Origin of the sequence: Modestobacter marinus (genome assembly GCF_019799945.1) — a bacterium.
Lineage (GTDB): Bacteria > Actinomycetota > Actinomycetes > Mycobacteriales > Geodermatophilaceae > Modestobacter > Modestobacter marinus_B.
This window is the reverse complement of sequence record NZ_JABGCH010000020.1, coordinates 55,125-103,875: the sequence shown is the minus strand read 5'-3', so window position 1 is coordinate 103,875 and position 48,751 is coordinate 55,125. Positions and strand designations below refer to the sequence as shown.

Genomic DNA, 48,751 nt, shown 5'->3' with positions numbered 1-48,751 from the left:
GAACCGGCCCCACCTGGGCATCGGCGGACGCTCACCCATCGACCGCGTCAACAACGCTGCGGGTCAATACAGCTAGAGCTGCGACCCCGAGACGAGCGGACGTGCCCTCTACACGGCGAACGCGACAGCCGATGACTCGAGCCCGCTGCCGCAGTCAATCTTGTCTGTGCGGCGCAGGAGGAGCGGACTCCGATGGACGGGACCAAGCAGACGAGATCGTGGGAGACGGCTGGCGTGCGGACAGACCGGGTGCCCGTGCCATGACGGATGGGTTCTGACCATGGCCGTCATCGAGGACGTCCGGCCGCTGGGCGCCCAGTTGGGGCGCTCGTACACGGTGTACGTCCGCGGCAGGCTGAAGTTCCGGGTGGGGCAGATCGTCTACGTGGCGTTCTCGCTGGACGAGAGCGTGATGGGCTTCGCGTTCCCGAAGGAGGAGCGGGAGGCGCTCGTCCTGAGCGAGCCGCACAAGTTCCAGATGCCGGCGGCGTCGGACCTGCGCTTCAACTGGGTCCAGGCCGCCCTTGCTGCATTGGATCCGGCCGAAGCCCGCGAGCTCGTCGTCGACGCTTGGCGCATGGTCGTCCCCAAGAAGCTATCGGGCGCCTACGACCTCACCCATCCCATCGGCCCGGGCTGAGTCCGGTCTCCGTCACGACTTCTGTCAGCTCGGGCGCTTGTCAGCTTGGGCGCTCGGGCGGGCGTATCCCGACAGGGGGCAGGCCGAGGCCTGTGCCAGCGTGGTCGGTGAACGAGCCCTGAGCAACGGCTGCACGTCGTCGCAGCGCAGCCCGTCGCCCGACCTGGTTGCGCTGTGGTCGCGCATTGCGTCGGGGAGCCTCCCTGTCGGCCCGACCTTCGTGACCTCCGTCGTCCCAGTGGTCGTCCTGACCGTCATCACGATGGCCGTGTTCCTCTTCCGCAACAGTGGGAAGTAGCCATGGCCCTGGTCGGCGCCTCGCTCACCCCTCACTCTCTGCGTGAGCGGGCCTGAACCGGCGTCATGCGTCGTGTGTCTTCGCACGGCCTGACCAGGTGGGTCGCATACCGGCGTGAACTGCCGTCAGCCCCCGCCAACCAATCCGCGGGTCGTGGGTTCGAACCCCACGGGGCCCACGACGAAGCGGCCCGTGAGCCGCAGTTTCGCTGACCAGGGGTCGCGACCGCGCGACGGCTCGTGCAGGCTCTCCCGCCTCGTCCGACCACGGCGCGCCACCGTCTGGCGGAACGTGTGCCGACCGCCCACTCCGACCCGGCCTCGACCAGCAGAGCCTGGACATGCGCCGTGGCGTTGGAGACGTCGCGCAGACGCCCGGCGATGTCGTCGGCAGAGGCGTGGCCCGCCAGTTCGGCGCGCTCTCGGGAGTGAACGCCCGGTGCTCGCCCCGCCTGCTCTCCATGGCCGGCACTGACACGGGGCCGACGTCGCGCACCGGGTGGCCCCGTGCTCGACGGCCAGGTCCAAGCGCCGAACGCAGGACAGATCGGGGCGTCTTCACGGCGCTTGCGCCGCTGTGCGACCGATCTCCTTCAGCCACCGCTCAACTGCCCTGCGCCGGGTCCACGGGAGGCTCTGAGCCGACGCTCCGACGGGTGTCGGGGCGGCCGGGCGCCGGTGCTGCTGAGCCGGTCGGGCCCGGGCGGCGGCGTCGTCGGGAGTACTCCCGGATGGGAGCGGATCCGGCCGAGTCCCAATAGCGTGGTGTCGCCACTGGTCGCACAGATCGGAATCCCCATGGAGATCCTGCACTCGGCCATTGCCATCTTGGGCGCGATCGTGCTCATCATCAGGTTCAAGGTCGACCCCGTGATATCCCTGCTGGTCGCCTGCGTGTACCTCGGGCTCGCCACCGGACTGGGTGCCGAAGGCACCGTGGCGCAGATCACCGGGGGGTTCGGCGAGATCATGGCCGAGGTCGGACTGCTCATCGGCTTCGGCGTGCTGATCGGAGCACTGCTGCACGCGATGGGCACCTTCGGCGACCTGGTGGAGGTCCTCGCCCGCCGAGTGGGGCGCCGCCTGCCGTACGCGATGGCCGGCACGCTCTCCACGATCTTCCCGTCCATCTACGTCGACGTGCAGGTCGTGCTGGCGGCGCCCATGGCCAAGGAGTCGGCGCCCGCCGTCGACCGCCGCATCGGCCTGCCGTGGCTCGCCGGGGCGATGGCCATCGGCATCTTCGCCGGGTACGTCTTCGTCGTGCCCGGCCTCGCAGCGGTCGCCATCGCCGGGCTGATGGAGGTGCCACTGGGGACCTACCTGCTGTACGGGCTGCCGATCGGGCTGACGACAGCACTGGTCACGACGTTCCTGTTCCGGCGGTTGCTGGGGCGGGGCTACTGGAACGACGAGACCGACTTCGACCCGGACGTGGTCGTCGAGGAGGGCCGTCCGCACGACGAGACGGAGGACGTGCCGCGGGCCGAGGGCGCCGCGCGGTTGCCCCTGTGGGTGCGGCTGTTGCCGATCCTGGTGCCGCTGGTCCTGATCGCCACCGGGGCGATCGCCGGCCTGATGGACGTCTCGAACCCGGTGATCGCCTTCCTCGGCGACGCCAACATCGCTCTCTTCGTTGGGCTGCTGATCGCGTTCGGCATGGTCCGGCCGTCGCTGGGCGCGGACGGCGTCGGCACGGTCCTCACCGCGGGCTTTCACACGACCGGTGAGATCCTGCTCGTCACGGGCGTCGGCGGGTCCCTCGGCGCTGTCATCGCCGAGAGCGGCATGGACGAGACGCTCACGACCCTGTTCTCCGCCGACGAGAACGCGCCGGTGATCCTGAGCATCCTGCTGGCCTGGTTCATCGCCGCGGTGCTGCACTTCGCGATCGGGTCGGTGTCGGTCGGGGCGATCACCGCCGCAGGCATCATCTCGCCGATCGTCGGGTCGCTCGCGGTCGATCCCGTCGTCATCGCGTTGGCGATCGCGTCGGGCGCCATGTTCGCGCTCCACGTCAACAGCAACTTCTTCTGGATGTTCAGCACACTGCTCGATCTCTCCACCAAGGGCAGCCTGAAGACCCTGACGATGGCGACCTCGCTCGGAGCCGTCGTCTCCCTGCCACTCGTCCTGGCGGCCAGCCTGGTGGCCGCGGCCGTCTGAGCTCGGTCGAGGCCCGCGGCGCACTGGCGAACAGAGCGCGCGGCATGCCGGGCAGCTGCTGGCCGCGGACGGTCAGGCGGCCGTGATCGGGGCTCGAACGCGGCGTCGCCCTCCGCCCGGTAGCCAGCCAGCAGCTCGTACAGCCAGGAGCGGGAGACGCCGTAGGCCGCGATGAGCTCGGCCGGGCTCCGACCCTCGACCTCGATCGCCGTGAGCAGGGCCTTCGACATGGTCGAGCCTCAGCGGGTTGCCCGGCATGACGTGGGACATCAGTCCGGCATCTCATGAGACACCGGTCCGGGATGTCCTGAGCCAGAACACCACGGGACGGTCGCCGCCCCTGACGCGGCCAGCCGGTCACGGCCGACGATCAGTGGCTCCCTGCCGGGCCGGTACAGGCGCCGCGGCGCCGGCGGGTGCCGGCCATCTTCCTCCACGCCCTGATCAGCGCCACGCTGAGCGGATCCACCATGCGCCCCTCGCCGAGCAGAGGACGTACCCATGCTTCGCGTCGTGCCCGTCCTCGCCCTCGCCGCTGCGCTGGCCGGCCTGACCGCCTGCGGATCAACCGCCCCCGGCACCGGCGCGGACGACTCCGCCTCCTCCGCGGCGAGCAGTGCGGCGCAGTCCGGGACGCCGGAGCCGACGGTCGGAACGGAGCAGGCCACGAGTGCCGCGCCGTCCGCGGCACCCCAGACGGAGACCGGGCACGTGATCGCTGTGGCCGTGACGGCCGGCACCGTCAGCGGCGAGACCGGCCGCGTCGTCGTCGAGCTGGGCTCGGAGGTCCGGATCGAGGTCACCGCCGACACCACCGACGAGGTGCACGTCCACGGCTACGACCTCACGGTCGACACCGTCCCCGGCCAGCCGGTGACCGTCGAGTTCACCGCCGACATCCCCGGCGTGTTCGAGGTCGAACTGCATGAGTCGGAGCTGCTGCTGACCCGGCTGCAGGTGCAGTGACCTCTGACCGGGCGGTATGGACGGACGCAGTCCTGGCCCACGGCGTCGGTTCCCGCGCCGACCTGCCGGTGCCGGTGTGGTTGGCGATCACCGGCGGCGCGTGTGCGGTGATCGTCTCCTTCGCAGCGCTCGGTCTGCTGTGGCCCGAGCCGCGGCTGCGCGAGGACGCGGGGAGACCGTTGCCCGTTGCCGTCCAGGTCGCGGTCGACCACCCGGTCACCACCTGGGTGCTGCGCGCGGTCGTCCTCGTGGTGACCGTCGTCGTCGTCCTGGTGGCCCTGGCCGGACCGACCCTGCCCGAGGCGAACCTCGGCGTGTACGGCTTCTACATCACCTTCTGGGTCGGGCTCGTGCCGGTCAGCCTGCTGCTCGGTCCGGTGTGGCGTCGGGTCAACCCGCTGCGGACCCTGCACGCGCTGCTCGCCCGGCTGACCGGACCGGCCCCCGGGGCCGACCGCCTCGACCGGGTCGGGATGTGGCCCGCCGCCGTTGCGCTGCTGCTCTACTCCTGGCTGGAGCTGGCCTACCCGGGGCGGTCCCAGCCCAGCACGGTCGGGCTGTTCCTCGTCTTCTACGGCGTGGTGCAGCTCGCCGCCGGACTGTGGTTCGGGCCCGGCTGGTTCGCCCGCGGTGACGGCTTCGAGGTCTACTCCACCCTGCTCGGCCGGCTCGCCCCGATCGGCCGCCGCACGGACGGCTGCCTGGTGCTCCGCAACCCGCTGCACGGGGCGGAGGGGACGCCTCCGGTGCCCGGACTGGCCGCGGTCGTCGTCGTGCTCGTCGGCGGCACCGCCTTCGACGGGGTCACCCGGACCCAGTGGTGGCAGGACGGGCCGGGCCGGGCCGGTGACAGTGCCGGCCTGTTCGCCACCCTGGGCCTGCTGGACACGGTGGGGCTGGTGGCCGTGCTGTACGTCGTCGCGACGGCGCTGTCCGGGCGGATCTCCGGCACCACGGGCGGCCCCGCCCGGTACGCCCACTCGCTGATCCCGATCGCCGCCGGCTACGCCGTCGCCCACTACTTCTCGCTGCTCCTCCTGGACGGGCAGCGGACCTGGAGGCTCGCGAGCGACCCGTTCCAGACCGGGCTCGACCTGTTCGGCACCGCCGGCAACCTGATCGACTACACCGCTGTCTCGCCCCGCCTGATCAGCCTCGTCCAGGTCGGCGCGATCGTGCTCGGCCACGTGCTCGGCGTCGTGCTCGCGCACGACCGGGCAGTCCGGGTGGCAGCCCCCCGCCGAGCCCTCGTCGCGCAGTACCCCCTGCTCCTGGTGATGGTCGCCTTCACCGTCGGTGGGCTCGGGCTCCTGCTCGGCTGATCGTCACGGCGAGATGGAGCACGAGGACGGGAGCGCCGCCCTCACCACTGAACCCAGGCCGCCTCGGCGTTCGGCGCGTGCGAGGGACACTGCGACGTCGTGGCGTAGACCGCGGCCCCCTCGGGTGCCCACGTCCAGGCCGAGTAGGTGACCGCCTGCTTGTTCCCGCACTCCTGCACGACGCGGAACCAGGTCCCTCCGGACGCACCCCGGCAGCCGCCGGTGGAATGGTCGCCCCGCACGTAGGCCCACCAGCTGCTGCACGTCCCCGGGGCTGCCTCCGCGGCAGGGACGTCCACGGCCAGCGGCCCGAGGAAGGCGCTCCCGAGCACGAGAGCGACAAGGATGTGGCGAAGCCGCCCGCTCGTGATGGACATGAGGCGGACGGTAGAGCCGGAAAGCGCCCGTGCCCAGACATTCCTGTACCGAAACCAACTGCACGGTGTGTCGTGCCGGATCTGGCCAATGCGCAGCAGGTGCGCTACCGACCGCCGGGCGCGTGAGTCGTCGTCAGCAGGACGAGGGGTCTCCGCCGGGTGCGGCCGTGGTGCTCAGGACCCCCGCCACGGCGTCGAGGGCACCGGGCACCAGCGCGTAGTACGCCCACACGCCGCGCTTCTCACGCCGCAGCAGGCCGGCGTCCACGAGCACCTTGAGGTGGTGCGACACGGTCGGCTGGGAGAGGCCGAGCGGCTCGGTGAGGTCGCAGACGCACGCCTCCCCGCCGGCGTGCGCGGCGACCATCGAGAGCAGCCGCAGCCGGGCCGGGTCGGCGATCGCCTTCAGGACGCGTGCGAGGTCCGCGGCCTCCCCGGCGGTCAGCGCCCGGCGGACCAGCGGTGCGCCGCAGGCGACGGCGGCCGGCGGGGAGGGGAGGACGTCGACGCTCACGTGCACAGTATGCAGACGAATTGACCATCGTCGATGTCGTGAGCGAAGGTGGTTACCCACGACGACCGGGAGGAACCCGTGTCCGAGAAGCCCAGCGTCCTGTTCGTCTGCGTGCACAACGCCGGCCGCTCGCAGATGGCCGCCGGCTGGCTGCGCCACCTCGCCGGGGACGGCGTCGAGGTCCGCTCGGCCGGTTCCCTGCCCGGCGACCAGGTGAACCCGGCGGCGGTCGAGGCCATGGCCGAGGTCGGCATCGACATCTCCGACCAGTGGCCGAAGGTCCTGACCACCGAGGCGGTCGAGGCCTCCGACGTCGTCGTCACGATGGGCTGCGGCGACGCCTGCCCGGTCTTCCCGGGCAAGCGCTACCTGGACTGGACCCTCGAGGACCCGGCGGGCAAGGGCGTCGAGTCGGTGCGACCGATCCGCGACGAGATCGAGTCGCGCATCCGCGGCCTGCTCACCGAGCTGGACGTCCCCGTCCCCGGCTGATGCTCAGCGGTGTCGGCCGCTCATCGCGGCGAGCGCCACGGCGACCCCGACCAGCGCGGTGAGCCACCAGAACATCGCCGGATGGCTGCCGGTGAGCTCGGCCAGCGCGGTGCCTCCCCAAGGCGCCAGCGCGGCCGCCGCCGTGATCGGCGCGGAGAACCACCCGGCCAGCGTGCCGTAGCGGGCCGTACCCCACCGGTCCGCCACCACGGTCGCCTGCAGCAACGTGCCGGCGCCCCGGATCGCACCCGTGGCGATCGCCGCGGCCACGAGCAGGGCCGGCGGGCCGGTCAGCGCCGCGAGCAGGGCGACCGAGCCCGCCGAGGCCGCGACGATGGCCACCGTGCGCCCGGTCGGCGTGGTCCGTGCCGTCAGCGGGGCGTAGCCCAGGCGGCCCAGCAACTGCCCGGCTCCGAGCAGTCCCAGGGTGGTGGCGGCCAGTCCGGCCGACAGGCCCCGGGCGGTGAGCAGCGGGATGAGCGTCAGGCTGGCGGCGTACATCCCGAACGCGGTGAGGGTCAGGGCCGCGGAGAGCAGGACGAAGCCCGGCGTCCGCGCCTCGGCCGGCAGTCGGCGACCACGATGGCGGGCCGGGCGCTCGCCGGCCGGCGTCCACGGGGGCGTGAGGGCCAGTGCGTGCAGCGGCACGGTGACGACGGCGGCCAGCGCGAGGTACGTCGTCCGCCAGGTGAGGTGCTCGAGCAGCGCGTGGGTGAGCGGGGCGAACACCGTGCTGGCGAGCCCAGCGACGAGGGTGACCGCGGTGATCGCCTGCACCCTCCGGTCGCCGTACCAGCGGGTGAGGGCGGCGAAGGCGGCCTGGTAGAAGACCGCGGCCATGGCCACACCGGCCACCAGCCAGGCGACGAGGAACCACGCGTAGGTCGGGGCCAGGGCGATCCCCACCGTCGCCGGGACGGCCAGCAACGAGCCACTGGTCATGACCCGGCGTGGCCCGGAGTGGTCGAGCCAGTGCCCGATCGGGATGCCGGCGAGTGCGGACACGATCAGGCCGGCCGAGAAGGCCGCCGTGACCGCGGGAGCCGACCAGCCGGTGTCCTCGGTGATCGAGGCGAGGGCGACCGGGAAGGCGTAGTAGAGGACGCCCCAGCTGGTGATCTGCGTGGTGCACAGCGCCACCAGGGCTCGCCGGGGCCTCGCGACGCTCGCCGCAACGGTCTGGCGCCGGTCCACGCGACGGGGCTCAGGACCGCGTGCCGACCGGCACCACAGGGAGCTCGCAGCACCCGGACTCCTCCGCGGAGCGGCCGTGGGCCGACCCGGTGGCGAAGCCGACCCCGCCCGTGCCGCAGGAGGCCGCGGTCTCGGCGGCCTCCCGGTCACCCAGGTCGGTGGAGCAGACGCCGGTCGAGGGGAGCTGCAGCTCCACGCGCTCGGCCGCCGCGGTGTCACCGGCCAGCGCGGCGGCGATGGAGCGGACCTGCTCGTGACCGGTGGCCAGCAGGAAGGTCGGCGCCCGGCCGTAGGACTTCATGCCGACGACGAAGCAGTTCTCGTCCGGATGCGACAGCAGCGCCGCGCCGTGCGGCGGCACGGTGCCGCAGGAGTGGAAGTCCGGGTCGATGAGCGGCGCGAGCCGGGCCGGGGCCTCCACGCCAGGGTCCAGGTCGAGGCGGACCTCCCGCAGCATGTCCAGGTTGGGGCGGAAGCCGGTGGCCGCCGCGAGCGCGTCCACCTCGAGGCGGACCGCCACGCCGTCCCGCCCGGTGCCGGTGACCTGCAGTCGCCTGTTGCCGGTCGGGGCCAGCGCGGTGAGCGTGACCTCGCGGTGCAGGTCGACGTGCCCGGCCTGGACGGCCGCCTTCAGCGTGGAGCCGAGCAGGCCGCGGGCGGGCAGGCCGTCGGCGTCGCCGCCGCCGTAGAGCCGGGCGGGGGAGCGGCCCCGGATGGCCCAGCTGATCCGGGTGCCGGGCTCGCTGCGCTGCAGCTCGACCAGCGCGAGCAGGGTGTTGGCCGCCGAGTGACCCATGCCGACCACCAGGGTGTGCCGGCCGGCGAAGCGCTCGCGGTCCACGCCCAGCACGTCCGGCAGCGGCCCGGTCAGCCACGGGCCCGCCTGCTCCTCGCCGAGCGCGGGCAGCCCTGCGGCGCCGAGCGGGTTCGGTCGACCCCACGTGCCGGAGGCGTCGATCACCGCGCGGGCGCGCAGGTCGGCGACCGAGCCGTCGCGGACGGTGCGCACCAGGTAGGGGCGGCCGGCGCGGCCGACGGTGCGCGCCTTGTCCACGCCGTCCCGGCTCACCGCCAGGACGCGCGTGCCGGTCCGGATCCGCTGCGCGAGCTGTGGTGTGGCGGCGAGCGGGGCGAGGTAGGCGTCGACGAGCTCGGCACCGGTCGGCAGCGCGTCGCGGTCGGGGAACTCCCACCCGACCGGCTCCAGCAACCGGACGGCGGCGGCGTCGACGTCGTACTCCCACGGGGAGAAGAGGCGGACGTGGCCCCACTGACGAACTGCCGCGCCGACCTGGTCGCCGGCCTCCAGGACGAGTGGCTCGAGGCCCCACTCCAGGAGGTGGGCCGCGGCGGCCAGCCCGACGGGCCCCGCCCCGACCACCACGACCGGCAACTCCGACGTCATCCCCGACCAGCCCCTAGACATAGACACCCATCGATGCTTGAACGTAGCAGAGGACTGCTGGCGCCTGCTGCGACAGATGCCCGCTTCTCGGGCTTGACCTTGGACCGCACTCCAAGGTCTAGCGTCCGCCGCATGACCACCACGGCGGTGCGCGGCCTCCGGGTCGCCGAGCTGGCGACGGCCGCGGGCGTGCGACCGGACACCGTCCGCTACTACGAGCGCGCCGGGTTGCTCCCGGCGCCCGAGCGCACCGCCGCGGGCTACCGCAGCTACGACTCCGGGGCGCTCGACCGGCTGCGGTTCATCCAGGGAGCGCAGCGGCTCGGCCTCCGCCTGGCCGACATCCGCACCCTGCTCACCGTCCGCGACACCGGCACGTGCCCCTGCGAGCCGGCCGAGCAGCTCCTCCGGCGGCGGATGGCCGAGGTCGACGCCGAGATCGCCCGGCTCCTCGCGCTGCGCGCCGAGATGGCGGCCATGGCCGACGCGCTGCCCAGCGCCGAGTGCCCGCCCCCGAGCCCCGGAACCTGGTGCCCACCCGCGGGAGGAGGTGATCCCTCATGCCCGAGCTGACTTGCGACTGCGGTTGCGACTGCGACGAGACGTGTGACTGCGGCTGCTGCTGATCGTCCAGGACGCGCGCTCCGGGCCCGGGACCGGGGGCGTCCGCATGAAAGGAGCCGGTGCGGGGCACGACGGGTCACCCGACCGCCGCCAGGAGGAACGACGATGACCCCCCGCTCGATCGCCGACCAGACCGTCGAGGAGCTCGGCGGCCCCAGCAGCGTGTTCGTGCGGCAGCGCCGCGACCACGAGGAGCTGGACCGGCTGCTGCACGAGCTCGACGGCACCACCGGCCGTGAGCAGGAGCGGGTGCTGCGCAGGATCGACCAGCTGGTGTTCAGCCACGCCTTCGCCGAGGAGACCGTGCTGTGGCCGGTCATCCGCCGGGTGCTGCCGGACGGCGACGCGCTGACCCTGCAGGTGGAGGAGGAGCACCAGGAGGTCAACGAGCTGGTCAGCGAGCTGGAGACGCTCGGTGCCGACGACCCGCGCCGGGCACAGCGGATCGCCCGGCTGGTGGAGGTGCTGCGCGAGGACGTCCGGGACGAGGAGGACGTGCTCTTCCCCCGGCTCCAGCAGGCGCTCGACGCGCAGGCGCTGCGCCGGCTCGGCCTGCAGTGGGAGGTCGCCCGGCGGGTCTCGCCGACCAGGCCCCACCCGACCGTGTCCCGCCGTCCACCGGGCAACGCCGTCTCCGGCCTGCCGCTGTCGCTGATCGACCGCACCCGTGACCTCGTCGACGCCGGCGTGCAGCACGCCCCCGAGCGCATCGCCCCCGCCGGGGAGGCGGTCAGCAAGGCGCTGGCCACGGTCGCGGGCTGGGTCGAGCGCGTGCCGCTCGCCCGTCGCGGCGACCGGCCGCCGACCAGCCGGTGAGCCCCGTGGTCTGATCGGCGGGACACGGGCGGGCGCCGGCGCCGGCCCGGAGGGGAGCTGGCATGACATCCGACGAGGTCCTTCTCGAGGTCGACGGGGCGGTCGCCGTCGTCACGCTGAACGCCCCCCAACGGCGCAACGCGCTGACCCCCGCCATGGCGACCGAGCTGATCGCCGCCTTCGACGAGGTCGACGCCCGCACCGAGCTGGGGGCGGTCGTCGTGCGCGGGGTCGGGAGGTCGTTCTGCGCGGGCGGTGACGTGCAGACCCTGACCGACGCCGGCCGGGACCCCGCGGCCCCGGACGCCTACGCCGGCATGGGCGCGATCTACGACTCCTTCTACCGGCTCGGCCAGGTGCACGCGCCCACGATCGCCGCCGTCCGCGGCTCCGCCGTCGGCGCCGGGCTGAACCTGCTGCTCGCCGCCGACCTGCGGATCGTCGCCCGCGACGCCCGGCTGATCTGCGGGTTCCTCAAGCGCGGCATGCACCCCGGCGGCGGCCACTTCGTGCTGCTGTCCCGTCTCGTGGGCCGGGAGGCGGCCGCCGCGATGGCGCTGTTCGGTGAGGAGGTCGACGGGGAGACCGCCGTGCGGCTGGGCCTGGCCTGGGAGACCCTGGACGACGACGCCGTGGAGGACCGGGCGCTGGAGCTGGCCGCCCGGGTCGCCCGGGACCCGTCGCTGGCCCGGGTGGCCGCGGCGAACTTCCGCAAGGAGACCGGCCCCCCGCACGTCAGCTGGGAGATCGCCACCCAGTTCGAGCGTCCCGCGCAGATGTGGTCGATGCGCCGTCCCGCCCCCTGATGCACGTCGGGCCCGGCTCCCGCAGGAGCCGGGCCCGACGTCGGACCGGAGAGCAGATCAGGTGGTCTGCTTGTCCTTGGGCGTGGCCCGGGCGTCGAGCTGGATCTCCTTCTCCGCCCGCGGCACGCCGTCCTTCAGCTCCTTGGTGCGCTCGATCTCGGCATCGAGCTCGATGCCGAACAGCAGAGCCAGGTTGATCAGCCAGAACCAGATCAGGAAGATCACCACACCGGCGAGCGCCCCGTACGTCTTGTTGTAGCTGCCGAAGTTGGCGACGTAGAAGGCGAACGCCGCCGAGGCCACCACGGCCACCAGGATGGCCACGCCCGCCCCGGGGGTGACGAACTTGAAGCCGCGCAGCTTCACGTTGGGGGTCGAGTAGTAGAGGACGGCGATCATCAGCGCCAGCAGGACGAGGATGACCGGCCACTTGACCCAGCCCCACACGGTCAGCACGGTCTCGCCGAGCCCGATGGCCTGACCGATCGCATCGACGACCGGGCCGCTGAGCACCAGCATCGCCAGGATCAGCGCGGCGAACAGGATGCCGACCAGCGTGATGAGCAGCTGCAGCGGCTTGAGCTTCCAGACCTTCCGGCCCTCGGGCGTCTCGTAGACGATGTTGGCCGCCCGGGTGAAGGCGCCGACGTAGCCCGAGGCCGACCAGACGGCCGCCGCGACACCGATGATCAGACCGAGGCTGGCGGTTCCCGAGTTGCCGGCGATCTGCTGGATCACCGGGTTCAGCGTCTCGGCTGCCTGCGCCGGTACGACGGCGGTGATCGCGTCGGTGAGCTGCTGCGGGTTGGTCAGCAACCCGACGAGCGACAGCAGTGCGGTCAGCGCCGGGAAGAGCGCGAGGACGCCGTAGTAGGTCAGGGCGGCCGCCCAGTCGGTGAGCCCGTCCTCGCTGAACTCCTTCAGCGTGCGCTTGATCGTGCCGCCCGTGGTGGGCTTGGGGTCGGCACCGGTGGGAGCGAAGTCGGCCCGCTCACGGCTGATCTTGTCGTCACCGGGTGCGGTGTCGTGCGGGTCGTGGGTGTCCTGCGCGGTGCCGCGCGCGCCCTCCTGGGGGCGGTCTTCTCGTGCTGCGGCCATGCGTGGCCTCCGGGGTAGACGCGGGCTTGTCCTCCCGGCTGTTCCCCGGTCGAGCGCCGGCCACGCGCGGCGTAGGTGGCAATCCGGTCACAACGGAACAGCGCGTCATGACGGCATCGCGCTGAGCTGCGCGACGCCACGCCGCCCGGTCCAGGGAGCGACGATCGTCACACACTGTTCACCAAGGAATTCGCCGCGTGCAGGATTCACAGAGTGACCAGCCGGGCACCCTGCCGCTCAGACGAGAGTCGCCGGCTCCCCCCGGCGGACGCGAGAAGACGTGGAGCGTAGAGATGGTGATCTGGCCGACGCTGACCCTGATCGGGTTCCTGGTGCTGACGGCGCTGGTGATCGCGATGGGCACCCAGTCGACCGCCCGCTACGAGGCCGAGCAGCGCGCGGTTGCGGCCCGCCCCTCCCGGACCCGCCACGCGGCTCCCGAGGCGGCCCGCGCGACGGCGACCGCGACCGCCCTGCTCTGACCCCGACGACGGCGGCGGCCCTCCGCGGAGGCCGCCGTCGCCGCGTTCACAACCACTCGCCGCGGGTCTCCAGCACCGTCCGGTCCCGCGAGGCCAGCAGGGCCAGCTGTGGGCCCACCTTCGGCAGCTCCCACCGCTGGAAGAACCGCGCCGCCTGCCGCTTGCCGGCGTAGAAGTCGCCGTCCCGGCCCTCGGCCGCCAGTGCCTGCTCCAGCCACAGCCAGCCGACCACCACGTGACCCGCGGCCTCCAGGTAGACCGTGGCGTTGGCCAGCGCCTGCTCCGGGTCGCCCGCCGACCACAGGGTCGCGGTGACCGCGCCGAGCTGCTGCACGAGGTCCTCGAGGGTGGTGGCCAAGTCGGCCCACGGCGTGCCGGCCGCCCGCCGGGTGGTGGCGGTGATCGTCTCGCCGAGCAGGGTGAGCCCCGCGCCGCCCTGCATGACCACTTTGCGGCCGAGCAGGTCCAGCGCCTGGACGCCGTGCGTGCCCTCGTGGATCGGGTTGAGCCGGTTGTCCCGGTAGAACTGCTCGACCGGGTGGTCCCGGGTGTAGCCGGCGCCGCCGAGCACCTGGATGGCCAGGTCGTCGGCGGCCAGGCACCACTGCGAGGGCCAGCTCTTCGCGATCGGGGTGAGCACCTCCAGCAGCAGGTGCGCCCGGGCGCGCTCCTCCTGGGTCTCCGCCGTCCGCTCCTCGTCGACCAGCCGCGCGCAGTACAGCCCCAGTGCCAGGCCGCCCTCGACGTAGGCCTTCCCGGCCAGCAGCATCCGCCGCACGTCCGGGTGCTCGATGATCGGCACCGGCGGGGCCGTGCCGTTGCCCGACCGCCCATTGCCGGCGAGTGCCCGGCCCTGGGTCCGGGTGCGCGCGTACTCGAGGGCGTGCAGCCAGCCGGTGTAGCCCAGCGCCGTCGCGCCCACCCCGACACCGATCCGGGCCTCGTTCATCATGTGGAACATGTAGGTGAGGCCCCGGTGCAGCTCGCCGACCAGGAAGCCGACCGCGCCGGGCCGCCCGCCGGGCGTGTGCCCGCCCTCACCGAAGCTGAGCAGTGTGTTCGTCGTCCCGCGGTAGCCCATCTTGTGGTTGAGCCCGGCCAGCACGACGTCGTTCCGCTCGCCGAGCGAGCCGTCCGGGCGGACGAGGTACTTGGGGACGACGAACAGCGAGATGCCCTTCACCCCGGGTGGGCCGCCGGGGACCTTGGCCAGCACGAGGTGGACGATGTTCTCCGTCAGCTCGTGGTCGCCCCCGGAGATCCACATCTTGGTGCCGGTCAGCCGGTGGGTGCCGTCGTCCTGCGGCACCGCCCTCGTGGTGATGTCGGCCAGCGAGGAGCCCGCCTGCGGCTCGGACAGCGCCATCGTGCCGAACCAGCGCCCCTCGGCCATCGGCGGGACGTAGGTCTGCACCTGCTCCGGGCTGCCGTGGGCGACCAGCAGGTTCGCGTTCGCGATGGTCAGGGACGGATAGGCCGAGGTGGCGATGTTGGCCGCCTGGAACCAGGCGTGCACGGCCATGTTCACCACCGCCGGGAGCTGCAGGCCGCCCAGCTCCTCCGGCAGTGCTGCTGCGGTCATCCCGGCCTCGGCGAACACCCGCAACGCCGCGGCCACCTCCGGGATGAGCACCACCTTGCCGTCGACGACGCGCGGCTCGTTCTCGTCGGCCGTGCGGTTGTGCGGGGCGAAGTGGTCGGTCGCGATCTCCTGCGCCAGCTCGAGGACGGCGTCGAAGGTCTCCCGCGAGTGCTCGGCGTAGCGCGGCCGCTTGGTGAGCGTCTCCACCTGGAGCCACTCGTGCAGCAGGAACTCCAGGTCGCGGGGGCTCAGGAGCGAGGACGCGGGCACGGGCACGGGCACTCCAGACGGTGTCGGGGCGGGCCGGTGCCCGTCCCGCCAGGCTAGGCCGGGGTTCGCCCCTGGGCGCCGGGGTACGAGCGCGCCATGGACCTGTCCACGATCATGTCGCGCGCGGCGGGGCTGGCCGGCGGTGCCGGTGGTGAGGCGCTCAAGCGGCTCCAGCACGTGCGCCTGCCGGGCGTGGGGCAGTCGTCGGTGACCGACGACCCGCGCACCGCCGCCCGCCGCTGGCGCGCGGTCACCGTGCTCACCGAGCCCGCCCGGCTGCAGGAGTCCCTGCCCGCGCCGCTGGCCGCCTTCGGCGACCGGCTGGAGGTCCGGGTCACGCCCGCACCCGGCGACCGGGGTGCCGAGCTGGCCGCCCGCTTCCGCGGCCCGGTCACCGAGGACGAGATCGGGCACCTGCGCGCCGCGCTGCGGGAGGCCAAAGCCCTGGTCGAGGTGGGTGAGGTGCTGCGCGTGGACCCGCAGCCGCACGGTCATCGAAAGCCGACCCCGCAGGGACGGACCGTCGAGGGGATGGCGCAGCGGGCGCCGGAGGAGGGCGTGCTGTGAGCGGACAGCGGCGTGAGCATCGCAGCGAGGAGCGAGCGAGGAGCGGAACGGCGCGCGGGAGCGAAGGGAGGGCATCGTGAAGGCAGTGACGTGGACGGGGATCAACGAGGTCTCCGTGGAGGACGTGCCCGAGCCGACGATCCTCAACGACCACGACGTCATCCTGAAGGTGCGGCTGAGCACCACCTGTGGCTCGGACCTGCACCTGCTGGGCGGCTACATCCCGTTCATGCGCGCCGGTGACGTGCTCGGCCACGAGTTCATGGGCGAGGTCGTCGAGGTCGGCAAGGGCGTCCGGCAGCGCAGGGTCGGTGACCGGGTCGTGGTCAACTCGTTCATCGCCTGCGGCAACTGCTGGTACTGCCGGCAGGAGCTGTTCAGCCTCTGTGACAACGGCAACCCCAACCCGGGGATCACCGAGGGGCTGTGGGGCCAGAGCCCGGGCGGCTGCTTCGGCTACTCGCACGCAGTCGGTGGCTTCGCCGGCAGCCACGCCGAGTACATCCGGGTGCCCTACGCCGACGTCGGGTCCTTCCTGATCCCTGAGGAGGTCTCCGACACCCGCGCCCTGTTCGCCTCCGACGCGGTGTCCACCGGCTGGATGGGCGCGGAGCTCGCCGGGACCGGGCCGGGCGACGTCGTCGCCGTCTGGGGTGCCGGCGGAGTCGGCCAGATGGCCGCCCGCGCGGCGACTCTGCTGGGCGCGGAGAAGGTGGTCGTCATCGACCGCCTCCCCGAGCGGCTGGCCCAGGTGCGGCAGCACGTGGGCGCGGAGACCATCGACTACTCCGCCACCGACGTCCTCGTCGAGCTGCGGGAACAGACCGGCGGCCGCGGGCCGGACATCTGCATCGAGGCGGTTGGCATGGAGGCGCACACCCCCGGCGCCCATGGCGTGTACGACCAGGTCAAGCAGCAACTGCGGCTGCAGACCGACCGGCCGGCCGCGGTCCGGGAGGCGATCCTGGCCTGCCGCAAGGGTGGGAGCGTGTTCGTGCTCGGCGTCTTCGCGGCCGCGGTGGACAAGTTCCCGCTGGGCGCGATCATGAACAAGGGGCTGACCCTGCGTGGAGCCCAGGTGCACGGGCAGCGGTTCACCCCGCGGATCCTCGAGCACATGGCCCGCGGTGAGCTGGTGACCGAGCACCTGGCCACCCACGTGCTGCCGCTGGACGAGGCCCCGCGGGGCTACCAGATGTTCAAGGACAAGGCCGACGGCTGCGTCCGCGCGGTGTTCACGCCCAACGGCTGATCAACGCACGAGGACGGCAGCGGCCCTTTCCCGACGTGGGAGAGGGGCCGCTGCGGTCGATGCCCCGGTCAGTCGCGCGGGCGACCGCTGCGCTGGGGCAGGTGGGCGGCCGGGACGCTGGCCAGCCCGGTCGCCTGGTCGGGGGCCGCCTCGTGCCGGCCGCCCAAGCGCGGGGCGTCGTCCCCGGCGTGACCGCCGGACCGGCCGGCGGCCGGCTCCCCGGTGCGGTCGACGCCGTCGACCGGCGGGGCCGTGGACGTCGGCGCCGCGGCGCCGACGGCGTGTGCCGCACCCTCGGCCGGGGTGTTCACCGCCTCGCCCGCCCCCGCCCGGGCGGCCTGGATGCCGGACTGGGTCCGCAGGGCCAGCTGGGGCAGGAAGATCAGCACGAAGAAGCCGAGCGCCACGATCGCCGCGGCGATGAGGAACACCACGTCGAGGGTGTGGCTGAACCCGGTCTTGAACGGCAGGGCCAGGTGGTCCGGCAGGTCCGCGATGAACGAGGTGTCCGACAGGTCGCCGCCGGTGTTCAGCTGGCCGCTCTGCACCGCCTGCGCGACCCGCGGGTCGTCGGCCGCCGCGCGGGTGAACGCGCTGGTGATGTCGCCGGGCAGCCGGGTGAACAGGACGGAGAGGAAGATCGCCGTCCCGAGCGTGCCGCCCATCTGCCGGAAGAACGTCACCGACGAGGTGGCGACGCCGATCTCCCGCGGGCTCACCGCGTTCTGCACGGCCAGGATGACCGGCTGGAAGTTGAAGCCCAGCCCGAGACCGAGCATGACCATGAACGGCACCAGGGTCCAGATCGAGGTGTCGGCGCCGACGACGATGGACAGGCCGACCAGCGACGCGACCATCAGCACGACGCCGACCAGCGGGAAGGGCTTGTAGACGCCGGTCCGGGCGATCGTCTGCCCGGAGATCACCGAGCCGACCATGATGCCGAGCACCAGCGGGATCATCTGCAGACCGGCCACCGTGGGGCTCGAGCCGTGCACGATCTGCAGGTACTGCGGGAGCAGCAGGATCCCGCCGAACATGCCCATGCCGAGCACGATGCTCGACAGCCCGCTGATCGCGAAGGTGCGGTTGCGGAACATCCGGATCGGCAGCAGCGCCTCGTCGCCGTAGGCCCGCTCCGCCAGGAAGAACAGCACGAAGCCGACCGCGCCGATCGCGTAGCAGACCAGGGACGTCGTGTCGCCCCAACCCCAGGTGCGGCCCTGCTCGGCGACGATCAGCAGCGGCACCAGGAAGGCGATCAGTGCCAGCGCGCCGGGGTAGTCGATCCGGTGGTCGCGGCGGGTGTGCGGCAGGTGCAGCACCTTGAAGACGACGGCGAAGGCCAGCACGCCCAGCGGCACGTTGACGTAGAAGATCCAGCGCCAGCCGGTGATGCCGAGGATCGACTCCTGGCCGGAGAGCAGCCCGCCGATGACCGGCCCCAGCACGCTAGAGGAGCCGAAGACGGCCATGAACCAGCCCTGGTACTTGGAGCGCTCCCGGGGCGGGACGATGTCGGCGATGATGGCCAGCGCGAGGGACATCAGGCCACCGGCGCCGATGCCCTGGATGGCCCGGTAGACGGCCAGCTGGTACATCGTGTCCGCGAGGCCGCACAGCGCCGAGCCGATGACGAACACCGCGATCGCGAACAGGTAGAAGCCGCGCCGGCCGTACATGTCGCTCAACTTGCCGTACAGCGGCGTGGCGATCGTCGAGGTGATGAGGAACGCCGTGGTGGCCCAGGCCTGCAGGTCGTAGCCCTGCAGGTCGTCGGCGATCACGCGGATCGCGGTGGACACGACGGTCTGGTCGAGGGCGGCCAGGAACATGCCGAGCAGCAGGCCGACCAGGATCGTCATGATCTGGCGGTGCGTGAAGGCGCCGGAGGCGTCCGGGGCCGCCGCGGCGGCGCGGGCGCCGCGCCGCTCGGCCGCGGTCCCACGGTCGGAGGTCTGGGTCATCGGTCCTTCTCGGTGCGGGGGAGGGGCGCGCCGACGGCGGCACCCAGGCTCGGGAGGTGGTCGGTGAGGTCGTCCACGAAACGGCGCAGCTGACCGGTGAAGCCGGCCAGCTCGCCGGGGGACCAGCTCGCGGTGACGGCGGCGAGGAGCTCCTCGCGCTCGCGCCGCATCTGGTCGAGCACTGCCTCACCGGCGGGGGTGACGACCAGCCGGCTGACCCGGCCGTCCTGCTCGTCGGCGACCCGGCGGACCAGGCCCCGGTCGACGAGCAGGGTGACGTGCCGGCTGACCGTGGACGGGTCGGCGTGCACGAGCTCGGCGAGCGCGCCCTGCCGCATCGGACCCAGCCGGGTCAGCGGGAACAGCAGCACGTGGGCGGCGCGCTCGCGGGCCTCCGCGCTCGAGCCGGCGGCGGCGGAGGCCTTGAGCGCGTGCAGCACCCGGGAGAGCCGTGCCAGCTCGTCGGACAGCAGGTGGGCGGCGGCGTCGGCGCCGGCCGGCGCGGGGCCGGGGGAGGACGCGGGGTCGGTCACGGGGACTCCCAGGACGGCGGGGGGAGCGCGGCAGTGCGCCCGGGAACAGATGCACGGTACAAGCCGTTGCGCGGCGCATGCAACAAGTTGCAGCCGGCATGCACTGTGACCTGCGCAACCAGGTCGACGGGGATGGGACCCTGGAGACCGTCCCCCTCGGAAGAAAGCGCGAGACCTCCGTGACCACCCCGCACGACGACCTGCGCTCCCGGCTGTCCGCGCTGACGCTCGCGGACGAGCACCGGTTGCGCCGCCGGCTCGACGGCACCCGGCGCACCAAGGACCCGGCCGCCCGTGCCCGGCAGCAGGACGCGATCGCGGCCGAGGTCGCCGCGGCCGAGGACCGGATCGCCCGACGGCGCGCCGCCGTGCCCGCGGTCAGCTACCCCGACGAGCTGCCGGTCAGCCAGCGCCGCGACGACATCGCCGCCGCCCTGCGCGACCACCAGGTCGTCGTCGTCGCCGGCGAGACCGGGTCGGGCAAGACCACGCAGCTGCCCAAGATCCTGCTCGAGCTGGGCCGGGGCGTCCGCGGCCGGATCGGGCACACCCAGCCGCGGCGGATCGCCGCCCGCACGGTCGCCGAGCGGATCGCCGAGGAGATCGGCAGCCCGCTGGGCGACGTCGTCGGCTGGAAGGTCCGCTTCACCGACGAGGTCGGCGACCGGACGCTGGTCAAGCTGATGACCGACGGCGTGCTGCTCGCCGAGATCCAGCGCGACCGGGCGCTGCGCCAGTACGACACGATCGTCATCGACGAGGCCCACGAGCGGAGCCTCAACATCGACTTCCTGCTGGGCTACCTGGCCCGGCTGCTGCCCCGCCGTCCCGACCTCAAGCTGGTCATCACCTCGGCGACCATCGACGTCGACCGGATCGCGAAGCACTTCGCAGGACCCGGCGACAGTGAGCCGGGCTCGGCGGACGGTGCCGAGGTGCCCGTCGTCGAGGTCACCGGCCGCACCTATCCGGTCGAGGTCCGCTACCGGCCGGTCATCGACCCCGACGACCCGGACGCCGACCCCGACCGCGACCAGGTCAGCTCGATCGTCGACGCCTGCGCCGAGCTGGTCGCCGAGGGCCCGGGTGACGTGCTGGTCTTCCTCGCCGGGGAACGGGAGATCCGGGACACCGCGGAGGCCCTGGGTGGGCTGACCGAGCGCGGCGGCGCACCGATCGAGGTCCTGCCGCTCTACTCGCGGCTGAGCGCGGCCGACCAGCACAAGGTGTTCGCCCCGCACACCGGGCGGCGGGTGGTGCTCGCCACCAACGTCGCCGAGACGTCGCTGACCGTGCCGGGCATCAAGTACGTGGTCGACCCGGGCACCGCCCGCATCTCCCGCTACAGCCATCGCACCAAGGTCCAGCGGCTGCCGATCGAGCCGATCAGCCAGGCCTCGGCCCGGCAGCGGTCCGGCCGGTGCGGCCGCACCAGCGAGGGCATCGCCATCCGGCTGTACACCGAGGACGACTTCGACGGCCGGCCGGAGTACACAGACCCGGAGATCCTGCGCACCAACCTGGCCTCGGTGCTGCTGCAGATGGCCGCGCTCGAGCTCGGGGACGTCGCGGACTTCCCGTTCATCGACCCGCCGGACCGGCGCGCGGTCGCCGACGGCGTGGCCCTGCTCGAGGAGCTCGGCGCGCTCGACCCCGCCGGCACGCTCACCGCCACCGGCCGGGCCCTCGCCGCGCTGCCGCTGGACCCCCGGATCGCCCGGATGGTCGTCGAGGCCGACCGCCGCGGGGTGCTCGAGGAGGTGCTGGTCATCGCCGCCGGGCTCACCGTGCAGGACGTCCGGGAGCGCCCGGCCGAGCACCAGCAGGCCGCCGACGAGCTGCACGCCCGGTTCGCCGACGAGAACTCCGACTTCCTCGCGCTGCTCAACCTCTGGCGGTACCTCGGCGAGCGGCAGGAGACGCTGTCGGGCAACCAGTTCCGGCGCACCGTCAAGCGCGAGTTCCTGCACTACCTGCGCATCCGCGAGTGGCAGGACCTGCACGGTCAGCTGCGCGGCACCGCCCGCCGGCTGGGCATGACCACCGGCTCGCTCGCCGCCGAACCCGACGAGCGCGGCGTGCACGCGTCGCTGCTGGCCGGGCTGCTCTCGCAGATCGGCACGCAGGTCGAGGCGGCCAAGGGCGACCGCCGTCCCGTGCGGGAGTACGTCGGCACCCGCAACACCCGGTTCGTGATCGCGCCGGGCACGCCGCTGGCGAAGAAGCCGCCGCGCTGGGTGGTCGCCGCCGAGCTGGTGGAGACCAGCCGGCTGTTCGCCCGGACCGTGGCGCGGATCGACCCGGAGGTGGTCGAGCGGCTGGCCGAGCACCTGGTGAAGCGCCAGTACAGCGAGCCGCGCTGGGACGCCAAGCGCGGTTCCGTGGTCGCCACCGAGCGGGTCACCCTCCACGGTCTGCCGCTCGTCGTCGGCCGGCGCGTGCAGTACGGCTCCATCGACCCGGTGGTCTCCCGCGAGCTGTTCATCCGGCACGCGCTGGTGCAGGGCGAGTGGACGACGCACCACCGCTTCTGGGCCGACAACGCCCGCGCGATCGAGCGGGTCGCGGAGCTGGAGGAGCGGGCCCGCCGCCGGGACATCCGGGTGGACGACGAGACGCTGTTCGAGCTCTACGACGTGCGGATCCCGGCCGACGTCGTCTCCACCCGGCACTTCGACCGGTGGTGGAAGCAGGCCCGCCGGGAGACCCCGGACCTGCTCACCTTCAGCCCGGAGATGCTCACCAACGCCGCCGTGGCCGGCCAGGTCGACCCCGAGGACTACCCGGACGAGGTCGAGCTGACCCAGGGGCTGACCCTGCCGCTGTCCTACGCGTTCAACCCGGGCGCGGTCGAGGACGGCGTGACCGTCGACGTGCCGCTCGGCGTGCTCGACACCGTCGCCGCGGAGACCTCCGGGGAGTCGCTGGCCTTCACCGTGCCCGGGCTGCGCGAGGAGCTGGTCACCGAGCTGCTCCGGTCGCTGCCCAAGCAGCTGCGCCGCGGCCTGGTGCCGATCCCCGACCGGGTGCGCGAGGTGCTGCCGCACATCCGCCCGACCGAGCCGCTGCTCCCGGCGCTGGAACGGGAACTGCGCCGGGCGACGGCCGTGACCATCCCGCCGGACGCCTGGCGCCCGGCCGAGGTGCCGGCGCACCTGCGGGCCACCTTCCGGGTGCTCGACGACCAGCACCGTCCGCTGGCCGAGGGCAAGGACCTGACGGCGCTGCGCGCCCAGGTGGCCCCGCAGGCGCGGGCCGGCCTGGCCCGGGCCGCGTCGGAGCTGGAGCGCACCGGGCAGACCTCGTGGACGTTCGGGGAGCTGCCGCGCAGCGTCGAGGTGCGCCGCGGGGGCCACGTGGTCACCGCGCACCCCGCGCTGGTCGACGAGGGGGAGACCGTCGGCGTCCGCGTGGTGCCCACCGAGGCGGAGGCGACCCGGCTGAGCTGGCGCGGTGCGCGCCGGCTGCTGCTGGTCGAGGTCGGCGCGCCGGTGAAGCAGGTGGTGAAGGGGCTGTCGCCGCGGTCCCGACTGGCGATGCAGTTCAACCCGGACGGCGAGATCCCCGACCTGGTCGCCGACTGCGCGGACGCCGCCGCCGACGAGCTGATCGCCGCGGCCGGCGGCCCCCCGCGGGACGCCGAGGCCTTCGCCGCGCTGGTGCAGACCGCCCGCACCGAGCTGCTGCCGCTGACCAGCGACGCGGTGCGCCGGGTCGAGGCGGTGCTCACCCAGGCGCGGGAGGTGGCCGTGGCGATCGGCGCGGCGCCGGGACGACGGGTGCCCGAGGCGGCGATCGCCGACCTGCGCCGCCAGATGGCCGGGCTGCTGCACACGGGCTTCGTGGCCGCGGCGGGCCGGCGCCGGCTGCCCGACCTCGTGCGGTACCTGACCGGGATGGCGTACCGGCTGGAGAAGCTGCCGGCGAACGCGGCCCGGGACGCCCTGTGGATGGACCAGGTCGCCGCGGTGACAGCGGAGTACGAGCAGTTGCGGACCCAGGTCCCCGCCACCGGCGGACCGGACGACCCGGTGGCCCGCGTGCGCTGGATGATCGAGGAGCTGCGGGTGAGCCTGTTCGCGCAGGGCATCCGCACGCCGAGGCCGGTGTCCGAGCAGCGGGTCTACAAGGCGATCGACCAGCTGACCGCCTGAAGGCCCCGGATGGCCGGCGGGTTTGCCCGCTCGGTGCGGCGGGGAGGGTCCCGGTGACCCAGACGCCGGACCGAGGAGTCCTCGCATGAGCGAGCCGACCAGCAACACCCACGCCGCGGGCGAGGGCCTGAGCGACGAGGAGATGGTGGAGGTCGTCGCCGGGCAGACCGACAGCGCCTCGGAGAACGCCGACGAGGCCGGCAAGGACTGGAAGGGCGACCCGTCCCAGGCTCCGCAGCAGTAGCCTGCGGCAGCGATCGGACCGGCCGTGTCCCGCCGGTGCCAGGGAGGGCAGGACCCGTGGCGATGACGATCCCCGAGCGCGCCCGGCTCGCTCCCCGGACGGTCCTCCGCTGGGGGGTGCGCCACGGGCTCCCGGGGGCGTACCTGCAGCGGGCGGCCGCGCGCGGGGACCTGGTCGGCCGGTTGCTGCGCGACCCGGCGCAGCGGGCGGACCCCCACCCGCTCTACGAGCAGCTGCGCGCCCAGGGCCCCCTGGTGCCCAGCAGCCTGGGCCTGGTCACCACCTCGCACGCGATCGCGTCCGAGGTGCTGCGGTCAGCGGACGTCGGCGTCGGGTTCGACCGGTCGCTGGCGCCGCGCTGGGCGCAGTGGGTGCTGCGGGTGACCGACGACCCGACGGCCGACGGGGTGGCCGAGCCGCCGTCGATGATCGTCGTCGACGCACCCGCGCACACCCGGTACCGGCGCCTGGTGAGCCGGGCGTTCACCCCGCGCGCGGTCGCGGCCAGCGAGCCGATGGTCCAGCGCACCGCCGACGTCCTGCTCGACCGGCTCGCCGCGACCCCCGGCCCGGTCGACCTCGTGACCGGCTTCGCCGCCCCGTTGCCCGTGCTCGTCATCGCCGACCTCCTCGGCGTCCCGGGGAAGCGCCGGGAGGACTTCCTCCGCTGGGGCGCGGCGGCCGCCGCCACCCTCGACCCGGGGCTGCCCTACCGGCGGTACGTAGCGGCCGAGCAGTCGATCCGGGAGATGCACGGCTTCCTGGGCGACCACTTCGCCGGGCTCCGCCGCGAGCCCGGTGACGACCTGGTGAGCCGGCTGGTCGGGCTGCCGGAGGACGAGGCCCTCACCGAGCGTGAGCTGCACGCCACGGTGCTGCTGCTGCTCGGTGCCGGCTTCGAGACGACGGTCAACCTGCTGGGCAACGCGGTGGTGCTGCTCGACGCCCACCGGGAGCAGTGGGAGGCACTGGCAGCCGACCCGGCCAGGTGGCCGAACGCCGTCGAGGAGGTGCTACGCATCGACAGCCCCGTGCAGATCACCGGGCGGACGGTGCTCCGCGACATGACCCTGGACGGCCGGCCGGTGCCCGCCGGCAGCCGGGTGACGGTGCTGCTCGGCGCCGCGAACCGCGACCCCGGCGTCTTCGGGCGGCCGGACCGGTTCGACGTCCGCCGGGACAACGCCCGGGAGCACCTCGCGTTCTCCGCCGGCGCGCACTACTGCCTCGGGGCGGGGCTGGCCCGGCTGGAGGCGGTCGTCGCGCTGCGCACGCTGGCCGAGCGGTTCCCCCGGCTGCGGGTGACCGGCACCCCCGAGCGGCGCGACCTGCAGACGCTGCGCGGCTTCGAGCACCTCCCGGTCACCCTCACCTGACGCCGCGCACGGCCCGTCCAGAGGCTCGCCCCGAGCGTGCGAGGGGTGAGGAGGACGGGGCCTTTCAGTGACGCGGGGGCGTGAGCATCCCTGCGCCCACCGTGGCGTTGGTGGACTCGTCGATGAGGATGAACCGGCCGGTCTCCCGGCTGCGGTGGTAGTCGTCGATGAACAGCGGCTGGGTGGTGCGCAGGGTGACCCGGCCGATGTCGTTGAGACCGAGGTGGCTGACGTCGCGCTCCCGGTGCAGCGAGTTCACGTCCAGCCGGTACTGCACGTCCTTGACGACGGCGCGCACCGAGCGGGTCGTGTGCTTGACCCCGAGCCGCTGCCGCGGCTGCAGCGGCTGGTCGGTCATCCAGCAGACGATCGCGTCGAGGTCCTGGGTCACCTGCGGGGCGTTGGCCGGGCGGCAGATCATGTCGCCGCGGGAGACGTCGAGGTCGTCGGTGAGCCGCACGGTGACCGACATCGGCGGGAACGCGGCGTCCAGCGGGCCGTCCGGCCCGTCGATCGCGGCGATCGTCGTCGTCAGGCCGCTGGGCAGCACCTGGACCTCGTCGCCGGGGCGCAGCACCCCGCCGGCGACCCGGCCGGCGTAGCCGCGGTAGTCGTGGAAGGCGTCGGACTGCGGTCGGATCACGTACTGCACCGGGAACCGGGTGTCGACCAGGTTGCGGTCGCTGGCGACGTGCAGGTGCTCGAGGTGGTGCAGCAGCGAGGCGCCCTGATACCAGGGCATGTTCGCCGAGCGGGTCACCACGTTGTCGCCGAGCAGCGCGGAGATGGGGACGACCGTGACGTCGGACACCTCGAGCTTCGTGGCGAAGGCGGTGAACTCGTCGCCGATGCCCTCGAACACGTCCTCGGACCAGTCGACCAGGTCCATCTTGTTCACCGCGACGACCAGGTGCGGCACCCGCAGCAGCGAGGCGAGGAAGGCGTGCCGGCGACTCTGCTCGACCATGCCCTTGCGGGCGTCGACCAGCACGATCGCCAGGTCCGCGGTCGAGGCGCCGGTGACCATGTTCCGCGTGTACTGCACGTGGCCGGGGGTGTCGGCCAGGATGAAGGTGCGTCGCGGGGTGCTGAAGTACCGGTAGGCGACGTCGATGGTGATGCCCTGCTCGCGCTCGGCGCGCAGGCCGTCGGTGAGCAGCGCGAGGTCGACGTAGTCGCCGTGGCTGGCCCGCTCGATGGCGGCGTACTGGTCCTCGAAGACCGCCTTGCTGTCGTACAGCAGCCGGCCGATCAGCGTGCTCTTGCCGTCGTCCACCGACCCGGCGGTGGCGATGCGGAGGATGTCCTTCCGGGCGACGGCGAGGTCGTGGGCCTGCTCGGCGGCGGCCGAGTGGACATCGACGGGCGTCTCGGGCGAGGCCATCAGAAGTAGCCCTCCTTCTTCCGGTCCTCCATGGCGGCGTCGCTGACCTTGTCGTCGCCGCGGGTGGCGCCCCGCTCGGTCAGCCGGGTCACCGCGATCTCGGCGATGACCTGCTCCACCGTGGTCGCGGTGGACCGGACGGCGGCGGTCAGGTTCGCGTCGCCGACGGTGCGGTACCGGACGCTCTCCCGGAACACCGTCTCGCCGTCCTTGGGCGTGATGAACTCGTTGACCGCGTAGAGCATCCCCTGCCGGTCGACGACCTCCCGCTCCTGGGCGAGGTACAGCGGCGGGATCTCGATCTCCTCCTGGGCGATGTAGCCCCAGATGTCCAGCTCGGTCCAGTTGGACAGCGGGAACACCCGGATCGACTCGCCAAGGTGGATGCGGCCGTTGTACAGGTCCCAGAGCTCGGGGCGCTGGTTCTTCGGGTCCCACTGGCCGAACTCGTCGCGGAAGGAGAACACCCGCTCCTTGGCGCGGGCCTTGTCCTCGTCCCGGCGGGCGCCGCCGAACAGCGCGGTGAACCCGTGCTGCTCGACGGCGTCCAGCAACACGGGCGTCTGGATCCGGTTGCGGGAACCGTTGGGCTCCTCCCGGACGATGCCGGCGGCGATCGCGTCGGGCACGGAGGCCACCACGAGCTCCACACCCAGTGCCGCGACCCGCTTGTCGCGGAACTCGAGCACCTCGGGGAAGTTCAGCCCGGTGTCCACGTGCATCACCGGGAACGGGATGCGGGCCGGGGCGAACGCCTTGCGGGCCAGCTCCAGCATCACGATCGAGTCCTTGCCGCCGGAGAACAGCAGCACCGGCCGTTCGGACTCGGCGGCCACCTCGCGCAGCACGTGTATGGACTCGGCCTCCAGCGTCTGCAGCTGGGTCAGCCGGTGGTCGGGCAGGGTGTCGAGCGGGCTCACGCTGTCGGCCTCCCGGGGTCGGCGGTGGAGCGGGCACGCGACATCGGCAGACGGCGCGTCTGGAGTGGGCCAACCGCATCGGGTCGACGGGCATTCCGGCCCCCAGTGTCCGGCATGCCCGAGTCGGCGCGCGCGGTGGTCACCTCACGCCGTCCCGTCGACCGCGGTGCCGTCACCCGCCCGCCGCGGCGGCGACGGTCGCCCGGAGGCGTCGGTGACCGTGCCGAAGTACGCCTCCACCTGCTTCGGGTGGGGAGTGACGAACACGCCGCGCCCCTGGACCAGCGGCCGGTCGGGCGCCGCGGCGAGCGCGATGACGCAGGGCGCTGCCCAGCTCGGTGACGGCCGCCAGCAGCGCCGTCCGGTCCTCCGGCTCCGTTCCCGCCGGGGGACTGGACCAAGCCGCCGGCCGGATCGGGTCAGCCGGGGGCGTCGCCGCCCGCGGGGGCGGCCGGGCCGGAGCGTGGCAGCCGGACGGTGAAGGTGGCGCCCTCGCCCGGGGCGGTGGTCAGCTCCACCTGCCCGCCGTGCGCCCGCACCAGCGACGCGACGATGGACAGGCCGAGCCCGGTGCCGCCGGCCGCCCGGGTCCGCGAGGTGTCGGCGCGGTAGAAGCGCTCGAACACCCGGTCGGCGTCGGCCGTGGCCATCCCCGGGCCCTCGTCGCGCACGGCGAGGACCACCACGTCCGGGTCCGCGGGGTCGGCCGCCAGCTGGACGGTGACCCGGGTCTCGGGCGGCGTGTGGGTGAGGGCGTTGGTCACCAGGTTCCCCACGACCTGCCGCAGCCGGGCCTCGTCCCCCTGCACCACCGGGGCGTCGGGCAGGGAGTCGTCCAGGTGCAGGCTGATCGGCCGGTCGGGCTGGACGGCGCGCGCGTCGTGGACCGCGTCCCCGGCGACCCCGGCCAGGTCGACCGGGCCGAGGGACAGCGGTCGCTGCTGGTCGAGGCGGGCCAGCTGGAGCAGGTCCTCGACGAGCAGGCCCATCCGGGTGGCCTCGGACTCGATGCGCTGCATCAGCCGGGCGGTGTCCTCCGGTCCGCGCACGGCGCCCTGGCGGTGCAGCTCGGCGAAGCCGCGGATCGAGGTCAGCGGGGTGCGCAGCTCGTGGCTGGCGTCGGCGACGAACCGCCGCATCCGGCTCTCCGACGTCCGCGCCTGCTCCTCCGAGGCCTGCTGCGCGCGGAAGGACGCCTCGATCCGGGCGAGCATCCCGTTCAGCGACCGGGACAGCCGCCCGACCTCGGTCCGGTCGTCCCCGGCGGGGACGCGGCGGGACAGGTCGCCGGCGGCGATCGCCTGGGCGGTGTGCTCGACCTCCACGAGGGGACGCAGGCTGTTGCGCACCACCAGGTAGCCGGTGACGCCCAGCACCGCCACGACCAGCAGGCCGACCACGACCTCCAGGGTCACCAGCCGGGCGAGCACCGCCCGGTCGTCGCTGAGGTCCGTGCCCACGACGACGGCGAAGCCACCGCTCATCTGGGCGACCGCCACCCGCCAGGACGTGGACCCGTCCTCGGACCGGAGGAGGAACGGCGCGCTGCCGTAGCTGCCGATCGACGCCCGGTCGATGTCGTCCACCTCGGGGAGGTGGTCGTCGGACCGCGGGCCCTGGATGACCGACACGGTCGGCTCGGCGGAGGTCAGGTCGATGCAGGCGATGTAGACGTTGCTCGGGATGCGCAGCTCGGTGAGCGCGCAGGCGCGGGCGAGCTCGCCGGACTGCTGCTCCAGCTGCTCCAGCGTGGCGGTCAGCCGGGCGTCCCGCTGGTCGAGCAGGTAGCCGCGGAGCAGCGAGGTGGCGGCGAAGCCGGTGGCGGCCAGCGCCACCGTGAGCAGCGCGATCAGCAGGGCGACGAGGGTGACCCGCAGCGGGATGCGCGGGGCCGGTGCCGCCGGCCGCGGCGGTGGTCCGGACGCGACGTCCGCGCCGGGGCCGTCGGGCCCCGGCGCCGGGTGGTCGGACGGGACGGGGGTGGGCGGGCCGTCCGGCCGGGTGTCGGCCGGTCGGCTCACGAGCCGCGGGGGAGGCGCAGCGAGTACCCGACTCCGCGCAGGGTGTGCAGCAGCCGCGGCTCGGTGGTGTCCACCTTGCGGCGGAGGTAGGAGATGTAGGACTCCACGACGTTGGCCTCGCCGTTGAAGTCGTAGTTCCACACGTGGTCGAGGATCTGCGCCTTGGACAGCACCCGCCCGGCGTTGGTCATCAGATAGCGCAGCAGCTTGAACTCGGTCGGCGAGAGGCTGACCAGCTTCCCGGCCTTGAGGACCTCGTGGGACTCCTCGTCCAGCTCGATGTCGGCGAAGGTGAGCCGCGGCGCCTCGCTGGTCCGCTGTGCGGCCTGGCTGCGGCGCAGCACCGCCCGGATGCGGGCGAGCACCTCGTCGAGGCTGAACGGCTTGGTGACGTAGTCGTCGCCCCCCAGGGTGAGCCCGGTGACCTTGTCCTCGCCCGCGTCGCGCGCGGTGAGGAAGAGCACGGGTGTGTGGGTGCCGTTCTGACGCAGCCGGCGGACGACACCGAAGCCGTCCAGCCCGGGCATCATCACGTCCAGCACCAGCAGGTCGGGGCGGAACTGCTCGGCGACGGCGAGGGCCTGCTGGCCGTCCGCGGCGGTGGCCACCTCGAAGCCGGCGAACCGGAGGCTGGCCGAGAGCAGCTCGCGGATGTTGGGCTCGTCGTCGACCACGAGCAGCCGGGCCTCGGGCGTCCGGGGCTTGCTGGTGCTGCCGGGCACGACCCCTCCCGATGGACCCTGTGCGGCCGTCGTCGTCATGCCGCCAGACTCCGCCGGGGCCCTGCGGACGGACTGGACGCTACCTGTGAGGAGCCTGGGTGTCTCAGGCGATGCCGTCGGCCGGCTTCCGCGCCCCGGTCCGCTCCTCGCTCGCCGGCGCTCGCTGCGATGCTCCCGCGGCTGTCAGCCGGTGGGGGACATCGCGCGGCCGCGCCGCCAGTAGCCGATCGCGTGGTGCTGACCGCGACGCAGGCCCCACCGGCCGCGCAGGTCGGCCCGGACGCCCCGGACGGCGGCGGACTCCGCCGCGACCCAGGCGAACAGGTCGTCCCCGTCCGGGCGGGGGAGCGCGGCCACCGCGTCGGACAGCAGCGTGCTCAGCCCCGGCTCGGTGCTCGCGCGGTGCAGCCAGCGCAGCTCGACCCCCACCGGCGCGGACAGCGGCTGCTCCTCCTCCGGGCCGGCCACCTCCAGCAGGGCCACGCCCCGGGTGGTCGGTGCGGCCGTAGCGAGGATGCGGCTGATCGCCGGCAGCGCCGTCTCGTCCCCGGCCAGCAGCAGCCAGCGGGCGGGCGCGTCCCCCAGCGGTGCACCGCTGGCCACGCCCAGCGAGGCCCCGGGCGCGGCGGCCGCGGCCCACGACGCGGCCGGGCCGTCACCGTGCAGCACGAAGTCGACGTCCAGCTCGCCGGCGGCGGGGTCCTGCCGGCGGGCGGTGTAGCTGCGCAGGCTCACGCCGTGGCTGCCCTGGGGCCACACGATGCGGCCGTCCCGGGCGATCTGCGGCCAGGCGGGCGCGGTGTCGCCGACGCGCGGCACGAGCAGGGAGATGGTCGGGCCGGCGGCCGCCACGGCCTCGGCCGGCGCGGTCAGGGTGACCCGGCGGACGGCCGGGGTCACGTCCCGGACGGCGCTGACGGTGAGGACGTCGACCGGGCGGACGTCGCCGGCGTCCGGGAGCGCGCGCGCCGGACGTCCGGTCGCGGGCTGGTCGTCCAGGGGCGTGCTCACGGTGCTCCAGCCTAGGGCGGGGTCGGCCCGGGCCCGGACGCGTGCGGGCCGACCCGACCGGCCCCGGGGGAATGGGGCCAGCCGGGCCGGCGCTCACGGACGGGACCGTCACGGAGTGTGGTCAGAGGTTCACCCTGACCAGGGGAAGTCCTCCGTGGAGCCCGTCGGGTGGCAACGCTACGTGATCGCCGACGGCTGTCGAGACCCGGGTGATCACGGCTGACCCGGAGGGGTGAGCCCGACCGGGTGTCACCCCCTGCGGAGCCGGCCCGCGCCGGGCGGCCGCACCCCGATGTGTGCGGGCCAGCGGGCGCGGGCAGGGCTCGGTGCACACGCGACCGGACAGGAGGCCGGGGATGGCCGAGGAGTTCTCCAAGGGTGACCACGTCACGTGGAAGAGCCATGGGAGCGAGGCGGAGGGCACCGTGCAGCGGGAGATCACCTCGGACACGGAGGCGGCCGGCCGCACCGTGCGCGCGAGCGAGGACGACCCGCAGTACGAGGTGAAGAGCGACAAGAGCGGGAAGACCGCGGTCCACAAGCCGGGCGCGCTGGAGAAGGACTGACCGGCAGCGCCGCTGCCGCTGACGAGGAGGACACATGAGCGAGACCGACGGCACGTTCGCTGCCTCGAGCCGGAGCACCAAGCACAGCCCGCGGGTCGACGAGGAGCTCGAGCACGAGGTGCAGGGCATGCTCAAGGCCGAGCGGGCGACCCGGGCCGAGGAGTGGCGGGAGGTCGAGCCGTCCGGTGAGGACCAGCCCGCCATCCAGGCCGACCCCACGGGCACGTTGACCGGAGGCGTCCCGGTCGGCATGACGCCCGAAGCGGTGGTCGCCCGCGCGGAGCTCGCGCGCTGGCTGGACCGGGCCGACTTCCCGAGCACCGGCGCCGACCTGGTCGAGGCGGCCCGCGACCACCGGGCTCCCGACGCTGTCGCGGACGAGCTGTCCCGGCTGCCCGAGGGGGAGACCTACGAGCGGATCGGGGACGTCGTCCGGGCCCTGGGGTACCCGACCGAGACCTGACCGCCGGGCCGGCGCCGTCCCGCGGGGCGGCGCCGGCTCACCCCTGGCCCGCCGCGGCCTCCTCGTCCTCCTCCTCCGCGGCGATCTCCTCGGCGCCGCGACGCCGGAACAGCCGCGAGCCGGGGAACCCCTTCACCACCTGCCGCATGTCCTGCACGGTGTCCAGCAGGGCGTGCAGGTCCGGGGCGACGTCCCCCAGCGTGACCAGGACGGGGATGACGTCCTCGTCCAGGTGCACCACCAGCGTGGGCATCCGGTCGACCAGCGTGATGAACGCCTGCACCTCCGCCGGGCTGAGCTCCGCGGCGAAACGGCTGACGACCGGGGCGAGGTCGGTCAGCGCCGGGCGGTAGACGTCCAGCAGCGGCTGGACGGCGACCAGCATCGCCTCCGCCCGGTCCAGCGTCCCGTTGGCCCCGTCGGCGGTGCCGGCGATGTCCACGACCAGCTGGGCGGCCGCGTCGGTGCTGCGGCGCACGGCCGCGACGGCCTCGTCCGCGGCGCCCTGGCTGGCCCGCACGGCCGTGATCGCGTCGTCGGCGGAGCGGCGTGTCCCCTCCACCGCGGCGATGGCGTCGTCGGCCGCCTCCTGGGACCGCTTGATCCGCTCCATCGCCTCGTCCGCCCGACCGCGGGTCTCGTCGACGCGGGTCATCGCCCCCTCGGCGCGGGCGGTGGCGGCCTCGATCCGGTCCAGCAGCACCGACGTCCGGTCCAGCAGCCGTTCGGCGGCGCCCACCGCGGCGACCACACGCGGGAGGAGGGCGAGGCCCTGCGCGACCCCGTCCCGCAGCCCCTCCACGGCACCCAGGACGTCGGACGGGCCGGGGATGGAGAGCCTCATCCCGCGCACGCTACGCAGCCGTCGGCACGGCCGCTGGTCGGCGAAGCGGGGGTTGGTCCGCGTGGCCGCCGGGCAGTGGCCTCGTGCGCACGTATCGTCAACAGCCTGTGTGCGGCCCGTCCGGCCGGACGCGGAGACGGACGGCGGCCCACCCGGGCCGGAGCACCACGACGATGGGAAGTCGACACACGTGGCCGACGAGCCGACGCGGAACGGAGCCGACGGCGCCTCCGCCGGTGACCCGTCCGGGCCGAGCACCCGCGCCGGGAGGGCCGTGCCGGGCGCGGGACCTCCGGCCCCCCTCACGGTCCAGGAGCTGATCGCCCGGTCGGGCAGCACCGGGGTCGGCCGTCGCCGGGCCGAGCGGCGCGGGGCGCCGCCGGCTCCCGGCCGCCAGGAGCCGGCCGACCCCGCGCCCCGCACCGGCCCGCCCGCGCCCCCCGTGCTGCCCACAGGCTGGCAGCCCGCGATGCCGAGCACGCCGCCGGAGGACGACGAGGCCCCGGCGCCCGCCGCACCACCGCCGCCCCCGGCGTCCGAGCGGCCGGCCGGCCCGCCGGTGCGCTGGTCCGCCGCGCCCGAGGTCGCCCCGGAACGCCGGCCCACGGCCCCGCCCCGCCCGCCCGCCCGGCCGGCGCCGCCGTCCACCGGTCCCGCCGCTCCGCCGTCGTCCCCGCCGTTCCCGGTCCCACCCCGCCCGTCGGCCGGGCCGGCCACGCCCCGCCCGTCGGCCGGGCCGGCCACGCCCCGCCCGTCGGCCGGGCCGGCCACCCCCGTCCCGCCGACCGGGTCGTCCACGCCGGCCCCGGCGCCCTCGGTGCCCGACCGGCCGCGGCCGACGCCCACCCCGACGCCCCGGCCCCGACCGGCCGTTCCCGCCGCCGCACCCCCGGCGGCACCGCCGCGGCCGCCAGCAGCCGAGCCCCGGCCGGTGCCCGCGTTCCCGGGGACGGCACACCCCTCGGCGCCGGTGCCCGGGGTGCGGCGCAGCCTCCCCATCCCGCCGATCCCCGGCCTCGACGTGCCGGTCGGCGGGAGCACGGCCGCCGACATCGGGCCGGACGCCGAGCGGCCGCCGCCCAGTGCCCGCCGCCGGCGGCTGACCCGCGTCGCCGTGGCCCTGGGTGCGCTGCTCGGCCTCGTCCTCGCCTACCACGTGGCTCTCTACTTCTACGTCGACCGGTCGATCGGCCGGGTCGACGCGCTGGTGACCGATGGCCCGGAGGTGCTGGCCCCCCAGTTGCAGGAGTCCTCGCAGACCTACCTCGTGGTCGGCACCGACCTGCCCGGCCGCTCCGGGCTGGCCTCGGTGAGCACGCTGGTCGCGCACGTCTCCGCCGACGGCGAGCGCGCCACGCTGGTCTCGGTCCCGCCGACCGCGGCGACCGACACCCCGGCCTGCCGGACCGGCGAGGACGACGTCCGCCCGCCGGTCACCGAGCCGTTCGCCGCCGCCCTGCTCGAGGGCGGGCCCTCCTGCCTCGTGCGCTCGGTGCAGCAGCTCACCGGCCTGCGGGTCGACCACTACCTGGCCGTGGACCTGGGCCGGCTGCCGGGACTGGTCGACGCCCTCGGGGGTGTGGCGGCCTGCCTGCCCGGCGCCGCCGGGGAGCTCACCGGCGACCAGGCGCGGGAGTACCTGGCCGGCAGCGCCGGGCCGAACGGTACCGACGTCACCGGGGCGGCCGCGGCCGAGCGGGAGCAGCAGCTGCTGGCCGCCACGCTGGGGCCGGGCCTGTCGGCCGGCATGGTCACCGACCCGGTGACGCTGGCCCGGTTCCTCACCCGGGCGGCCGGCGCTTTCACCGTCGACGCGGAGACCACGCTCGCCGAGGTGCGGACCCTGGCCTCGACCCTCGGCGACCTCTCCGGCGACGCGCTGCAGACCGCCACGGTCCCGGTCGCCGCGATCGGTCACGTCCCGCTCGACGGCGACCAGGCCGCGGTGGTCGTGGACGGGGCGGCGACCCGGGCCCTCTTCGACGCGGTCATCGACACCGGGCAGCTCCCGGAGGACGCGCCGGCGGACGCCGCCGGCGCGCCTCAGCCGGCCGAGCCGGCGCCCGCCCCGGCGGCGGTCGACCCGGTGCCCGAGGGGACGACGGTGACCGTCGTCCCGGCCGCGGTGACCGTCGACGTGCTGGACGCCACCGGCGGCGACCGCACCGCGGAGGTCGCCGACGCGCTCGTCGCCCAGGGCTTCCGCGTGGGGGCGCGGGGGACCGAACCGGCCGCCGTCACCCGGACCGTGGTCCGGTACGCCGCCGCCTCCCTCGAGCTCGCCCGCACCGTCGCCGCCGCCGCGCCCGGCGCGGTGCTCGTGGAGACCACGGAGGTGGGCAGCGCGGTGCAGCTGGTCGTCGGCCCCGACTTCGCCGGGGCGGTCCCGGTCGACATCGGCACCCCGGTGCCTCCCGCCGCAGCGCCGACGGCCCCCTCGGCCGCGTCGTCCTGCGGCTGAGGGGGCCGCCGCGGCGCCCGGATCAGGTGCGGCTCATCCGAAGCGCCCGGTGATGTAGTCCTCGGTCGCCTGCTCGTCGGGGTTGCTGAAGATCTTCTCAGTCGGGTTGAACTCGACCAGCCGGCCGGGCTGGCCCACGCCGGCGAGGTTGAAGAACCCGGTGGACTCGCTCACCCGGGCCGCCTGCTGCATGTTGTGGGTGACGATGACGATGGTGAAGCGATCCTTCAGCTCCGTCATCAGGTCCTCGATGGCCAGGGTGGAGATCGGGTCGAGCGCGGAGCACGGCTCGTCCATCAGCAGCACCTCCGGCTCCACCGCGATCGCCCGGGCGATGCACAGCCGCTGCTGCTGACCGCCGGACAGCCCCGAGCCGGGGCGGTTCAGCCGGTCCTTGACCTCGGTCCAGAGGTTGGCCCCGCGCAGCGACTTCTCCACGAGGTCGTCCATCTCGGACTTCTTCATCCTCGTGCTGTTCAGGCGCACGCCGGCGATGACGTTGTCGTAGATCGACATCGTCGGGAACGGGTTGGGGCGCTGGAACACCATGCCGATCTGCCGTCGGACGTCGACCGGGTCGATGTCGGCGCTGTAGAGGTCCTGGCCGTCGATGACGACCTTGCCCTCGACCCGGGCGCCCGGGATGACCTCGTGCATGCGGTTGAGCGACCGCAGGAAGGTCGACTTGCCGCAGCCCGAGGGTCCGATCAGCGCGGTGATGCTGCGCGGCTCGATGGAGATGTTGACGCCCTCCACGGCCTTGAAGTTGCCGTAGTAGATGTCCAGGTCCGAGACGTCGATGCGCTTGGCCACGGTGTCCTCCAGGTGGGTCGGTCTCAGCGACCGGTCTTGGGAGCGAAGAAGCGGCTGATCAGGCGCGCGACGACGTTGAGCGCCATGACCAGCATGATGAGCACGAGCGCGGCCGTCCAGGCCCGCTCGATGGCGAGCTCGGGCGGGTAGCCCGGCTGGGTGAGCTGGTAGAACGCGAAGACCGGCAGCGTCGCCATCCGGCCCTCGAACGGGTTCAGGTTGGTGCCGTTGATGATCCCGACGGTGACCAGCAGCGGGGCGGTCTCGCCGATCACCCGGGCCACGGCGAGGGTGACGCCGGTGCCGAGGCCGGCGATCGCGGTCGGAATGACGACCTTGACGATCGTCCGCCACTTGGGCACGCCCAGCGCGTAGCTGGCCTCGCGCAGCTCGTTGGGGACGAGCTTGAGGACCTCCTCCGAGGACCGGACGATGACCGGGATCATCAGCACCGACAGTGCGATGGCGCCCATGACCCCCAGCCGGACGCCAGGGCCGAAGAACAGCGCGAAGAGGGCGAAGGCGAACAGGCCGGCGACGATCGACGGGATGCCGGTCATCACGTCCACCAGGAAGGTGATCGCCCTCTTCAGCCGGCCGGTGCCGTACTCGACGAGGTAGATCGCGGCCAGCAGGCCGATCGGCACCGAGATGACCGTGGTGAGCAAGGTGATGATCAGCGTGCCGAAGATGGCGTGGTAGGCGCCGCCGCCCTCGCCCACGACGCCGAGCATCGAGGAGTTGAAGAAGGCCGCGTCGAAGCGCCGCAGCCCGTTGTCCAGGACGGTGTAGACCAGCGAGGCCAGCGGGACCATCGCGATGACGAACGCCGTCGTCACGATGCAGGTGACCAGCCGGTCGGTGCCCTTGCGGCGGCCCTCGACCGCCCGCGAGGTCAGCCAGACGGCCAGCGTGCCGAGGACCGCGCCGTAGACGACGGTGAGGGCGAGGTTGAAACCGGTCAGCGCGGACAGCAGCGCGCCGAGGACGAGACCGGCCAGGTACAGCCCCGTCGCCGCGAAGCGGGGCAGTCGCCGGTGGCTCTGGACCGGGCCCGGGCGCTCGGTGACCGGAGCCGGGGCGGGAGAGGTCTGGGTGCTCATCAGTTGGCTCCGGAGAAGTCGGCGCGCCGGTTGACGATCCAGCGGGCGAGCATGTTGACCGCCATGGTGATCGCGAACAGCGCGAGCCCGCTGGCGATCAGCGTGTTCACGGCCAGGCCCGTCGACTCGGGGAACTGCAGGGCGATGTTCGCCGCGATCGTCGAGGGGTTGCTGCTGGAGATCAGGTTGAAGGTGATCCCGCCGGATCCCGAGAGCACGATCGCGACGGCCATCGTCTCGCCGAGCGCGCGGCCCAGGCCCAGCATGGCCCCGCCGATGACCCCCGACTTGCCGTAGGGCAGCACGGCCATCCGGATCATCTCCCAGCGGGTGGCGCCCAGGGCCAGCGCGGCCTCGCGGTGCAGCGCCGGCGCCTGGCTGAACACCTCGCGGGAGATCGCCGAGATGATCGGCAGGATCATCACCGCCAGCACCAGGCCGATGGTGAGCATCGTGCGCCCGGTGGCCGAGGCGGGCCCGGCGAACAGCGGGATGAACCCGAGGTTCTCCGCGAGCCAGCCGTACAGGGGCACCAGGGCCGGCGCGAGCGCCGCGATGCCCCAGAACCCGTAGACCACGCTGGGGATGGCGGCGAGCAGGTCGATCACGTAGCCCATGGCCGTCGCCAGCCGGCGCGGTGCGTAGTAGGTGATGTAGAGAGCGATCGCCACGGCGAGCGGGGTGGCGACCAGCAGCGCGATGACCGCGGCGATGAGCGTCCCGAAGACCAGTGGCCCGATGTAGGCGGTCAGGGTCTGGCCGCCGGGGAGGTCCGCGGCGGCGGCGGTGATCGCCGGCCAGGCCTCGCCGATCAGGAAGATCGCGACCCCGGCCAGCACCAGCAGGATGAGGATCCCGGAACCGGAGGCACTGCCGGCGAAGATCCGGTCCCCGACGCGGCGCTTCGGGCGCGGGGGAGTGGGGGGTGCGCTGGTGAGGGTCACCGATCGCTCCGTGGCTCGTCGTACGGGGTGGTCAGGGGGTGAGGGGTGACGCGGCACGGCGGCCCGGAGTGTCCGTGGGACTCCCCGGGCCGCCGCATCGGGCCGTCGATCAGCTGGCGACCGTGATGGCGTCGATGGCGGTCTGCGCCTGCTCGCGTGCGTCGGCGGTGATCGGCGAGCTGCCCGCGGCGTCGGCCGCGGCGGTCTGGCCCTCCTCGCTGACCACGTAGCCCATGAACGCCTTGACCGCGTCGGCCTTCGCCTGGTCGTCGTACTCGACGCAGCCGATGTGGTAGCTGACCAGCACGATCGGGTACTCGTCAGCGGAGGTCGTGGTGCGGTTCACCTCGACGGCGAAGTCGTACTCCCCACGACCTGCGACCCGCTCGGAGTTCGCGACGACGGCCGCCGCGGCCTCCGGCGACGGGGCCACGAACTCCGACCCGACGCCGATCTTGGCGACGCCCAGCGCACCGGCCTGGCTCTCGTCGGCGTAGCCGATCGCGCCGTTGCCGGCCTGGACGGCGGAGATCACGCCGGAGGTGCCGTTGGCGGCCTCGCCGCCGGGCAGCGGCCACTCGCCGTCGGGCTCGGAGGTCCACACCTCGGGCGCGGCCTGCGACAGGTAGTCGGTGAAGTTGGTGGTCGTGCCCGAGTCGTCGGCTCGGTGGACCGGGGTGACCGCCAGGTCGGGCAGCGTCACACCGGGGTTGTCGGCGGCGATGGCCGGGTCGTTCCAGGTCGTGATCTGGCCGGCGAAGATGCCGGCGACGGTGGCCGGCGCCAGGTTGAGCTCGTCGACCCCCTCGAGGTTGTAGACCACCGCGATGCCCGAGACGTAGTTGGCGAGCTCGAAGACCTCGCCGCCGCCGCAGCGCTCCTGCGCGGCGGCGAGCTCCTCGTCGTCCAGAGCGGCGTCGGAGCCGGCGAAGTCGGTGCCGCCGGCGATGAACTGCTCACGGCCACCGCCGGAGCCGACCGGGTCGTAGCTGAAGGAGACGCCGGGCTGCTGGCTGTTGAAGCCGGCCTGCCAGGCCTGCATGGCGGCCTGCTGGCTGCTGGCGCCCGCGCCGACCAGGTCGCCGCTGAGCTGTTCGGCGCCGGCGCCGGCGCTGCCCGCGGCGCCCGAGCCGCCACTCGTCTCGTTCGCGGCGCCACAGGCGGCGAGGGCGAGGGTGGCGGCGAGCCCTGTGGAGAGGGCTGCGGCGCGCGTCGTCGTGCTGAGCTTCAACGCAGTGCCTTTCGATGGAGGGACCCGGACGTCGATGCCGGGTGGCGAGTTCCTGCGAGGCACAGCGTGAGTGGCGCAGATGGACGGATCCGGGTGCCCGGGTGAACGCCCGGTGAACGACTGTCGAGGCTTCGGTCACGACTCGTCCGACACTGTCCGTCCAACGGGTGAACGCGCTTCGGAAAGGTCGCTGAATCGGGGGGGCCGCGGCCGGTTCAGCGAGGAGTGGGCGAGCGTTCCCAGGAGACGTCGACGGCGTGCCGGGTGAACCTGCTGCGCTCGTACAGCGCCACCGCCGCGGTGTTGTCCGCGTCCACGTACAGCAGCACGGAGGTCAGCCCGGCCCGCCGCAGGTGGGCCAGCCCGGTGTCGGTCAGGGCGCGGCCCAGCCGCATGCCCTGGGCGTCGGGGTCGACGCCGAGCACGTAGATCTCACCGACCGGCTCGTCGCCGGCCTCACCGGCCGGGTGCACCTTGGTCCAGTGGAACCCGAGCAGCCGGGGTCCGGCGGGCTCCGCGCGCCAGGCGAGAAAGAAGCCGGCCGGGTCGAACCACGGCTCGGCCTCCCGGACGGCGAGGTCCTCGGGGGTCCAGCGGCCCTGCTCGGGGTGGTGCGCGAAGGCACGGGCGTTCACCGCCAGCCAGGCCGCCTCGTCGACGCCGGGTCGGAACGTCGCGATCGACAGCTCCGGCGGCAGGGACGGGTGCGGGTCGGCGTCGACGCCGGACAGCGGACGGCGCATCTGCAGCAGCACCCGGGCCCGCCGGTACCCGCGCGCGGTGGCCAGCTCGGTGGACCCGGGCAGCTCGCCGTGCGCCCACACCCGCAGCGGCCGCTCCCCGGCCAGCTCCTCGAGCCGGGCGAGCAGTGCCGTGCCGACGCCCTGCCGCCGGGCGTCGGGGGCGACGACCAGCTCGGCCTCGGCCTCGGCCAGCTCCTCCGGCAGCTCGAGCCGGGCGTAGCCGACCAGCGCGCCGTCGGGCGTGCGGGCGGTCAGGTCGCTGCCCCCGGCCGGTCCGCCGTGCTGCAGGCGCAGCTCGGACTCCTCCGAGACCGGGCGCACGCCGTCGGCGGCCAGCGCGGCACCGAGCAGGTCGAGGACCTCGGTGACCGCGGGTGGCGTGAGCCGCCCGGTGCGCTCGATCGTCGCCGGCAGGGGACCCGCGGCGGGGGACGGGGTCAGGAGACCGGCGAGGAGGCGTCGGCCGGCGCCACGGCCGCGGCGGCCGCGGCGGCGTCGGCCACCTGCTGGTCGAGCTTGTAGCCGACGTTGCGGACGGTGCCGATCAGCGCCTCGTGCTCGGTGCCGAGCTTGGCGCGCAGCCGCCGCACGTGGACGTCGACCGTCCGGGTGCCGCCGAAGTAGTCGTAGCCCCAGATCTCCTGCAGCAGCTGGGCGCGGGAGAACACCCGGCCCGGGTGCTGGGCCAGGTACTTGAGGAGCTCGAACTCCTTGTAGGTGAGGTCGAGCGGGCGGCCACGGAGCTTGGCGGAGTAGCTGTGCTCGTCGATGACGAGCTCGCCGGCCCGGGTCACCCCGCCGTCGCCGCCGTCGGCGGGGGCCGCGGCGGCCAGGCGCCGGGCCGCGGCCCACTTCAGCCGCGCGTCCACCTCGGCCGGGCCGGCGGTGTCGAGGACGACGTCGTCGACACCCCAGTCGGCCGACAGCGCCACGAGCCCGCCCTCGGACAGGACGGCGACCAGTGAGGCGGCCACCCCCGTCGAGGACAGCAGGGCGCAGAGCGTGCGCGCGGAGACCAGGTCGTGCCGGGCGTCGACGAGGACGACGTCCCCCGCGTCACCGTCGAGCAGGCTGGACAGCTCGGGGGCGACCACGCGCACCTGGTGGGCGAGCAGGCCCAGCGCCGGGAGCACCTCCGTGGTCGGCTGTCGCGCCGAGGTCATGAGCACGAGCCGCATGTCGTCTCCTCATCGTGCTGCCGTCCCGGGGCTGTCGACGACACTGTCGAGCTGAGAGGGCAGGATAACCGATGTGCCCCGCCGTCCTCCCCGACCTGTGGGGGAGCGCACGGTCCGTGTCCGCGCCGCAGACGGCGTCGAGCTGTCCGGCATCGTCGTCCCGGCGCTGCCCGGTGCCGCCGCGGGCGGCCGGCCGGTCACCTTCGTCCTCGCGCACGGCTTCACCAACTCGGTGTCCCGGGAGCCGTTCCGCCGGCTCGCCGGGTGGCTGCGGGCCTTCGGTGAGGTCCGGGCGCTCGACTCGCGGGGGCACGGGGGCTCCGGCGGCGGCACTACCGTGGGCGGCGACCCGGAGATGGGTGACGTCGACGCGGCGGTGCGTGCCGCCCGGGCGGACGGCGCCGACGCGGTGGTGACCGTGGGCCTGTCCATGGGCGGTGGCGTCGCGTTGCGCCAGGCCGCGCTGGGCGCCCACCGGCCGGACGCGGTGGTCTCGGTCAGCGCGGTGAGCCGCTGGTACGTGCGGGAGACTGCGCCGATGCGGCGCGTGCACTGGCTGCTGGAGACCACGGCCGGGCGCCGGGTCGCCGCGGGGCTGCTCGGCCTGCGCCTGGGCGTGCCGTGGGAGACGGTGCCCCCGGCGCCGGTGGAGGTCGTCGCCCGGATCGCCCCGACACCGCTGCTGCTGGTGCACGGCGACCGGGACGAGTACTTCCCGCTGGAGCACTTCCGCGCCCTGGTCCAGGCCGCCGGGCCGGCGGCGACGGCCTGGGTGGTGCCGGGCATGGGGCACGCCGAGAACGGGATGACCGGCCCGCTCGCCGAGCGGATCGGCCGGTGGGCGTGCGCGGCCGTGGCCGGGCCCGACACGGCCGGCCGTCGTGAACCGGTCACCCCGCCGTCCTCTGCGACGATCGTCGGATGACCGCCGCCGCGCCGGACGCCCCGGTGTCCCCGCGGGCCCACCACCTGCCGGCGGCGGGCCTGGCCGTGGTCGTCACCGCCCTGCTCGCCGGCCTCCCGCTCGCGTTCGACGGGGTCGGCCGGCTCGTCGCGGTGGCGGCGCTGCAGGCCGCCCTGATCGCCGCCTGGGTCCGGTCCACGGGCATCCGCGGGCCGGCCGGGGCGCTGGTGATCGGCGCGGTCGCCTCGCTGGTGGCCGACGTCGTCCTGCTGCTGCCCGAACGGCCCACGCTCGACCCGCTCGCCGCGGTGCTCGGCCTGGGCCTGCTGGCCGCGGTCGTGCACCAGATGACCCGGCCGGCGCCCCGGCCGCAGCTGGTCCCCTCACTGGCCGGTGTGGTGCTGCTGCTGTGCGCGGTGTGTGCGCTGGCGGTGCTGCTGGTCGTCGGCCGGCTGGAGGACGGGCCGGGCGCGGTGACGGGCACGGCGCTGGTGGTGGGGGCCGCGCTGGTGGTGGGGCACCTGGTCGACCTGGCGCTGCCCCGGCCGGCCGTCGCGCCGGGCGTGCCGTGCGGGGCGGCCGCGCTGGTGCTCGCGGTCGTCGCCGGCGCTGGGGCCGCCCTGCTGCTCGGCGACCGCGGGTCGCTGGCCGACGTGCTCTCCGTCGTGACCTTCGGTGCCGCGGTCGGCGCGGTCGCGGCGCTGACGTCGCTGGGTGCCTCCTACGTCGTGGTGGAGCGCGCGGAGTCCGGCTGGGCCGGGGCGGTGCTGCAGGCGGTGCTGCCGCTGGCCGCGGCCGCCCCGGTGGCCTACGCGCTCACCCTGAACGGGCTCGGGTGAGCCGGCGCCGGGCCGGGTGCCTGCCCGTCCTGGTGGTGCTGCTGCTCCTGCTGGTCGGCGCGCTCGTGGTTGTCGACCGGGTGGCCGTGGGCGTCGCCGAGGACCGGGTGGCCGAGCAGGTCGCCGCCCGCGGCGGGCTCACCGGGCCGCCGGAGGTGGAGGTGGCCGGGTTCCCGTTCCTCACCCAGGCGCTGTCCGGGGAGTACGACGACATCCGCATCCGGCTCACCGCCGAGGAGCTGGCCCAGCCCGCGGGCACCCGCGCCGACGTCGTGCTGCGCGGGGTCCACCTGCCGCTCTCGGACGCGCTGTCCGGGCAGGTCTCCGAGATCCCGGTCGACCGGGTCGACGGGACGGCGACGCTGTCCTACCCGCTGCTCGCCGAGCGGATGGGCGGGGACACCGCGCTGGCGCAGGAGGGGGACGGCATCCGGGTCGCCCGGACCGTCGAGGTGCTCGGCCTGCAGATCCCGGTGACCGCGGCCGGCACGGTGCGCCTGGACGGGCAGGACCTCGTCATCGACGTCGGCGACGCCTCCGCCGGCGCGGTCGACGTCCCCGACGCGGTGCTCGACCGGGCCGCCGACCTGCTGGACCTGCGCTACCCGGTGCCCGCCCTGCCGTTCGGGTTGCAGCTGGTGAGCGTCACCCCCGCGGCGGACGGCGTCGTCGTCCGGGTGGAGGCCGCCGACACCGTGCTGCGCGGCTGATCCGGACCCCCGGAATGCGCCCGGCCGGGCGCCCGTTGCCCGGGGCGTGAGCGGAGCGGGTCTGGCGGTGCTGGAGCGGCTGGGCGTCCGGCCGGCCGAGGCCGACCTCACCGTCGTGCAGTTCTCGACCGCCTTCTGCGGTCCGTGCCGGGCGACCCGGGCCCGGGTCCAGCAGTTGCAGGCCACCCGGCCGGGGCTGGCCTACCTGCACGTCGACGCGGAGAGCCACCTGGACGCGGTGCGCGAGCTGGACGTCCGGCGCACCCCGACGCTCTTCTACCTGGACCGGGACGGCGTCCTGCTGGGCCGCAGCTCCGGGGCCCCGCGGCCGGCGGAGCTGACCGCCGTGGTGGACGCCCACACGGCGGTGCGCCGGTGATCCGCTACCCTCGGGCCGTGGGCACCCTGCTGACCTCGCGCCGCACAGTGGACCTGTGCCGCGTCGGCAGCTGCCTGTGTCCGGCCTCCTGAGGGCGACCGCGTCTCGCCCAGACGTGCCCTGTCCGCCGTCCGGAGACCCCCCACATGACCGCGAACCCCTGCTCCGCCGCGCCCGCCCGGACGACGTCCGGAGCTCGTGAGGTCGCGCGCGCCCGGGCTGCCCGCCGTCCCTGACCGTCCGGCGGGCCCGCGCCCGCCCCGTCCGACCCCCGCACATCCCCAAGGAGGAACACATGGCTCGCAACGACGTGCTCGTCACCGCCGACTGGGCCCAGGAGAACCTGGGCAAGCCCGGCCTGGTCTTCGTCGAGGTCGACGAGGACACCAGCGCCTACGACGGCGGTCACCTCGAGGGTGCCGTCAAGCTGGACTGGAAGAAGGACCTCCAGGACCCGCTGCGCCGCGACTTCGTCGACAAGGCCGCCTTCGAGGCCCTGCTGTCGGCCAAGGGCATCAGCAACGATGACACCGTCGTGCTGTACGGCGGCAACAACAACTGGTTCGCCGCCTACGCGTACTGGTACCTCAAGCTCTACGGGCACCGCGACGTCAAGCTGATCGACGGCGGCCGCAAGAAGTGGGAGCTGGACGGCCGCCCGCTGTCCAAGGACACCGTCGAGCGCCCGGCCACGCAGTACCAGGCCAGCGAGCCCGACCTGTCGATCCGCGCCTTCCGCGACGAGGTCGTGGCGTCGATCGGCACCAAGAACCTCATCGACGTCCGCTCGCCCGACGAGTTCTCCGGCAAGATCCTGGCGCCGGCGCACCTGCCGCAGGAGATGGCGCAGAAGGGGGGCCACGTCCCCACCGCGAAGAACATCCCGTGGAGCAAGGCGGCCAACGAGGACGGCACGTTCAAGACCGACGAGCAGCTCGCCGCCCTCTACGACGAGCAGGGCTACGACGACAGCAAGGCCACCATCGCCTACTGCCGGATCGGCGAGCGGTCCAGCCACACCTGGTTCGTGCTGCGCGAGCTGCTCGGCAAGCCCGACGTGAAGAACTACGACGGCAGCTGGGTCGAGTACGGTTCGCTCGTCGGCGTCCCCATCGAGAAGTGAGCTGACATGTGTGGAGCCCCCAAGCAGGGCGGAGCCCTCGACGGCATCGACCTGGCGACCCAGACGGTGATCCAGGGCCAGGTGTGGCACGACGGCACCCCGGTCGCCGGCGCCTACGTCCGGCTGCTCGACACGACCGACGAGTTCACCGCCGAGGTCGTCACCAGCCCGGAGGGCGAGTTCCGCTTCTTCGCCGCCCCGGGTGAGTGGAAGCTGCGCTCGCTGGCCCCGGTGGGCAAGGGCGAGCGCGTCGTCAGCGTCGACGTCGGCCTCAACGAGACCACCGTCGTCCTGGACTCCTAGCAGGACCAGCACAGCGCCCGTCCCGGCTCCGGCCGGGGCGGGCGCTGTGCTGTCCTTCCTCAGAGACCGAGGAGCCCGGCGAGGTCGCGCATGGCGGCGTCGAAGAACGCGTCGGCGTCGGTGACCGCGCCGGTGAAGTGGCCGAACAGCTCGAAGCTGATCGTCCCGAACAGGCTGCTCCACGCCAGCAGCCCCCGCGCGCGCACCGTGTCGTCCAGGGCCGGGTGCTCCCCGCCGAGCACCTCGGCCGTCGCCTCGCTGATCGTGACGGTGACGACGCCCGAGGCCGCCGGCAGCTGACCGGCCCGGGCGGCGTCGCCGAGGACCCGGCCCAGGACGGCGCCGACCCGGATCGCCGCCGGGACCGTGTCCTGCGGCGCCCGGTAGCCCGGCACCGGGGAGCCGTACAGCAGCGCGTACTCGTGCGGGTGCGCCAGGGCCCACCGGCGGACTGCCCGGCAGACCGTGAGCCACCGCTCGGCCGGCGCGGCCGTCGGGTCGTCGGCCTCCTCCGCCGTCGCGCCGAGGGCGTCGTACCCGTCGAGGATCAGCCGGGTCAGCAGGTCGTCGCGGCTCGGGAAGTACCGGTAGACCGCGGAGCTCACCATCCCCAGTTCCCGCGCGACGGCCCGCAGCGACAGGCCGGCCGCCCCGACCGTGGCCAGCTGGGCGCGCGCCAGGTCGGTGATCTCGGCGGTGATCTCGGCGCGGGCGCGTTCGCGGGCGGTGGTCGGCACCCGCCCAGGATGCCGGACGAGATCGGTGCACGCAATCGAGAGCGGCGCTCTTGACACGGTGGGGTGGCAACGGGCACGGTGGTCATCGAGCGAGAGCGCCGCTCTCAACCAAGGCGAGGAGACCGAGATGGCGCGACATGTGGTGGTGGGCAAGGGCCCGGTCGGGTCGGCGACGGCACAGTTGCTGGCCGAGCGGGGGCACGAGGTGCTCGTGCTCTCGCGCAGTGGCGGCCGCAGCACGGACGCCGTCGAGCACCGGGCGGTCGACGCCGCCGACGCCACGGCGCTGACGGCGGCGGTGGGGCGGGCCGACGTCCTCTACAACGCGGTCAACCCGCCGTCGTACACGGACTGGACCCGGGACTGGCCGCCGATCGCGACCGCGCTGCTGACCGCGGCGGAGCTGTCCGGGGCGCTGCTGGTCACGATGTCCAACCTCTACGTCTACGGCCGGCCCAGCGGGCCGATGACCCCGCAGAGCCGGCTGGCCGCCACGGACGTCAAGGGCCGGATCCGGACCCGGATGTGGGAGGACGCCCTGGCCGCCCGCGCGGCCGGGCGGGTGCGGGTCACCGAGGCCCGCGCGTCGGATTTCCTCGGGCCCGGCGTGCCGGGGGAGCAGTCGCACCTCATGCGCCAGATGGCGACCCTGCGCCGCGGCCGGCGGGCCTGGGTCATCGGTGACCCGGCGGCCCCGCACAGCTGGACCTACGTCCCCGACGTCGCCGCCACCCTGGCGGTCCTCGGGACCGACCCGCGGGCCGAGGGGCGGGCCTGGCACGTGCCGACGACGCCGCCCCGCACCCAGCGGCAGGCGCTGACCGACCTGGCCCGGGCGATGGGCGTCGAGCCGGTGCCGGTCAGTGGCATCCCGTGGCCGGTGTTGCGCGCCGCGGGCGTCGCCGTCCCGCTGTTCCGCGAGCTCGTCGCCATCCGGCACCAGTGGGACGCGCCGTTCGTGATCGACGCGACGGAGACCGCCGCCACCTTCGGCCTGGCGCCCACCCCCTGGGAGGACGCCCTGCGGGCGACCGCGGGGGTGGTGACCACGGGGGCCTGACGGCGGGCCCGAGCCGCGCGGATACCGTGGCGGCATGGGTCTGGTCTCCGCCTGGGTGTTGGTCGCGCTGACCGCGCTGACCTCGATCGGCCTCGCTGCCTCGGCCTGGCGCGTCGCGCGACGCGACGGGGTGGAGCGCACCCGATGAGCGCCCCGACGCCGCCCGGCCTGCCCGGTGGTCCCGTCGAGGGGCCCACGGAGCTGCCGGTGCCCGACACCGTCGACGTCCGGGAGGGGCCGGAGGTCGCACCCGAGCTGCTCTCGGTCCTGCCGCTGCTCGGCGAGTGGCACGGCGAGGGCCAGGCCGCCGGGCCGGCGGGGGACCACCGGTTCGGGCAGTGGGTCCGCTTCGCGCACGATGGGCGGGACTTCCTGTTCTACGAGTCGCGCACCTGGCGGCTCGCCGACGACGGTCAGGTGGTCGGCCCCGACCAGCGGGAGACCGGCTTCTGGCGGCCGCGCGGGGACGACGAGGTGGAGCTGCTGGTCTGCTCGCCGGCCGGTCTGGTGGAGATCTACGCCGGCCGGGCCCGGACGACGACGAGCTGGGAGCTGGTCAGCGACGTGCTGGCCCGCACGCCCGACCACCCCGACACCAGCCGGGCCACCCGGTTGTACGGCATCGTCGACGGCGCGCTGATGTACGCCGTCGACCGGGCCGCCGGCGACCAGCCGCTGCGGCCGACCATGTCCGCCCGCCTGGAGAGGATCCGCTGACCCCCGTGACCGCCACCGCGCCGTCTCCCCGCCCCGCCACCCCGCGCCAGGTCGCCGACGCCTACGTCGACGCGCTCACCGAGCTCGACCCGCTGCTGGCCACGGCGCTGGGCACCCGCCCCGGCGACGACCGGCTGCCGGACACCAGCCCGGCCGGTGCCCAGGCGGAGGCGGACCTGGTGCGCCGGACCCTGGCGGAGCTGGACCGGGTGCTGGCCGAGGACCCCGCGCTGGCCGAGGACCCGGTCGAGCGCCGCTGCGCCCGGCTGCTGCGCGAGCGGCTGGACGCGGGCCTGGCCCTGCACGAGGCGGGGGAGCACCTGCGGGCGGTCTCCAACCTCTTCTCGCCGGTGCACGCGATCCGCCAGGTGTTCTCGATGATGCCCACCCGGACCACCGAGGACTGGGCGGTGCTGGCCCGCCGCCTGGCC

At 74.2% G+C, this 48,751-nt stretch carries 48 protein-coding genes (1 of these 48 running past the window's edge); 26 read left to right on the top strand and 22 right to left on the bottom strand.

Translation table 11 applies throughout. From position 1 onward, the window contains the following. Positions 1-280 precede the first annotated feature (280 nt). The 4 genes from HK417_RS16690 (at position 281) to HK417_RS16670 (ending at position 5,391) form a co-directional block, all read left to right on the top strand. The gene (locus HK417_RS16690) at positions 281-640 is read left to right on the top strand and encodes an MmcQ/YjbR family DNA-binding protein (RefSeq protein ID WP_222268466.1); all 360 of its coding nucleotides are present in this window, start codon (positions 281-283) and stop codon (positions 638-640) included. 1,095 nt (positions 641-1,735) lie between these two features. Next, positions 1,736-3,103 (top strand): GntP family permease, encoded by a 1,368-nt coding sequence (locus tag HK417_RS16685; RefSeq protein WP_222268464.1) that lies wholly within the window; start codon positions 1,736-1,738, stop codon positions 3,101-3,103. Between the two features lie 501 nt (positions 3,104-3,604). After that, positions 3,605-4,069, top strand: a complete 465-nt coding sequence (locus HK417_RS16675; RefSeq protein WP_222268462.1) for a hypothetical protein — start codon at positions 3,605-3,607, stop codon at positions 4,067-4,069. Continuing rightward, on the top strand, positions 4,066-5,391 hold the full coding sequence (locus tag HK417_RS16670) for a hypothetical protein (protein ID WP_222268461.1): 1,326 nt from the start codon (positions 4,066-4,068) through the stop codon (positions 5,389-5,391). The genes HK417_RS16675 and HK417_RS16670 overlap by 4 nt, the downstream gene beginning before the upstream one ends. A 41-nt stretch (positions 5,392-5,432) precedes the next feature. Here the strand turns inward: HK417_RS16670 and HK417_RS16665 are convergent, their stop codons facing one another. Both HK417_RS16665 and HK417_RS16660 read right to left on the bottom strand, forming a co-directional pair. After that, complete coding sequence (locus tag HK417_RS16665; RefSeq protein ID WP_222268459.1) at positions 5,433-5,768, bottom strand: hypothetical protein; 336 nt, start codon at positions 5,766-5,768, stop codon at positions 5,433-5,435. 133 nt (positions 5,769-5,901) lie between these two features. After that, complete coding sequence (locus HK417_RS16660; protein WP_222268457.1) at positions 5,902-6,282, bottom strand: ArsR/SmtB family transcription factor; 381 nt, start codon at positions 6,280-6,282, stop codon at positions 5,902-5,904. 78 nt (positions 6,283-6,360) lie between these two features. Here HK417_RS16660 and HK417_RS16655 point away from each other — a divergent pair, with 78 nt between their 5' ends. After that, positions 6,361-6,774 (top strand): arsenate reductase ArsC, encoded by a 414-nt coding sequence (locus HK417_RS16655; protein WP_222268455.1) that lies wholly within the window; start codon positions 6,361-6,363, stop codon positions 6,772-6,774. A 3-nt stretch (positions 6,775-6,777) separates the two neighbouring features. Here HK417_RS16655 and HK417_RS16650 read toward each other — a convergent pair whose 3' ends face one another. Both HK417_RS16650 and HK417_RS16645 read right to left on the bottom strand, forming a co-directional pair. Next, positions 6,778-7,968, bottom strand: a complete 1,191-nt coding sequence (locus HK417_RS16650; protein ID WP_222268453.1) for an MFS transporter — start codon at positions 7,966-7,968, stop codon at positions 6,778-6,780. Between the two features lie 10 nt (positions 7,969-7,978). Further along, a complete protein-coding gene (locus HK417_RS16645) occupies positions 7,979-9,373 on the bottom strand; it encodes an NAD(P)-binding domain-containing protein (RefSeq protein WP_222268451.1) in 1,395 nt (464 codons plus the stop codon). Between the two features lie 132 nt (positions 9,374-9,505). Here HK417_RS16645 and HK417_RS16640 point away from each other — a divergent pair, with 132 nt between their 5' ends. From HK417_RS16640 to HK417_RS16630, 3 genes are all read left to right on the top strand, one after another. After that, positions 9,506-9,946, top strand: a complete 441-nt coding sequence (locus tag HK417_RS16640) for a heavy metal-responsive transcriptional regulator (protein ID WP_222268449.1) — start codon at positions 9,506-9,508, stop codon at positions 9,944-9,946. 156 nt (positions 9,947-10,102) lie between these two features. Beyond that, complete coding sequence (locus HK417_RS16635; RefSeq protein WP_222268447.1) at positions 10,103-10,813, top strand: hemerythrin domain-containing protein; 711 nt, start codon at positions 10,103-10,105, stop codon at positions 10,811-10,813. Positions 10,814-10,875: 62 nt separating this feature from the next. Next, complete coding sequence (locus tag HK417_RS16630) at positions 10,876-11,619, top strand: enoyl-CoA hydratase/isomerase family protein (RefSeq protein WP_222268445.1); 744 nt, start codon at positions 10,876-10,878, stop codon at positions 11,617-11,619. Between the two features lie 57 nt (positions 11,620-11,676). Here HK417_RS16630 and HK417_RS16625 read toward each other — a convergent pair whose 3' ends face one another. Then, on the bottom strand, positions 11,677-12,717 hold the full coding sequence (locus HK417_RS16625; protein ID WP_222268443.1) for a YihY/virulence factor BrkB family protein: 1,041 nt from the start codon (positions 12,715-12,717) through the stop codon (positions 11,677-11,679). Between the two features lie 293 nt (positions 12,718-13,010). Between HK417_RS16625 and HK417_RS16620 the strand changes: the two genes are divergently transcribed. Continuing rightward, positions 13,011-13,199 carry a hypothetical protein gene (locus HK417_RS16620; protein ID WP_222268441.1) on the top strand — a complete coding sequence of 63 codons (189 nt, stop codon included), beginning with the start codon at positions 13,011-13,013 and terminating at the stop codon, positions 13,197-13,199. Positions 13,200-13,245: 46 nt separating this feature from the next. On the opposite strand, the gene HK417_RS16615 is transcribed toward HK417_RS16620, so the two are convergent. Then, entirely contained in the window at positions 13,246-15,057 is a 1,812-nt protein-coding gene (locus tag HK417_RS16615) for an acyl-CoA dehydrogenase (protein ID WP_308123649.1), read from the bottom strand. A gap of 90 nt (positions 15,058-15,147) precedes the next feature. On the opposite strand from HK417_RS16615, the gene HK417_RS16610 reads away from it, so the two are divergent. Further along, complete coding sequence (locus tag HK417_RS16610) at positions 15,148-15,618, top strand: hypothetical protein (protein ID WP_222268439.1); 471 nt, start codon at positions 15,148-15,150, stop codon at positions 15,616-15,618. Between the two features lie 76 nt (positions 15,619-15,694). Further along, on the top strand, positions 15,695-16,870 hold the full coding sequence (locus HK417_RS26540; protein ID WP_222268437.1) for a zinc-dependent alcohol dehydrogenase: 1,176 nt from the start codon (positions 15,695-15,697) through the stop codon (positions 16,868-16,870). Positions 16,871-16,938: 68 nt separating this feature from the next. Here HK417_RS26540 and HK417_RS16600 read toward each other — a convergent pair whose 3' ends face one another. Both HK417_RS16600 and HK417_RS16595 read right to left on the bottom strand, forming a co-directional pair. Then, positions 16,939-18,837, bottom strand: coding sequence for an MDR family MFS transporter (locus HK417_RS16600; RefSeq protein ID WP_222268435.1), 1,899 nt, complete (start codon positions 18,835-18,837; stop codon positions 16,939-16,941). Further along, on the bottom strand, positions 18,834-19,370 hold the full coding sequence (locus HK417_RS16595; protein WP_222268434.1) for a MarR family winged helix-turn-helix transcriptional regulator: 537 nt from the start codon (positions 19,368-19,370) through the stop codon (positions 18,834-18,836). Before HK417_RS16595 ends, HK417_RS16600 begins: the two co-directional genes overlap by 4 nt. Positions 19,371-19,549: 179 nt before the next feature. Between HK417_RS16595 and hrpA the strand changes: the two genes are divergently transcribed. From hrpA to HK417_RS16580, 3 genes are all read left to right on the top strand, one after another. After that, positions 19,550-23,524 (top strand): ATP-dependent RNA helicase HrpA, encoded by a 3,975-nt coding sequence (hrpA, locus tag HK417_RS16590; RefSeq protein ID WP_222268433.1) that lies wholly within the window; start codon positions 19,550-19,552, stop codon positions 23,522-23,524. A gap of 85 nt (positions 23,525-23,609) precedes the next feature. After that, complete coding sequence (locus HK417_RS16585) at positions 23,610-23,768, top strand: hypothetical protein (RefSeq protein ID WP_222268431.1); 159 nt, start codon at positions 23,610-23,612, stop codon at positions 23,766-23,768. A 62-nt stretch (positions 23,769-23,830) separates the two neighbouring features. Then, positions 23,831-25,144, top strand: coding sequence for a cytochrome P450 (locus HK417_RS16580; protein WP_222268429.1), 1,314 nt, complete (start codon positions 23,831-23,833; stop codon positions 25,142-25,144). Between the two features lie 64 nt (positions 25,145-25,208). Here HK417_RS16580 and HK417_RS16575 read toward each other — a convergent pair whose 3' ends face one another. From HK417_RS16575 to HK417_RS16555, 6 genes are all read right to left on the bottom strand, one after another. After that, positions 25,209-26,528, bottom strand: a complete 1,320-nt coding sequence (locus tag HK417_RS16575; RefSeq protein WP_222268427.1) for a sulfate adenylyltransferase subunit 1 — start codon at positions 26,526-26,528, stop codon at positions 25,209-25,211. Beyond that, entirely contained in the window at positions 26,528-27,448 is a 921-nt protein-coding gene (gene cysD, locus HK417_RS16570; RefSeq protein ID WP_439957928.1) for a sulfate adenylyltransferase subunit CysD, read from the bottom strand. Before cysD ends, HK417_RS16575 begins: the two co-directional genes overlap by 1 nt. Positions 27,449-27,592: 144 nt before the next feature. Further along, positions 27,593-27,715, bottom strand: coding sequence for a hypothetical protein (locus HK417_RS25545; protein WP_261327001.1), 123 nt, complete (start codon positions 27,713-27,715; stop codon positions 27,593-27,595). 152 nt (positions 27,716-27,867) lie between these two features. Further along, a complete protein-coding gene (locus HK417_RS16565; RefSeq protein ID WP_308123648.1) occupies positions 27,868-29,469 on the bottom strand; it encodes a sensor histidine kinase in 1,602 nt (533 codons plus the stop codon). Continuing rightward, entirely contained in the window at positions 29,466-30,191 is a 726-nt protein-coding gene (locus HK417_RS16560) for a response regulator transcription factor (protein ID WP_222268425.1), read from the bottom strand. Before HK417_RS16560 ends, HK417_RS16565 begins: the two co-directional genes overlap by 4 nt. A 183-nt stretch (positions 30,192-30,374) precedes the next feature. After that, a complete protein-coding gene (locus HK417_RS16555; RefSeq protein ID WP_308123647.1) occupies positions 30,375-31,202 on the bottom strand; it encodes a siderophore-interacting protein in 828 nt (275 codons plus the stop codon). 356 nt (positions 31,203-31,558) lie between these two features. Here HK417_RS16555 and HK417_RS16550 point away from each other — a divergent pair, with 356 nt between their 5' ends. Next, positions 31,559-31,768 (top strand): DUF2945 domain-containing protein, encoded by a 210-nt coding sequence (locus HK417_RS16550; protein ID WP_222268423.1) that lies wholly within the window; start codon positions 31,559-31,561, stop codon positions 31,766-31,768. A gap of 34 nt (positions 31,769-31,802) precedes the next feature. After that, on the top strand, positions 31,803-32,231 hold the full coding sequence (locus HK417_RS16545; protein WP_222268421.1) for a DUF2795 domain-containing protein: 429 nt from the start codon (positions 31,803-31,805) through the stop codon (positions 32,229-32,231). 37 nt (positions 32,232-32,268) lie between these two features. Here the strand turns inward: HK417_RS16545 and HK417_RS16540 are convergent, their stop codons facing one another. Beyond that, positions 32,269-33,075: a hypothetical protein gene (locus HK417_RS16540; protein ID WP_222268419.1), complete on the bottom strand. Its 807-nt coding sequence runs from the start codon at positions 33,073-33,075 to the stop codon at positions 32,269-32,271. 190 nt (positions 33,076-33,265) lie between these two features. Here HK417_RS16540 and HK417_RS16535 point away from each other — a divergent pair, with 190 nt between their 5' ends. Then, on the top strand, positions 33,266-35,536 hold the full coding sequence (locus tag HK417_RS16535; RefSeq protein ID WP_308123646.1) for an LCP family protein: 2,271 nt from the start codon (positions 33,266-33,268) through the stop codon (positions 35,534-35,536). A 33-nt stretch (positions 35,537-35,569) separates the two neighbouring features. Here HK417_RS16535 and pstB read toward each other — a convergent pair whose 3' ends face one another. The 6 genes from pstB to HK417_RS16505 all read right to left on the bottom strand — a co-directional run bounded on the left by pstB (position 35,570) and on the right by HK417_RS16505 (position 41,548). Beyond that, positions 35,570-36,349 carry a phosphate ABC transporter ATP-binding protein PstB gene (gene pstB / locus HK417_RS16530; protein WP_222268417.1) on the bottom strand — a complete coding sequence of 260 codons (780 nt, stop codon included), beginning with the start codon at positions 36,347-36,349 and terminating at the stop codon, positions 35,570-35,572. Between the two features lie 23 nt (positions 36,350-36,372). Continuing rightward, positions 36,373-37,452: a phosphate ABC transporter permease PstA gene (gene pstA, locus HK417_RS16525; protein ID WP_222268415.1), complete on the bottom strand. Its 1,080-nt coding sequence runs from the start codon at positions 37,450-37,452 to the stop codon at positions 36,373-36,375. After that, positions 37,452-38,396, bottom strand: coding sequence for a phosphate ABC transporter permease subunit PstC (pstC, locus tag HK417_RS16520; protein WP_222268413.1), 945 nt, complete (start codon positions 38,394-38,396; stop codon positions 37,452-37,454). Before pstC ends, pstA begins: the two co-directional genes overlap by 1 nt. Positions 38,397-38,505: 109 nt before the next feature. Next, positions 38,506-39,627, bottom strand: a complete 1,122-nt coding sequence (pstS, locus tag HK417_RS16515; RefSeq protein WP_222268411.1) for a phosphate ABC transporter substrate-binding protein PstS — start codon at positions 39,625-39,627, stop codon at positions 38,506-38,508. 215 nt (positions 39,628-39,842) lie between these two features. Further along, a complete protein-coding gene (mshD, locus tag HK417_RS16510; RefSeq protein WP_308123651.1) occupies positions 39,843-40,772 on the bottom strand; it encodes a mycothiol synthase in 930 nt (309 codons plus the stop codon). A 35-nt stretch (positions 40,773-40,807) separates the two neighbouring features. Further along, the gene (locus tag HK417_RS16505; protein WP_222268409.1) at positions 40,808-41,548 is read right to left on the bottom strand and encodes a winged helix-turn-helix transcriptional regulator; all 741 of its coding nucleotides are present in this window, start codon (positions 41,546-41,548) and stop codon (positions 40,808-40,810) included. Positions 41,549-41,621: 73 nt separating this feature from the next. Between HK417_RS16505 and HK417_RS16500 the strand changes: the two genes are divergently transcribed. The 6 genes from HK417_RS16500 (at position 41,622) to HK417_RS16475 (ending at position 45,806) form a co-directional block, all read left to right on the top strand. Next, the gene (locus HK417_RS16500; RefSeq protein WP_222268407.1) at positions 41,622-42,473 is read left to right on the top strand and encodes an alpha/beta fold hydrolase; all 852 of its coding nucleotides are present in this window, start codon (positions 41,622-41,624) and stop codon (positions 42,471-42,473) included. Next, positions 42,470-43,291: a hypothetical protein gene (locus HK417_RS16495; RefSeq protein ID WP_222268405.1), complete on the top strand. Its 822-nt coding sequence runs from the start codon at positions 42,470-42,472 to the stop codon at positions 43,289-43,291. Before HK417_RS16500 ends, HK417_RS16495 begins: the two co-directional genes overlap by 4 nt. Further along, entirely contained in the window at positions 43,288-44,001 is a 714-nt protein-coding gene (locus tag HK417_RS16490; protein WP_308123645.1) for an LmeA family phospholipid-binding protein, read from the top strand. Before HK417_RS16495 ends, HK417_RS16490 begins: the two co-directional genes overlap by 4 nt. A gap of 46 nt (positions 44,002-44,047) precedes the next feature. Then, complete coding sequence (locus HK417_RS16485) at positions 44,048-44,380, top strand: thioredoxin family protein (protein ID WP_222268404.1); 333 nt, start codon at positions 44,048-44,050, stop codon at positions 44,378-44,380. Between the two features lie 295 nt (positions 44,381-44,675). Next, the gene (locus HK417_RS16480; protein WP_222268402.1) at positions 44,676-45,503 is read left to right on the top strand and encodes a sulfurtransferase; all 828 of its coding nucleotides are present in this window, start codon (positions 44,676-44,678) and stop codon (positions 45,501-45,503) included. A 6-nt stretch (positions 45,504-45,509) separates the two neighbouring features. Then, positions 45,510-45,806, top strand: a complete 297-nt coding sequence (locus tag HK417_RS16475; protein WP_222268400.1) for a DUF1416 domain-containing protein — start codon at positions 45,510-45,512, stop codon at positions 45,804-45,806. 59 nt (positions 45,807-45,865) lie between these two features. Here HK417_RS16475 and HK417_RS16470 read toward each other — a convergent pair whose 3' ends face one another. Further along, on the bottom strand, positions 45,866-46,543 hold the full coding sequence (locus tag HK417_RS16470) for a TetR/AcrR family transcriptional regulator (protein WP_222268398.1): 678 nt from the start codon (positions 46,541-46,543) through the stop codon (positions 45,866-45,868). A 127-nt stretch (positions 46,544-46,670) separates the two neighbouring features. Between HK417_RS16470 and HK417_RS16465 the strand changes: the two genes are divergently transcribed. The 3 genes from HK417_RS16465 to HK417_RS16455 all read left to right on the top strand — a co-directional run. Beyond that, a complete protein-coding gene (locus HK417_RS16465) occupies positions 46,671-47,603 on the top strand; it encodes an NAD-dependent epimerase/dehydratase family protein (protein ID WP_261326997.1) in 933 nt (310 codons plus the stop codon). A 144-nt stretch (positions 47,604-47,747) separates the two neighbouring features. Continuing rightward, on the top strand, positions 47,748-48,320 hold the full coding sequence (locus tag HK417_RS16460; RefSeq protein ID WP_222268396.1) for an FABP family protein: 573 nt from the start codon (positions 47,748-47,750) through the stop codon (positions 48,318-48,320). Between the two features lie 5 nt (positions 48,321-48,325). Continuing rightward, positions 48,326-48,751 carry the beginning of a DUF885 domain-containing protein gene (locus HK417_RS16455; RefSeq protein WP_222268394.1) on the top strand. 1,290 nt of this gene lie beyond the right edge of the window, so 426 of the gene's 1,716 nt are visible here — the first part of the coding sequence; it begins with the start codon at positions 48,326-48,328; the stop codon falls past the right edge of the window.

What these genes read in the sequence shown, in the direction of transcription:
- HK417_RS16690 (WP_222268466.1), top strand. Translation starts at nt 281, where the DNA reads ATGGCCGTCATCGAGGACGTCCGGCCGCTGGGCGCCCAGTTGGGGCGC.
- HK417_RS16685 (WP_222268464.1), top strand. Translation starts at nt 1,736, where the DNA reads ATGGAGATCCTGCACTCGGCCATTGCCATCTTGGGCGCGATCGTGCTC.
- HK417_RS16675 (WP_222268462.1), top strand. Translation starts at nt 3,605, where the DNA reads ATGCTTCGCGTCGTGCCCGTCCTCGCCCTCGCCGCTGCGCTGGCCGGC.
- HK417_RS16665 (WP_222268459.1), bottom strand. Translation starts at nt 5,768, where the DNA reads ATGTCCATCACGAGCGGGCGGCTTCGCCACATCCTTGTCGCTCTCGTG.
- HK417_RS16645 (WP_222268451.1), bottom strand. Translation starts at nt 9,373, where the DNA reads ATGACGTCGGAGTTGCCGGTCGTGGTGGTCGGGGCGGGGCCCGTCGGG.
- HK417_RS16640 (WP_222268449.1), top strand. Translation starts at nt 9,506, where the DNA reads ATGACCACCACGGCGGTGCGCGGCCTCCGGGTCGCCGAGCTGGCGACG.
- HK417_RS16635 (WP_222268447.1), top strand. Translation starts at nt 10,103, where the DNA reads ATGACCCCCCGCTCGATCGCCGACCAGACCGTCGAGGAGCTCGGCGGC.
- HK417_RS16630 (WP_222268445.1), top strand. Translation starts at nt 10,876, where the DNA reads ATGACATCCGACGAGGTCCTTCTCGAGGTCGACGGGGCGGTCGCCGTC.
- HK417_RS16625 (WP_222268443.1), bottom strand. Translation starts at nt 12,717, where the DNA reads ATGGCCGCAGCACGAGAAGACCGCCCCCAGGAGGGCGCGCGCGGCACC.
- HK417_RS16620 (WP_222268441.1), top strand. Translation starts at nt 13,011, where the DNA reads ATGGTGATCTGGCCGACGCTGACCCTGATCGGGTTCCTGGTGCTGACG.
- HK417_RS16610 (WP_222268439.1), top strand. Translation starts at nt 15,148, where the DNA reads ATGGACCTGTCCACGATCATGTCGCGCGCGGCGGGGCTGGCCGGCGGT.
- HK417_RS16600 (WP_222268435.1), bottom strand. Translation starts at nt 18,837, where the DNA reads ATGACCCAGACCTCCGACCGTGGGACCGCGGCCGAGCGGCGCGGCGCC.
- HK417_RS16585 (WP_222268431.1), top strand. Translation starts at nt 23,610, where the DNA reads ATGAGCGAGCCGACCAGCAACACCCACGCCGCGGGCGAGGGCCTGAGC.
- HK417_RS16580 (WP_222268429.1), top strand. Translation starts at nt 23,831, where the DNA reads ATGACGATCCCCGAGCGCGCCCGGCTCGCTCCCCGGACGGTCCTCCGC.
- HK417_RS16575 (WP_222268427.1), bottom strand. Translation starts at nt 26,528, where the DNA reads ATGGCCTCGCCCGAGACGCCCGTCGATGTCCACTCGGCCGCCGCCGAG.
- HK417_RS16550 (WP_222268423.1), top strand. Translation starts at nt 31,559, where the DNA reads ATGGCCGAGGAGTTCTCCAAGGGTGACCACGTCACGTGGAAGAGCCAT.
- HK417_RS16545 (WP_222268421.1), top strand. Translation starts at nt 31,803, where the DNA reads ATGAGCGAGACCGACGGCACGTTCGCTGCCTCGAGCCGGAGCACCAAG.
- HK417_RS16540 (WP_222268419.1), bottom strand. Translation starts at nt 33,075, where the DNA reads ATGAGGCTCTCCATCCCCGGCCCGTCCGACGTCCTGGGTGCCGTGGAG.
- pstA (WP_222268415.1), bottom strand. Translation starts at nt 37,452, where the DNA reads ATGAGCACCCAGACCTCTCCCGCCCCGGCTCCGGTCACCGAGCGCCCG.
- HK417_RS16505 (WP_222268409.1), bottom strand. Translation starts at nt 41,548, where the DNA reads ATGCGGCTCGTGCTCATGACCTCGGCGCGACAGCCGACCACGGAGGTG.
- HK417_RS16495 (WP_222268405.1), top strand. Translation starts at nt 42,470, where the DNA reads ATGACCGCCGCCGCGCCGGACGCCCCGGTGTCCCCGCGGGCCCACCAC.
- HK417_RS16480 (WP_222268402.1), top strand. Translation starts at nt 44,676, where the DNA reads ATGGCTCGCAACGACGTGCTCGTCACCGCCGACTGGGCCCAGGAGAAC.
- HK417_RS16475 (WP_222268400.1), top strand. Translation starts at nt 45,510, where the DNA reads ATGTGTGGAGCCCCCAAGCAGGGCGGAGCCCTCGACGGCATCGACCTG.
- HK417_RS16465 (WP_261326997.1), top strand. Translation starts at nt 46,671, where the DNA reads ATGGCGCGACATGTGGTGGTGGGCAAGGGCCCGGTCGGGTCGGCGACG.
- HK417_RS16460 (WP_222268396.1), top strand. Translation starts at nt 47,748, where the DNA reads ATGAGCGCCCCGACGCCGCCCGGCCTGCCCGGTGGTCCCGTCGAGGGG.